Raw genomic sequence first — 57,671 nt, 5'->3', positions numbered from 1 at the left:
CGCGAAAACCCGGCAAGCCGCAGCCATCCGCAATACGGCCTCTCCTCTCTCCTCAAGCGCCTGAAGCTCACGCGCAGCGACGTCGTGGCGATTGACGAGGCGTCGGCGGATCTCAGACGCCGCGCAGAAATTCTATCCCATGCCCTTGCGCCGGCGGAAGCCACAAGCAGCTGGGGCGACTGGACGAAGGATCTGCCGGATGATGCATTGGAGGCAGCCTTCTCCGATGTCGCGCTGATCGAAGCCGCAAATGAGCGCGAGGAGGCAACGGCGATCGCCATTGCCCTGCGCCTGGCGCTCGAGCAACCGGGGCGAAACGGTGAAAGCCAGGCAGCGCTTATCACGGCCGACCGCAATCTCGCCCGGCGGGTGATGTCGGAGCTCTCACGCTTCGGCATTCTGGCTGACGACTCAGCCGGCACGCCACTTTCTGCCATGCAGCAGGGCACGCTTCTGCAGCTTCTTCTCGAGGCAACGCTCCGCCCCGGCGATCCGGTTACTATTGTTGCATTGCTCAAGCACCCCCTCGCTCGCTTTGGCCTTGAGCGGAGCGCGCTCGTCCAAGCCGTTGAGGCGCTGGAACTGCTGGCTTTGCGCGGTGGCGTTGCCGAGGTCGATGTCAGCGCTCTGGAGCCCCTGCTCGAACACCAGCTTTCAGAGCAGGCCCGAGACAGGCATGCACCAAATTGGCGGAAATCGCTTCCGCCGGAGGCGGCCGAGCAAGCGCGCGATCTTGCCCGGCGCGTGGCGACGGCCACCGAACCCTTGGCATCGGCGCTTGTCCGGCATGGGCCGGGTGGCCGTGGATTGACCGCCAGCTTCACACTTTCAGACTGGGCTGAGCGAACCGGACGTGCGCTTGAAGCTGTGGCGGTCGATCAGCGTGGCAATCTCGCCAGTCTCTGGAGTGGCGAAGCGGGTGCTTCGCTCGCAAGCCTGCTTGGCGAAGTGATCGAGACGGATGGCCAGATCGAAGCAGATGGGCCACAATGGATCGATATCGTCGCGGCGCTTTCGGCCGGGCAGGCAGTCAAGCCACGCGCCCTCAGTCATCCGCGCGTCTTCATCTTCGGCACACTCGAAGCGCGCCTGCAAAGCGTCGATACGCTGATCCTGGGCGGCCTTAATGAAGGCTGTTGGCCGGGTCAGACCGCCAACAATCCTTTCGTCTCGCGGACGATGAAGATGGAAATCGGCCTTGAGCCGCCGGAGCGGCGCATCGGCCAGCTCGCGCACGACTTCGAGATGGCGAACGGCACGCGGCACCTGATCTATTCGCGTGCATTGCGGCAGGGTTCGACGCCCACCGTCGCGTCGCGCTGGCTGCAGCGGCTGCTGGCGCTTGGCGGCGAGGCTTTCGAGCGGGAATTGAAGGCGCGTGGCGACCGTTTCGTCCATTGGGTGAACCTGCTCGACGAAAGCAGGAGCCAGGCACCGGCGCAACGGCCCTCGCCCACCCCGCCTCTGGAATTGCAGCCGAAATCCTACTCCTTCAGCGAAGTCGGCCGCCTGCGGCGCGATCCCTATGCCATTTATGCCCGGCGTATCCTGCGGCTCGACCCTGTCGACGCCTTCAATCGCGATCCGGGTGCTGCCGAACGCGGAACGCTCTATCACACGATCATCGACCGCTTTGTGCGCGAGGGCCATATCGCCGGTACGCCGGAAGCCGCAGACGCGATGGAGAGGATTCTGACGGAGCTCTTCGACATGGAGCATCTGCCACCGCACATCGATGCGGTGTGGCGTCCGCGCTTCCGCGAGGTCGCCCGAGCGTTTCTCGAATGGGAAGCCGAACGCAGGCCGGCAATCCGCAAGACCTATACGGAGGTCCGCGGCGGCGTGGAGCTCGAGCGCATCAATATCCGGCTGACTGGCGTTGCCGATCGCATCGATGTTACCGGGCCTAACGCTGCCGACATCATCGACTACAAGACCGGCTCCAATCCATCACCCACCCAGGCGCGCGCGCTTCTTGATCCGCAGCTGGCGCTGGAAGCCGCTGCTCTCAGTGCAGGCGCCTTCCGGGATGCTGGAAGCCTCGTGCCGCAGGATCTCATCTATGTACGCCTTCGGCCCGGCAGCCGCTTCCGTGCCGATGTGGTTAACAACGAGACCTCGGCGCGTAGCGACAAGGCAAAGTCGGCCCTCGATCTCGCGAATGAATCGATCGATCAGCTCGTCAAATTCGTATCACTGCTGCAATCGGGCGAGCGCGGCTTCACGTCGCGGCTGATCCCGGCGCAGCAGTTCGATTTCGGCGGCGATTACGATCATCTGGCGCGCGTCTCCGAATGGTCGACAGCCGAGAGTGACGAAGGAGGCGGCGATGAGTGATCAAACCGCACTTCCAGAAGGCGACGATCCGGGCGTCTGGATCAGTTGGACGACAATCCAGCAGTCGATTGCTTCCGATCCATTGCGGTCTGCCTGGGTTTCGGCCAATGCCGGTTCGGGCAAGACGCATGTGCTGACGCAGCGCGTTATCCGGCTGCTGCTTTCCGGCGCGCGCCCCTCTGCCATCCTCTGCCTGACCTATACGAAGGCAGCGGCGTCCGAAATGTCGAACCGCGTCTTCCAGCGCCTTGCCGAATGGGCGGTGCTGCCGGACGAGGAACTGAGAAGCCGGATAGCACAGATCGAAGGCGCAACGCCGGGCGAGCTCAAGCTTGCCGAGGCGCGACGACTTTTCGCCAAGGCGCTGGAGACGCCAGGCGGGCTGAAGATCCAGACGATCCACGCCTTCTGCGAAGCCTTGCTGCACCAGTTTCCGCTGGAGGCAAATGTCGCCGGACATTTTTCGGTTCTCGACGATCGCGCCGCAGCGACATTGCTTGCCGATGCCCGGCGCTCGCTGCTGACCGCCACCACGCCGGAGCACGATCCCAATCTGGCCGACGCCTTTTCCTATGTGCTCAATCTCGGGGATGAGACCGGACTGGAGACGCTGCTCGGCGAGATCGTCGCGAACCGCAACGCAATCCGCCGGTTCATGGCGGCCGCTGAACAACAGGGGGGTGTCGCGGCCGCCTTGCGCAGAGCGCTCGGGCTGTCCGCTGGTGACACCGAAGCCGGGATTGCATCGCAGTACTGGCCCCTGCCCGGCCTGTTCGGTCTGACGCTTGATCTCTACATCACGTTGGCCGCCCAGAAAGGCGGTTCGAAAGCTCAGGAAGTCGCCTATGGCCTGCGCCAGGCCTCCAATGAGCGGAACCACGCAAAGCGCGCCGAGCTGCTTGAGAAGATATTCCTGACGGCAAAAGGCGAACCCAAGTCGGATTCGCAATTCACCGTTAAGGCCATGCTGTCGGATGCACCTGAGCTGGCGGATGCCATTGCGGCGGCGCGGGCGCACGTCGTTGCCTGCCGCGACCGCGTCAAAATCATGCGCATGTTCGATGCGACGCACGCAGCGCTTATCCTCGCCGACCGGCTGAACCGGGACTACGAGGATCTGAAGAAACAGCGCAGCCAACTGGACTTCGAAGATCTCATCACTCGGACCGCGGATCTGCTGACGAAAAGCGGTGTGGGGCCTTGGATCCACTATAAGCTTGATCAGGGCATCGACCATATTCTGGTGGACGAGGCCCAGGATACGAGCCCCATCCAGTGGAGCGTGATCCAGTCGCTGGCGGAAGATTTCTTTTCCGGCGAAAGCGCGCGGCCGGTGGTGCGCACGCTCTTTGCCGTCGGTGACGAGAAGCAGTCGATCTACTCCTTCCAGGGCGCCCGCCCGGAGCGGTTCTCCGAAGAGAGCGACCGTACACGCAAACGCGTTTCGGCCAGCGGGCAGGTGTTTTCCTCCGTGCGCCTGCCCCTTTCGTTCCGCTCCACGTCCGATGTTCTCGCCGCCGTCGACCATGTCTTTACGCCGCCGGAAAACGCCCGCGGCCTCAGTGCCGTTGACGAGCCGGTCGTCCACCGCTCCAGCCGGATCGGTCATCCGGGTGCGGTCGATCTCTGGGAGATGATCGCGCCTGAAGTTGCCGTAAAGGACGAGGACTGGACGGCGCCGTTCGATGCGACGCCTGAAAGCGCTCCGGCCGCGATCCTTGCCAGGCGTATGGCCTTTACCATCGAGCGGCTTGTCGGCCGCGAGACGATCGTCGAGAAGGGCAAGGAGCGCCGGATCGAAGCCGGCGACATCCTCGTTCTCGTTCGAAAGCGCGATAGCTTCGTCAATGCGCTCACCCGGGCCCTGAAACGGCGCAACAACATTCCAGTCGCCGGCGCCGACCGCCTGAGGCTCACCAGCCATATCGCCGTTCAGGACCTGCTGGCTCTCGGTCGTTTCCTGCTCCTGCCGCAGGACGATCTTTCGCTGGCAGCCGTGCTCAAAAGCCCGCTCTTCGACCTGTCCGAGGATGATGTCTTTACGCTCGCGGGGTTGCGAAACGACGATGAAAGCGTCTGGGCTCACCTCCAGAAGTTTGCGGCAGACGGTAACGAACGGTACGCGGCGGCGACAGACAAACTCAAGCTGTTCATCGGCCAGTCGCGAGATCTGTCCGTTCATGACTTTTACTCGCGCGTTCTTGGCGTTCACGGCGGACGGCGGCAGTTCCTGGCGCGGCTCGGCACCGAGGTCAGCGATATTCTGGACGAGTTCCTGACGTTCACGCTCGATCACGAAAGCTCCGGTCTGCCCGGCCTGCAATCCTTCATCTCGACGCTGGAGCTCGAAGCACCTGAAGTGAAGCGCGAACAGGACAAGGGCCGCAACGAAGTCCGGATCATGACCGTGCACGCCTCCAAGGGCCTGGAAGCGCCGATCGTCTTCCTTGTCGACGGCGGCTCGAAAGCTTTCACGCATACACATATGCCGAAGGTGCGCCTGATCGAGAGAGGCTCGGAAGCTCCTCCGATGCCGGTCTGGGTTCCGGTCGGTGATCTTGCCAATTCGATGACGCAGGCCGATGCGGCGCGACTTCAAAAGCTGGCGGAAGAGGAATACCGGCGGCTGCTCTATGTCGCGATGACGCGCGCCGCCGACCGGCTGATCGTCTGCGGTTATCGTGGTGTCAGGCCGAACAACGACACCTGGCACATGATGATTTCATCGGCGATGGCAGACAGCCATCCGCATGTCACGCCGGCGACATTCGACGGTCCCGATGGCGAATGGACGGGCGTCAAATGGCGCGTGCCGCAGGTGAGCCGAAGCTTCGAGCAGTCAGTAAAGCAGGAGGATAAGAACCGGCAGGAGCATTTACCCGCCGGCATTCTCAAGCCGCTCCCGCCGCAAAGGCAACTGCCGCGACCGCTCAGCCCATCCGGTGCCGGAACGATCATCGATGAGGAGGCGGATGATCTGCTGGTCACCTCGCCGCTTTTTTCGGAAAAAGCCCGCTCTGACCGGTCACTGGAAAAGGGGCGCCTGGTCCATCGGATGCTGCAGACGCTGCCGGACCTTGCGCCACCCGAGCGGGCGGCGGCGGCAGAGCGCTACGCGAACCGCGCCGCGCGTTTCTGGCCGCAAGCCGAGCGGCAGCAGTTGGTCGATTCGGTTCTGAGGCTATTGGCGGATGATAGTCTTCAGCCCGTCCTTTCAACGCACGCCCAGCCGGAAGTCTCGATCATGGGCACGCTAACCCTGGAAGGACGGCACTATGCCGTATCGGGCCGTATCGACCGGCTGGCGGTGTTCGGCGATCGTGTCGTTATCCTCGACTACAAGACCAATCGCGTGCCGCCCGCGACCGCCAAGGATATTCCCTTCGCGCATCAGGCGCAGCTTGCGATCTACCGCGAAATCCTGGCGCCGCTTTATCCCGGCAAGCGTATCGACTGCATGCTGGTCTATACGGAGAACGCTACCGTCCATACTTTGACCGAGCGCGCGCTCGCATTGGCGCTTGCAGGACTCAAAACAAAGTGAAATACCGGACATTGAAAGTTCGGCACCGCACCATCACATGTGGTTCAACAGCAATTCCGCTAAAGGAGCAGCCTATGGCTACCGTGAAAGTCGATATCAACAACTTCCAGTCGGAAGTCCTGGAATCCGCAGAACCCGTCGTCGTGGATTTCTGGGCTGAGTGGTGCGGCCCGTGCAAAATGATCGCTCCGAGCCTCGAGGAAATCGCCACCGAACTCGCCGGCAAGGTGAAGGTCGCCAAGCTCAACATCGACGAAAATCCGGAACTGGCAGCTCAGTTCGGCGTTCGCTCGATCCCGACGCTTGCCATCTTCAAGGGTGGTGAAGTTGCCGATATCAAGGTTGGCGCTGCCCCGAAGACCGCTCTTTCGAGCTGGATTTCGAACGCCGCCTAATTGGATTTGCGCATTGAAGGAAAAAGCCCGGTTTCGACCGGGCTTTTTTCATTTCGGTGGTGTTCCATTGTCGGCAAGGACATCGCCGACAAGATAAAGGGAGCCGCCAATCAGGATTCTCGGCGGTGCAGCCTGCGGATCAACGATCGCCTTGATCGCGTCCAAAGCTTCGCCGACCGTCGATACCGGCTCGGCCACCAATCCCGCATCATAGGCAGCGTTCGACAGGATCACCGGGTCGATCATCGCGTCACTTCCGCGGATCGGCACGCAGAACACCTTCTCGGCCAGTCCTGCGAAGGCCTTGAAATAGCCGATCGGATCCTTGGTATTGATCATACCGGTAATGAGATAGAGCGGCCGCGGCCGCTTCTCCTCGAAATTCGCCATCGCCTCGGCGATCACTTCGCCGGCACCGGGATTGTGCCCGCCGTCGACCCATATCTCGGCACCGGTCGGAGCATGAGCCATCAGACGGCCTTCCATCAGCCGCTGGAGCCGCCCGGGCCATTCGACGGAACTCATCGCCTTTTCCATCATCGCCTCGGTGACGACGAACCCGGCTGCCTTGACGGCGCGGATTGCGGCCGCGGCGTTGGCATATTGATGGCGACCGGGAAGGCGCGGCAACGGCAGGTCAGCGAGTCCGAACTCATCCTGATAAATGAGACGGCCATATTCCTCGTGCGCCATGTAATCCTGGCCGAAGACGGCCGTCGGGCATTGCAGCCTTTCTGCCGTCGACATCAGCACTTCGAGCGCCGCGTCGTAGGGCTGCTGGCCGATCACGACCGGACGGCCGCGTTTCATGATGCCGGCCTTTTCGGCTGCGATCAGTTCGACCCGGTCGCCAAGATAGGGCTGATGGTCGAGCGAGATTGGCATGATGACGGACACGGCCGGATCGGAAATCACATTCGTCGCGTCGAAGCGGCCGCCGAGACCGACTTCGACGACTGCCGCATCGGCCGGGTGCTCGGAAAAAAGCAGAAAAGTCACCGCTGTCAGGATTTCGAAGACGGTAATCTTCTGCCCTGCATTGGCCTCTGCAACGCGACGCAGCGCGTCTGCGAAAATGGCATCATCAACGAGCTGACCGGAGCCGCCCTCGACACCCATCCGATAGCGCTCGTGCCAATTGACCAGGTGCGGCGAGGTATGAACGTGAACACTGTAACCGCCCGCTTCGAGCAGCGCCCGGCAAAAGGCGGTAACCGAGCCCTTACCATTCGTTCCGGCGACATGGATAATTGGCGGCATCTTGCTTTGGGGATTACCCAAAACTTCGAGAAGGCGCGTGATGCGCTCAAGCGAAAGGTCGAAGCCCTTGGGATGCAATCCCATGAGCTTGTCGATCTCCTGTGCCGCTTCACTCACTGCAGTCTGGCCTCTGGGTATCATTCAGCACCCCGTCCAAGCCGGTTATTCGCTCAGGCGCTCGCCGCCAAAGCGATCGCGCCACCGTTCACCGCAACCGACGCGGCCGGCTTCTTTGTCAGGATACTCAGCACGCGCGCGAGCGTCTCGGGAATATCATGGCGCTTGACGACCATATCGACCATGCCATGCTCGAGCAGGTATTCGGACGTCTGAAAGCCTTCCGGCAGCTTCTCGCGGATCGTCTGCTCGATGACCCGCTTGCCGGCGAAGCAGATTTCAGCACCCGGTTCCGCCAGATGCAGATCGCCCAGCATAGCATAGGACGCCGTGACGCCGCCCGTGGTCGGATTGGTCAGCACGACGATATAGGGCTGGCCTGCTTCCTTCAGCATATCGACGGCAACGGTCGTGCGCGGCAACTGCATCAGCGACAGGATGCCTTCCTGCATGCGCGCGCCACCCGATGCCGGGAACATCACCAGCGGGCACTTCTCGGAAATTGCGCGCTCGAAGGCTCGCACGATCGCTTCGCCGGCCGCGATGCCGAGCGAGCCGCCCATGAAGTTGAACTCATGCACGACGGCAACAAGCTTCAAGCCACGAACCTTGCCGACGCCGGCGACGATCGTATCTTCCTGCTCAGTCTTGATGCGGCTGTCTTTCAGACGATCCGTATATTTCTTGGAATCGCGGAATTTCAACGGGTCCTGCGGAACCTTTGGCTGCGGCAGCGACTCGTATTCGCCATTGTCGAACAGGTCGGCAAGACGCGCCTTCGCCGGCATCTTCATGTGATAACCCGAGGCCGGAATGACCCACTTGTTCTCTTCCAGATCCTTGTGGAAGACCATCTCGCCCGTTTCCGGGCACTTGATCCATAGGTTCTCCGGCACTTCGCGACGGCCCAGCATGGAATTGATGCGTGGGCGAACGTAGTTGGTGATCCAGTTCAAGTCGAAAACTCCTGATTGACTGCAGCCAATGTGGGAAATCTATTCGGCAGCAACAAGGCGTGCCGAACGTGTCCCGGACGAGAGACCGCGAACGAGCGTGGCCACGGCCTGAACAGTATCAGCCGTCGCCTTTCCGTCCGCCGTCAGGCTCGTCGCCACCTGGTTGACGATTGCGGTACCGACGACAACGCCGTCGGCCGAGCTGCCGATGACCTTGGCATGGTCGGCCGTCTTCACGCCGAAACCGACGCACACGGGCAGATCGGTGTGCTGCTTGATGCGCTTCACTGCGCCGGAGACCAGCGATGGATCGGGCAGAGCCGAACCGGTAATGCCGGTCATCGAAACGTAATAGACGAAGCCCGACGTGTTCTTCAGCACGGTCGGCAGGCGCTTGTCGTCGGTGGTTGGCGTTGCCAGGCGGATGAAGTTGATGCCCTTCCGGATTGCCGGGATGCAGAGTTCATCGTCCATTTCCGGCGGCAGGTCGACAACGATCAGACCGTCGATGCCGGCGGCAAGCGCATCGTCCAGAAATCTTTCGACACCGTAGACATAGATCGGATTGTAGTAACCCATCATGACGATCGGCGTAGCATCATCCGTCTTGCGGAAATCGGCAGCAAGGCGCAGCGTCTTTGCGAGCGTCTGACCACCTTTCAGAGCGCGCTGGCCAGCCATCTGGATTGCCGGACCGTCAGCCATCGGATCGGAAAAGGGCATGCCGAGCTCGATGATGTCCGAGCCCGCTTCCGGCAGTGCCTTCATGATCCCGAGCGAGGTCTCATAGTCGGGGTCGCCGCCCATGAAATAGGTGACCAGCGCCGGGCGGCCCTCGGCCTTCAGATCGGCAAAGCGTTTATCCATACGTGCGGTCATGACTTATGCACCCATTCCCAGAATCTTGCCGACGGTGAAGATGTCCTTGTCGCCGCGGCCCGAGAGGTTCATCAGGATGATCTCGTCCTTGCCCATCTTCGGCGCGCGCTTGATCACTTCGGCAAGCGCATGCGACGGCTCCAGCGCAGGAATGATGCCCTCAAGACGCGTCAGCGTCTGGAAGGCTTCGAGCGCCTCATGGTCCATGATCGGCACATAGTCGACGCGGCCGATATCGTTCAGATAGGAATGCTCGGGGCCGATACCGGGATAATCGAGACCAGCGGAGATCGAGTGACCTTCCTTGATCTGGCCGTCACCATCCTGCAGCAGGTAAGTCCGGTTGCCATGGAGAACGCCCGGCGAGCCGGCGGTGATCGACGCACAGTGCTCGTCGCCCTGCAAACCCTTGCCGCCCGCTTCGACGCCGACCATCTTCACGCTCTCGTCATCCAGGAAAGGATGGAAGATGCCGATGGCATTCGAGCCGCCGCCCACGGCAGCAATGACGAGATCCGGCAGACGGCCCTCGGCCTCCAGCATCTGCTGCTTGGCCTCAGTGCCGATCACGGCCTGGAAATCACGGACCATCTCCGGATAGGGATGCGGACCGGCAGCCGTGCCGATCAGGTAATAGGTGTTGTCGACGTTGGTGACCCAGTCACGCAACGCCTCGTTCATGGCGTCCTTCAGCGTCCCGTGACCTGCCGTTACCGGCTTGACCTCGGCGCCAAGCAGCTTCATGCGGAAGACGTTGGGCGCCTGGCGCTCGACGTCGGTCGCGCCCATGTAGACGACGCAGGGAAGCCCGAAGCGGGCGGCAACGGTCGCAGACGCGACGCCGTGCTGACCGGCACCGGTTTCGGCGATGATGCGCGTCTTGCCCATCCGCTTGGCAAGCAGGATCTGGCCGATGCAGTTGTTGATCTTGTGCGAACCCGTGTGGTTCAGCTCCTCGCGCTTGAAATAGATCTTCGCGCCGCCAAGTTCGGCCGTGAGGCGCTCGGCGAAATAAAGCGGACTCGGCCGGCCGATATAATGAGCGCCGAGATGTTTCAGTTCGGCCTGGAATTCCGGATCATCCTTGGCCTTCTTCCATTCCTCCTGCAGATCAAGGATCAGCGGCATCAGCGTTTCCGCAACGAAACGTCCACCGTAGATGCCGAAACGGCCGTCTTCATCGGGGCCGGAACGGAAGGAATTTGGTTTTGGCGTCTGGTTCACACTCAACTCCCTGAGGCGGCTTGGGGCTCGCAGGCCGTTTCAACCGCATCGAAAAACTCATCGATCATGGCAACGCTCTTCACGCCTGGCGCACTTTCCACACCAGACGACACGTCGATGCCGGGCGCCTTGGTAATTGCCAAGGCTTCTGCAATGTTGTCCTTGTTCAATCCACCGGAAAGCATGTAATCCACGCTGTCGTCAAGCCAGCCAAGCAGGCTCCAGTCGAAGGAAACGCCATTGCCGCCGGGAAGTTCAGACCCTTTCGGCGGCTTGGCATCGAACAGAAACCGATCGGCGATGCCAATATAGGCCTCGACCCGCTTCAGGTCGTCGGCGCTGCGCACGGAGAATGCCTTCATGACCGGCAGGCCGTAAACAGCCTTTATCGTCAACACACGTTCGGGGCTCTCGTCGCCATGAAGTTGGATCATGTCCGGCTTCAGAAGCTCGACGATCTCATCGAGCTCGTCGCTTGTCGGATTGACCGCGACGGCCACTATCTTCGCCTTGCCGCGTATGGGTTCGGCAAGCTTTCCGGCAACGTCCGGCTCGATATAGCGAGGGCTTTTCTCGAAGAAGATAAAACCGATATGGCTTGCGCCGCGCTTCAACGCACAGTCGATCGCTTCAGCGCTCTTCAGGCCGCAGATTTTGATATCGGGTTTCATGGCAGCGGAGTGACACGAAAAGGCAAGAGAGTCGAGCCAATTTGCGACTGGCGCTTAATTTAGAACGGCCCGCACTCAATCGAAATCGATTGCATGAAGCTGGCTGCCGTGGCGTTTCAGCCAGGATTTCGCCTCTTCCATATGCGGGCAGAGCTTCCCGCAGAGCGCCCAGAAACGCGGGCCGTGATTCATCTCCTTGAGATGCGCCACCTCATGCGCGGCCAGATAGTCGATCACCGAGCCAGGCGCCATGACGATACGCCAGGAAAAACTCAGATTTCCCTCCGACGAACATGAACCCCAGCGGCTGCGCGTATCCTTCATGGAAATCGACTTGATCGGTGCCTTTATCGAACGCGCGTGGACGTTAGCGAGCCGCTCGAGGTCGGCGCGCGCTTCCTTCTTCAGAAACGTCGCAATTCGGCGGCCGAGATGTTCCGGCAGGCCGCTGACCTTGAGCACATGCCGGCCATCGATCACGATCGCTTCGGTTAGACCGCGCAGACTGCCGGTGTGCTCGATCCGGTGCTTGATGCCGCGGAAGAGGATCTGGCCGCCATCGTGTAACGCGCTGTCGACTGAAAATTTTGCGAGCTTCGTCAGCAGCCATCCCTGATGACGATCGAGGAACGCATTGACCTCACGTGACGCAAGCCCTTTCGGAACTGTCATTTTCAGCGCCCTGCCGCCGGGCTCGATCCGCAACGTGATCCGCGTTGCGCGATCATGCTGCTTGATCGTCAGCGGCATCAGCCGCCCCGCCACATCAAGCGTCCGCGTTTCAGGCGGCGCAGGCTTTCTGGCGGCAGACCGCCGCAGCTTTGAAAGAAGCGGAAACATAGGGCTTTTCTATACGATTCGCGGGAAATTCAGGCAAAGAAAAACCGGCATCGCCGGGATGCCGGTTAGGTGAGGTCCATTAAGTCCGTCAAGGTGTCTGGAACTCGGCGGCCGGGCCGCTGTCATCGCGCTTTGCATTCTTGCGGTCGCGCATGAAACGGTCGAATTCTTCCTGGTCCTTGGCGCGGCGAAGCTCGCGCATGTAGGTATCGAATTCTTCACGCATTTCGTCGAGCTTCCGGCGCTCTTCTTCGAGGCGGTCGAGTTCAGCCTTCCGCCAGTCGTCAAAGGCGACGTTGCCGGTCGAAAAATGCGGGCGGTAGCGGCCGTGCGAACGGCGGCAGCCTGCAAAGAAGCTGTCAGTCGCGTTATTCGTATCGCGCTTGAAGCCACGAAGGCGTTCGCCGAAGATGATATAGGCAAGCATGGCCAGGCCCAGAGGCCAAAAGACCACGAAGCCGAGCACCATCAACGCAATGGTAGCCGGAGTCCAATCCGGGCGGAGCAATGCTGACTGGTTCATCGTGCGGTATCCTCCCTTTCGGCGTCCGGCAGAATACCGAACGCTGAAAATCGATGTGGTTACCGCTACGCAACCCTTCAAGACGATCGATTATGAAATCGGACAAGCCCTTGAACGGTCAAGCTTAAATCAGCAGACGCTAACTCAGGCGGATCTTCCGCCTTTGATGACGCGCTTCACGGCCGGTTTCGCTGCCCGAGCGTGGTCGCGGACAAAGTTGACGATGCGAGGCGCGATCTCGCGTCGGAAGCGTGATCCGTTGAAGACGCCATAGTGCCCGACATCCGGCTGTAGGTAGTGCATCCGCATATCCTCGGGGATATTGGTGCAGATCGTCTGGGCTGCCTGTGTCTGGCCGACACCGGAGATATCGTCGTTCTCGCCCTCGACGGTCAGAAGCGCCACATTGCGGATTGCGGCCGGATCGACGCGCTTGCCGCGATGAATCAATTCGCCCTTGGGCAGGGAATGCTCCTTGAAAACCTGATCGACGGTCTGCAGGTAAAATTCCGCAGTGAGGTCCATGACGGCCAGGTATTCGTCGTAGAAATCGCGGTGCTTCTCAGGCTCACCATCATTCTTCACGAGATGCATGAAGAACTCCTTGTGGGCGATCACGTGGCGGTCGAGATTCATCGACATGAAACCCGATAGCTGGAGGAAGCCCGGATAGACCGGGCGCATGAAGCCCGGCTGCGGCCACGGCACATTCATCACGACGTTTTCCGCAAACCACTCGAGCGGCCTGTCTTCCGCGAGCTTGTTGACGGCTGTCGGATTGATCCGGGTGTCGATCGGTCCGCCCATCAGCGTCATGGACGACGGCGACAACGGATCATTGGCCTCTTCCATGACAGCGGCAGCCGCCAAAGCCGGGACCGAGGGCTGGCATACGGCGACCACGTGCGTATCGGGACCGAGGAAATGCAGCATCTCGATGACGTAATCGATATAGTCGTTGAGATCGAAAGTGCCTTCCGTCATCGGCACCATGCGGGCATCGACCCAGTCGGTGATGTAGATATCGGCGCTTGGGAGCAACGCCTCGACCGTACCGCGAAGCAGCGTGGCATAGTGGCCGGACATGGGTGCAACGATCAGTATTCGCGGATCGTTGTGACCGGAGGGCGTGTCGCGTTCGAAATGGAGAAGGTTGCAGAAGGCTCGAGACCAGACGATCTTTTCACGAACTGCGACCTTGCTGTCGCCGATCACCGTTTCCTTCAGCCCGAACTCCGGCTTGCCGTAGCGGCGCGTCGTGCGCTCGAACATTTCGAAACTGGCAGCAAATGTGCGGCCGAGAGGCGTCTGCGAAAACGGATTGAGCGGGTTGGTATAGGCGAGCCGCATTACATCGGCGGCAGCGCGGAACGGCGCTACCATGGCATGATTCAATTCATAGAGCTGATAAAACATAGGATGCGCCACCTTTCTTTATCGGAAAAGACGGCGCCTTTGGGGGCAGGCACACACTTCTTTCCATCATCTCTGCTGGCACTTCAACGCAGATTAACAGGCTTTTGTTGCATAGCAACATAGGGGTCCGCACCGCAAAAAGAAATGCCGGGGCTATCAAATCCCCGGCATCATGATGCGCTTCAATCGTTAAGAGATCGGCGAAGTCAGCGGTCTGCGACGAAAGTCTGCTTCTGGGTACCGAGACCTTCGATCCCAAGCTCGACGACATCGCCGGCTTTGAGAAACCGTGGCGGCTTCATGCCCATGCCAACGCCCGGAGGTGTGCCGGTGGAGATCACATCACCCGGATGCAGCGACATGAACTGGCTGAGATAGGAGACCAGGTAGGCAACGCCGTAAACCATCGTCTTCGAAGAACCGTTCTGCATCGTCTGGCCGTTGACCTTCAACCACATGCCAAGGTTCTGCGGATCGACGATCTCATCCTTTGTGACGAGCCACGGACCGACCGGGCCGAAGGTGTCGCAGGACTTGCCCTTCGTCCACTGTCCGGACCGCTCCGTCTGGAAGGCACGTTCCGAAACGTCATTGGAGACGCAATAGCCGGCGACGTAGTCCAGCGCTTCAGCTTCGGCGACGTATTTTGCCGTCTTGCCGATGACGACACCGAGTTCGACTTCCCAATCGGTCTTTTCCGAACCGCGCGGGATGATGACATTGTCGTTTGGTCCGACGATCGCGGAGGTCGCTTTCATGAAAATGATCGGCTCCGGCGGAACGGTCGCGCCGGTTTCGGCGGCATGATCCGAGAAGTTGAGGCCGATGCAGATGAACTTCCCCGTGCCTGCTACGCAGGCGCCGATGCGGCTCGGCGCCAATTCCGGGAGGCTCTGCGGGTCGAGCGCTGCGATCCGCGCAAGACCGGCCGGCGAAATCGCTTCGCCACCAATGTCGGCCACATGCGCCGAAAGATCGCGGATCTTGCCTGTGGAATCGAGCAGAGCCGGCTTTTCCCGGCCAGATTCGCCAACACGCATCAGCTTCATGAGATATCCTCCTTACCGAAAATAGACGTGCCACCTATGGACCAGTTAGCCGTACTTGTCAGTACAGCTTTTCGCCTGAGCGGTACGCACTCTCGAAAATTTTCCCTGCACAAAGCCAGGCATCGATGGCGAGCCGTGAGCATAACCCGTTCCTGGCGCCCGTTCACGGAACGCCCCCTTTGGAATGGGTTGGCTTGCAAAGTTCCTTCGGCGGGCAATATGATCCGGCACATCCCGCCCCCAACACCCGGAAACAAGATGACTGAAGCCAATAGCCGCAAATCCGAATATCCGATTGACGCCATGTTTCTCAATCGTTGGTCGCCGCGCGCCTTTACCGGCGAAATCATAAGCGAAGAGCAATTGCTGACGATCCTGGATGCCGCGCATTGGGCGCCGTCCGCCAGCAATCTGCAGCCCTGGCGCTTCATATACGCGCTCAAAGGTACCGAACACTTCGAAAGGCATCTCGGTTTGCTCGTCGAATCAAATCAGGAGTGGGCAAAGCATGCGTCCGCGCTGATCTTCGTCGTCTCGCGCGGCTTTCGCGGCGATTTTTCGGAAAACAAGCGGAGTTACACGCATTCGTTCGATGCCGGTGCTGCTTGGGGGCATCTTGCCTTGCAGGCACGTTTCTCAGGCTTCTATGCTCACGGCATGGCCGGAATCAAACTCGATGAGATCAAAGAGGCCTTTGCGATCCCGGAGGGTTATCGCGTCGAGGCGGGCATTGCCCTCGGTCGTCTCGCCGACAAAAGCGTTCTCTCGGAGCAAAATCAGGAACGCGAAGTACCGAGCCACCGAAAGCCGCTCTCGGACGTCGCCTTCAACGGCAAATTCATCGCGAATTGAGACCACAAAACAAAAGGCGCGCCCGTAGAGCGCGCCTTTTGGTGAAAGCACTTCCATTAAATATCGAGGTTCGCCACGCTCAGCGCATTGTCCTGGATGAATTCGCGCCGAGGCTCGACTTCGTCGCCCATCAGGCGGGCGAAAAGACCATCGGCATCCGTCGCATCGTTGACTTTCACCTGCAATAGCGAACGAACGTTCGGATCGAGCGTCGTCTCCCAGAGCTGCTCAGCGTTCATCTCACCAAGGCCCTTGTAGCGCTGCATCGTCAGTCCCTTGCGTCCGCTGGCGAAGATGGCGTCAAGCAAAGCACGCGCGCCGGAGATCTCAGCATCGCCGTCGCGGCGGGAAAGCGCTGGCGATATGTGATAGATTTCCTTCAGGCGCGACGACAACTGATCAATTTGGCGGGCGTCTTGCGAACCGATCAGAGCCATGTCGAGCGTCACGACTTCCTTGACACCGCGCACCATGCGCTCGAACCGCAATCCGCCTTCGCTGGTGAGGGCGCCTTCCCAGCCGCGCTCGGTTTCCTCGGCGATCATGTCGAGACGTTTGGCGACTTCGCCGGCAAGCTGTTCGGCCCGAGCGCGATCGCTCACCGCCTCGGCGTTCAAAGCCCCGGCGATTGCCGCCTGCTCAACGACAGCGCGGTTGTAGCGCGAGTGCAAGTTGTCGAGCAACGCACGCAAGCGCAACGCATCGACAATGACTTCCCGGAGGTCCTGCCCCGCACGGACCTCGCCGCTTCCCAGCTTCAGCGCCGCATCCTCTAGCCCCTGGCTAATCAGATAGTCTTCCAGCGCTTTTTCGTCCTTCACATATTGAACGGACTTTCCGCGCGAGACCTTATAAAGCGGAGGCTGGGCGATATAGAGATGGCCGCGCTCGATCAGTTCCGGCATCTGGCGGAAGAAGAAGGTCAACAGCAGAGTGCGGATGTGGGCGCCGTCGACGTCGGCATCCGTCATGATGATGATCTTGTGATAACGAAGCTTTTCAGCGTTGAATTCGTCCTTGCCGATGCCTGTGCCGAGCGCGGTGATCAGCGTGCCGATTTCCTGGCTCGAAAGCATCTTGTCGAAGCGGGCGCGCTCGACGTTCAGGATCTTGCCTCGAAGCGGCAGGATCGCCTGGTTTTCTCGCGACCGGCCTTGCTTGGCCGAACCGCCTGCAGAGTCGCCCTCGACCAGGAAGACTTCTGATTTGGCCGGGTCACGTTCCGAGCAATCGGCAAGCTTGCCGGGCAAGGAGGCAATATCGAGGGCGCCCTTGCGGCGCGTGAGTTCGCGCGCCTTGCGGGCAGCTTCGCGAGCCGCAGCGGCTTCGACAACCTTGCCGACAAGCACTTTCGCCTCCGTCGGGTGCTCTTCGAACCACGTGCTGAGCGCCTCGTTGACGAGGCTTTCGACAACCGGCCGAACTTCAGAGGAAACGAGCTTGTCCTTGGTCTGCGAAGAAAACTTCGGATCAGGCACTTTGACGGACAGCACCGCCGTCAGGCCTTCGCGGCAGTCTTCGCCCTGCAGCGTGACTTTCTCTTTCTTGGTGATGCCGGAGCTGTCGGCATAGGACACGACCTGGCGCGTCAGCGCGGCGCGGAAGCCTGCCATATGCGTTCCGCCGTCGCGCTGCGGAATGTTGTTGGTGAAACAGAGCACGTTTTCGTGGTAGCTGTCGTTCCACCACATGGCCACTTCGACGGTGATGCCATCCTTTTCACCGCGGATTGCAACGGGCTTGTCGACCAGCGGCTTTTTGGCGCGATCGAGATAGGCAACGAAGGCCTCCAAGCCGCCGTCATAGCGCATCTCTTCCTGCTTGATATCCGAATGGCGCTTGTCGGTGAGCAGAATGCGGACACCGGAATTCAGGAAGGCAAGCTCGCGCAGACGGTGCTCCAGCGTAGCGTAGTCGAAGTCCGTCATCGTGAATGTTTCGGTGCTCGGCATGAAGCTGACTTCCGTGCCGGTCTCGTTGCCAGCGTCCCCCGTCACCTTCAGCGGCGCGTCGGCCACGCCATGCGTGAAGCTCATCTCATGAATCTTGCCCTGGCGACGGATTTTCAGCTTCAGCCAGACGGAAAGCGCATTGACAACGGAAACGCCGACACCGTGCAAACCGCCGGAAACCTTGTAGGAATTCTGGTCGAACTTACCGCCGGCATGGAGCTGCGTCATGATGACTTCGGCTGCAGACACGCCTTCGCCGCTATGGATATCCGTCGGAATGCCGCGGCCGTTGTCGGTCACCGTGACGGACCCATCGGGATTGAGCGCGACAGTGACAATATCGGCATGGCCTGCGAGCGCCTCGTCGATCGCATTGTCGACCACCTCGTAGACCATGTGATGCAGACCGGAACCGTCGTCAGTGTCGCCGATATACATGCCCGGACGCTTGCGCACGGCATCGAGTCCCTTCAGGACCTTGATGGAGTCTGCGCCATATTCGGTGTTAACGCCGTTTTCCGTCGCGGATATGTCAGTCATACTGTCTTTGAATTTCCCTGTTGTCGAAGCCTCGATGAGCCTTGCGAATCACCGGCTTTTTCCATTCCAGAATATAGGGTTATTGCGCCCTATTCCCAATGGCGGAGGCCGAGAATCCGCCATAAAGCAGGGGATTATGACGCTTTTCCGTCAAGTCTTCCGAGATTCTCGAGCGTGGCTGCAAGCGCAGCCAAATCCGCACTGTCAAGGCTGCGGATCCTGCCCGCCAGACGGTTGGCAAAAGCCGTGTATTCCGGGGGCAAACCCGAGGTATCGATGACGACGCGGGGGTCGGACGAGCGGGCGAGCAGAAACAGTTCTTCGGCTTCGTCCCAGATAATGTTGAAATAGCCTGCAATCCGCTGGAGAAGATCGAACGTCGGAATGCCGCGCCTTCCGTGTTCCAGCGCCGAGAGATAGGCAGGCGAGACGTTCAGGGCCGCCGCCATCTCCTTCTGCGACACGCCTTTGCGGATGCGCAACCTTCTGACAGCTTCGCCGAAAGGCGTCATGACTTGTCCCCTTGGCGCCGGGAAAGCCGGATATAGAGCGCGCCTTCGCCGCCGTGGTGCTGCGCCGCCGATTCGTAAGATGATATCAGATAGCGAAATTCGGGTTTGGAGAACCAAAGCGGCACCGCGCGTTTCAACGCACCTTCGCTTCCGATCGAGCTGCCCTTGCCGGTTATCACGAGCACGTGCCGCATCCCGCGCCCATGTGCCCGCAGGAGGAAATCGAGAAGAATGACATGAGCTTCGCTTTGTACGAGGCCATGGAGATCGATGCGCGCCTCGAGTGCCAGCCTGCCTTTTGCGATCTTGCGTTTGACGGGCCGCTCCAGCGGTTGATGGAGGCCGGAGGGGCGTTTCTGGGTCGCAGTTGGCGCTGCGGCTTGCGTTGCCGCCTCGCTCAGTGATTTCCGCCCGGCATTCTCGATCTCGGCCTCCGCGTCCGCGAGAAAGGCGTCGAGTTCGTTCCGTTCCTCCTTCTTGCCGGCAAGCGGCCGCGTACTGCGTGCCACCTTGCCCCAGAGAATTCTCTCATCCGTGCTGAGCTTGCGGTCCCTGGCCATCAGCGGAACCTTGCGGCGGCTGCATCCGGAATCAGGATGAAGAAATCCGCATCGTTGCGCACCGTGCCCGCGAGCTCGCCCGCTTCGTCGCCGGAACCGGTAAAGATATCGCCGCGCGCCGGGCCGACGATGGCGGAGCCCGTGTCCAGGGCAAGCATCAGCCGTTGGAACGGCTTGCCCCGATCTAGATGCGTAAGGCTGTCCGAGCGGATGAAGAAGGGAAACCCGAAAGTATGGATCAGACGGTCGACAGCGAGCGACCGGCCGGCGAGCAGCGGCACTTTCGCAGCGGCGACCGGTCCCGCTTCGGGATCGGCGGCCGAAGCCTCGCGAAAGAAAATGTAGGATCGATTGTGCCAGAGAACGTCATCTGACCTTTCCGAATGCGTAGCCAACCAGGCGCGAATCGATTGCATGGAAATCTTCGCGCGGTCGATTTCGCCCTGATCGACCAGCAGCTTGCCGATGGCCGAGAAAGGATGTCCGGCCTTCGCCGCATAGGTAATTCGCCCGATCCGGCCATCCGGATAGCGCAGACGCGCGGAACCCTGCACGTGAATGAAGAAGACGTCGACCTTGGATTTTGCCCAGGCAATCTCGAGCCCTCGGCCATCAAGGAAGCCCTGGTCGATCGCCTGCCGGTCCGGATAGGCGCTGATCTTGCCGTCCTGCAGGCGGCCGAAGGCATAGGAAGGGTCTAGGCCCGGAGGGCGATTGCCATTGTCCAGATCGATCAGGTCATCGGGACGGCGATAAAAGGGGAAGCGGTAAGTAGCGTCGCGCGTGTCTGAGACGGCGATTTCGGGCTCGTAGAAAGCAGTCACGAATCCCGGCTTCCCATCGTCTCTTCTTATGAAGAACGGCTGACAGTTCTGCTCGAAAAAGGATCGCGCTGCAGCCGCAGTGGCGGGTTTGACCTCTCGTGCCTCTTCCAGGAGCGGCAAGAGATCGTCAGCACTCAGCCCGAGTGATCCGGTGCGGTATGGCTTCGTCCCGGTAATTTGTCGTCGGCAGCTTTCCATGACCTCAAAAAGGCTGGAAGGATCATCATCCTTCCAGCCTTTGAGTTCATCGAAGCTTGCATCATGCAGAACGAAGTCCGCTTTATCGTCACTCATGTTCCGATTCGGTTGCCACGAGTTTCCAATTGGGATCGCGCGAACGTGTGTCGCGGGCGAAGGTCCATATATCGTTGACTTCGGCTACGCTTTCGGCATCACCCTCTACCAGTTTGCCGGCCTTGTCGTAGGTCGCGGAGATCAGCTGGCTGGCGATGCGCAGCGTAATCTGTGCTTCGCTACCCTTGACCTCGGCATGCGTGATATCCGCCTTGTCGATGCCAACGAAGGTGGATTTCACCGTCTCGCCCTTGCCTTCCCGATCCGCAATCGCCGCGTCGAAGCCATCGTAAACTTCGCGTGAGAGAAGGTTTTTCAATGTCTTCCGGTCACCATCCGCATAGGCCATGACAATCATTTCGTAGGCCATTTTCGCGCCGTTCAGGAATTCCTTGGGCGTAAAGGATGGATCGGCCTTGTTGAGTTGGCGCAGCGCTTCATTGACCGCAGTGCCGGCAGGGGCGACGGCATCGATTTCTGCGAAGCGGTCTTCATCTTCCGCAGGGGTATCGCGGCGCGGAAGCGTCACGACCTTGCCGGCGTCAGAAGGTTCCGAGCCGACCGAATCCCGCGGCGTAAAAAGATCACGCGGCGGCTTCTCGTTTCCCGTGCGGCGCCCGAGCACGCTGCGCAGCTGAAAAAATATCAGCACCGCCGCTACAAGGAAAAACAAAGTGATGAAGTCGTTTGAACTCATTTCGTACCGCAGCCGCCGTTAACATCTCTGATATCTACTCCCATATAGTCCGCATATACAGATGATTCAAATAGCTATGGCAATCTAGCGATCGAGATAGAGAGCCGGGCGGAGAGACGATGCGACTTTCGATGCTTCCAGGTTTCGTCCTGCTGCTGCCGCTGGCGGAAATAGCAGGCTTTCTCATAGTCGGGCACGCCATCGGCGTGCTGCCGACCCTTGGTCTTGTTGTTTTGAGTTTCGTGGTCGGGATGGCATTGCTACGACGCCACGGCATCGGCATCCTTCAGCGTCTATCCGCGCAAGGCCGGAATGGTGTCATACCGGGACGCGAGCTCCTGCGGCCGGCCATGTTCGTGATCGCCTCGCTGCTCCTCATCATCCCCGGATTTATCTCGGATATCATCGCCATTCTGATGTTTATACCGGCCGTTCGCGATCTTGCCTGGAACTATATCTGCAAGCGCTTCGTTACCGTGAGAACGACGGAAGGCTTTACAGCCTCGCAATCCTCCGGCTTCGGCAGCCGATCCACACCGACCTCAAAGGTTGTTGATCTCGATCAAGACGATTTTCGCCGTGAGCCGAACGGCAAATCGCCCTGGTCCGGCAAGCGGCTCGGAGAGTAGGACCGGCCTCGGTTTCCCAGGGTTGTAAGCCTTTTCTCGAAATGTTAGATGGCGGCACCATCCAATGCGCTCGAGGAAAATCCAATGGCTGATGAAAACAACGGCAACGGCAGCAACACAGCAAGCCCCAGCCTGACAATCCTGGCTCAGTACACGAAGGATCTTTCCTTCGAAAATCCGGGCGCGCCACGCTCTCTTCAGGCGCGCGACAAGGCGCCGGCGATCAATATCAGCGTCAACGTCAACGCCAATCCGCTTTCGGATACCGATTTCGACGTGGTGCTCTCGCTCAACGCCGAGGCCAAGGAAGGCGACAAGACAGTCTTCCACGCTGAGCTCGTTTACGGCGGCGTGTTCCGCGTCGCTGGCTTCCCGCAGGAACACATGCTGCCGGTACTTTTCATCGAATGCCCGCGCATGCTCTTCCCGTTCGCCCGCCAGATCATCGCCGAAGTCACGCGCAATGGCGGCTTCCCGCCGCTGATGATCGATCCGATCGATTTCGCCCAGATGTTTGCCCAGCGCGTCGCCGAGGAGCAGGCGCGCGCAAAGGTTCAAACCAACTGATTCGATCCGCACGGATTTCGAGTCATATATGCCCGGGTGAGAGCCCGGGCATTGCTAATTTTGGATGTCGTATTTGGCCCAGATGCCTTTTCCACCGAGCGTGGCAATCAGCGCGTCATGAGCCTGGGCTTCGGCCTCACTGAGGCGCGGTGCGAGCGGCCGCGGCCGTTCCAAAACGATATCAACCGCTTCGTCCAGAACAAGCGCCGCGTTACCTGCCGCGTTTATCGTCGCAACACTCAAACCGAGTGCGGTCTGACGGCCACCAATCATCTCGATGTAAACCTCGGCAAGCAGTTCCGAGTCGAGGAGCGCGCCGTGTTTTGTACGGTGCGAATTGTCTATGCCATAGCGCCGGCAGAGCGCGTCGAGCGAGTTCGGACCCATGGGGTGCTTGCGCCGGGCAAGCGAAAGTGTATCAACCACCTTCTCCGGCAGGATTGGCGGCAGGCCGAGCCGAGCGAATTCGGCATTGACGAAGCCCATGTCGAAGGTGGCATTGTGGGCAATCCAGCGTGCTTCGCCGAAAAAATCGATGATCTCGTCGACGACGTCCGCGAAGGGCTTCTTATCCTTCAGAAACTCGTCGGTTATGCCGTGAACGGCCAGGGCGTCGGGGTGGACTTTCTGATCGCCTGGACTGACGTAGATATGAATGGTTCGGCCGGTAGGGAAATGATTAAGCAGCTCGATGCCGCCAATTTCGATGATCCGGTCCATGCGTGGGTCGAGGCCGGTGGTCTCGGTATCGAATATGATTTCACGCATTCCGGAATTCTCCCTTCGCGATCCGCGCTTTCAGATCGGCGATGATTTCATTCACTCTTCTCCGCGTCGTTTCGATAGGGTGACTGGTATCGATCACGTAATCGGCGCGTGCCCGCTTTTCGGCGTCCGGCGTCTGCCGCGAGAGAATCATATTGAATTTTTCCTCAGTCATGTTCGGACGCGCAAGCACCCGATCGCGCTGAATCTGTGGATCACAGCTAACAACGACGATTATATCGACCCGATCCTCTGCACCGGTTTCGAAAAGTAACGGAATGTCGAGCAGGACCATTTCCGAACCTCGTGCCCGCTCGCGCGCCACGAATTCGGCTTCGCGCTGGCGCACAAGCGGGTGGACGATCCTTTCGAGAGCCTCGAAGCCATCCGGCCTTTGCGAAAGCTGACGGCCAAGTTCCTGCCGGTCCACTGCGCCGTCCTTGACCGTCCCTGGAAATTCAGCCTCGACCAGGGGCGCAGCCGCTCCAGCATACAAGTCATGCACCACGGCATCGGAATCATTGACGGGGATGCCGCTGCCGGCAAAGAGTTTTGCCGAGGTGGATTTTCCCATCCCGATGGAACCCGTGAGACCGATCCGGATCATCAATGCTTTTCCATATCCGCGATGATGAGCTTGCGAAGATCGTCATCGACAACCGGCCGTTTGCCGAACCACTTTTCGAATCCAGGTACCGCCTGATGGAGCAACATGCCAAGGCCATCGACGATCCTGAATCCCTGTTCCTCCGCTTGCTTCAGCAGCGGCGTCTTGAGCGGGACATAGACGATATCGGTCACGACGGCCTCGGCCGTAAGAGGCGAAAAATCGATCGCTGGTGCTTCCGAACCGTCCATGCCGAGTGATGTCGTATTAACGAAAAGACCAGCACCTTTCATGACTTCGGCGAGAGCGCCCATCGGATGGGCATGAACCTTCTCGCCGAAGCGATCGGCAAGTTCCTGTGCACGTGCAATGGTTCGGTTGACCACATGGATCTCCCGAAAGCCGCGATCACGCAGCGCCTGAATAACCGCCCGGCTTGCCCCGCCCGCCCCGAGGATTACCGCGGCATCGTGGCTATCCCAGCCAGGGCACCGCGCGTCGAGGTTCGCGGTGAAGCCGTGCCCATCAGTGTTGGTGGAATGGACTTTCCCCTCCTGCAGCCACAGTGTGTTTGAGGCACCGAGTTCCTGGGAGAGTTCGTCTGGGCGGTCTGCGAGTTCGTAGGCCATCTCCTTGTGCGGGATCGTGACGTTCCCGCCGGCAAAGCCAGAGCTTCGATCTTTGAGGGAAGCGATGAATGTTTCGAAATCGGCTGGCGCAACCTCGTGGGCGCAATAACTGCCCGGCAGCGCAAGTGTTTTCAGCCAGTATCCGTGGATCAACGGCGAACGAGAATGCTTCACCGGAAAGCCGGTCACAAACGCGTTCGGGCCGAATGTTTCACGTGAATCATCCATCAAGCGCACCCAATTCCCTCAATTTCCCAAGCAGCGGCAACATCGGCAGCCCAAGAATGGTAAAGTAATCCCCATCGATTTTGTCGAAGAGTTGAATCCCCTCGCCTTCGAGCTGATAGGCCCCCACGCTGCCAAGCGCCCTTTCGCCAACACGGGCTAGGTGGCGCGAGATGAAATCGGCCGATAGGGCCCGCATGGTCAGCGACGCGTGCGACACATGCTGCCACAGCAGGTCGCCATCTCGCATGATTGCAATCGCACTGTTCAGCCGATGGGTTTGTCCGGAGAGCAGCATTAGGTGATTTGTCGCATCAGCTATGTCGCGCGGCTTATGAAACACCTGCTCGCCAAGCGACATCGTCTGGTCAGATCCGATGACGAGGGCACCCGGAAACCGGGCGCTGACTTCCTCCGCTTTGGCCCTCGCAAGCACCAACGCGACTGTGTCGGGCGATGCGCCATTTTTCTCAAGCGGGGCTTCGATCGCACGCTCGTCTATCTTCGCCGCATGCGCTTCAAATTCCAGACCCGCGTTCGTGAGCAGCATCCTCCGAAAAGGGCTGGACGAGGCAAGGATCAGCTTCGATGTCGTAGGCGCGCGATTCATGCTATCAGCGCTTAGCGCAGCTTTGGCCGTAGAGCAACGATCGCAGCCGCCGTCTCTTCGATCGAGCGGCGTGTGACGTCGATCAGCGGCCAATTGTGTCGCGCACAGAGAGAGCGGGCATATTTGAGCTCCTCGGAGATCGCAGCCCGATCCGTATATAGCCCGCGGTCAAAGCCGGGCGCCGAGCCGAGCACGCGATTCTCGCGGACCTGGGAGATCCGGTCTGTTGTTGCAATGAGGCAGACGATCACTGGCCTGGTCGCAGTCAGAAGCGCGTCCGGCAGCGGCACCCCTAGGACGATCGGCATGTTCGCCGTTTTGATACCGCGATTGGCGAGGTAAATGCTCGTCGGTGTCTTGGACGTGCGGCTGATGCCGACGATCACGACGTCGGCCTCGTTATAATCTTCAGCCATCTGCCCGTCATCATGATCCATGGTGAAGTTCAAGGCTTCGATGCGCGCGAAATACCCCGCATTCATCACGTGTTGCGCACCGACCCGGCGCCGCAACGGCGCGCCGAGATAAAGCTGAAAGGCCGCCATGACGGGCTCGAGCACATTCACCGAAGCGACTCCCATCTCCGCACATCTCTCGTCAATCAGCGTCGCGAGTTCCCGGTCGACGACCGTGTAGAGAACGATGCCGGGCTCACTGTCGATCGCGTCGAGGACCGCAAGGAGCTGCTTGCGGTTCCGGACCAGGGGATAAACATGCTCAACCGCCTGGGCCGACTTGAATTGGGCGGAAGCAGCGCGGCCGGCGGAAATCAGAGTCTCACCGGTCGAGTCAGAAATCAGATGCAGATGGAAGAAGTTCGTCCGGTTCTCCACGCTATTTTCCGCTGGCTGTTGAAAAGACTGGATGGCGAAGACCTAAGGGCGGCGCGGGCTGTCGGGCAAGGGAAAACATGCCCGTTTATCCACATTTCGGTTTTGCGGGACGGCGAACGCCGCGACCTGTGGACTTTGTAGACGGCTTCAGACAGCCACACAGCAATGCACAGGATATCCACAGAAGGCAACACGCCGGGCTGAGACACAAGCTGCTGGAATCATTTTCGGATTCGATCTCGTCCCGACAATGCAGATTATGCGAGGGGATCTTTGCACGTTATCTGCGGCGCCTGCGACCGAAGGTGTCACCGGTGGATAGATTTTAATCCTTGATAGAAACCGACTCTAAGAAATAGAAACCTTTTAAAATATCTTTGGATTTTTATAGGGAAGAAGCGCTTGAGCGAAACGCGCCGGAAAATCATGAGAGTTCTCGACGGTGAAACTCTCTCCCCTCCTCCGATCTGGCTTATGAGGCAAGCAGGCCGTTATCTGCCCGAGTACAAGGAAACGCGTGCCAAGGCCGGAAGTTTCCTGGAGCTTTGCTATTCCCCGGATCATGCAGTCGAGGTGACGCTTCAACCCATCCGTCGCTACAACTTCGACGCAGCGATCCTGTTCTCTGACATTCTCGTCATTCCCGATGCGATGAGACGCAATGTGCGTTTTACCGAAGGTCACGGTCCGGAGATGGATCCGATCGACGAGGCTGGAATCCTTCGGTTGGATGGCATGGGCGTTGTCGACTACCTGGAGCCCGTATTCGAGACTGTGCGGCGTCTGCGCGCGGAACTGCCGGAGGAAACCACCCTTCTCGGCTTCTGCGGGGCGCCATGGACGGTCGCGACTTATATGATCGCCGGTCACGGCACACCCGATCAGGCGCCGGCCAGGCTTTTCGCCTATAAGCACCCGAAAGCCTTTGAGCGGCTGTTGATGCTGCTTGCAGACGTTTCGGCCGACTATCTCGTGAGGCAGATCGATGCCGGCGCCGATGCCGTGCAGATTTTCGATTCCTGGGCGGGTGTGCTTGGAGAGAAGGAGTTCGAGGCCTTTGCTGTTAGGCCGGTGGCCCGAATGATTTCCTCCGTCAAGGCACGGCGGCCTCAGGCGCGGATCATCGCGTTCGCCAAAGGCGCGGGGTATCTTCTGAAGACCTATCGGCAAAAGACAGGCGCCGACGCGATCGGCCTCGATTGGTCGGTGCCGCTCGGATTTGCCGCCGAGCTTCAGAAGGAAGGTCCGGTTCAAGGAAATCTTGACCCGATGCGCCTCGTTGCCGGCGGGAAGGCACTTGAAGAGGGCATCGACGACATTCTGGCGCATCTTGGGAGTGGTCCGCTGATCTTCAACCTGGGGCATGGAATCACGCCGCAAGCCGATCCGGAAAACGTCCACTTGCTCGTTGAACGCGTGCGCCGGAGCGGGAACTGAGCGATGGAAAAACAGACGGATCACGCTTCAGGCAGTTATGCCAGGCGGCGCGCGCATTTCGCCCTCGTCGTCTTCGCGCTGCTTTCCGTAGGGTTGTTCGTATGGAACCCGGAAAACCTCTACCTTTGGATCAAGGCGCTTCACATCATTGCGGTGATCTCGTGGATGGCGGGCCTGTTCTATATGCCGCGGCTCTTCATCTACCATACCGATGCTGAGCCCGGCTCTGTGCAGTCGGAGACGTTCAAGGTCATGGAACAGCGCCTGCTGAAGATCATCATGAACCCGGCAATGATGCTGACCTGGATCTTCGGTCTCTATCTCGCCTGGTCTGTCTACGGCTTCCAGGGCGGCTGGCTGCACGCCAAGATCGCCTTGGTTGTGCTTTTGACAGCGGTTCACATCTTCTTCAGCCGTGCTGTGGATGCATTCGCAAGAGATGAAAACCGGCGTTCAGCCCGTTATTGGCGGTTCATGAACGAGGCACCGACGGTGCTGATGATCCTGATCGTCATCCTCGTGGTCGTTAAACCTTTCTGAAGAGAGTGCCACCTCAGGTTAAATTTGCTTCATTTTAAGCAGCCCCCTTGCGGCGCGCCATCTTAGTCGCTATTTTCCGCGCATCTCATCTTCGTGGCATGTGTTCTGAGTTCAGTCGTCTGCGAGCCCTTTCGCAACATTGAAACGACCTGACATAGCCTTCCCCCTTCGAAATACAGAGCAGTGGTCACTTCATGGCTGAAATGAAGCTTCAGGAACTTAAGAGTAAATCCCCGACCGATCTCCTGGCGTTCGCCGAATCGCTCGAGGTTGAAAATGCAAGCACAATGCGCAAACAGGAATTGATGTTTGCAATCCTGAAGGTTCTGGCGAGCCAGGATATTGAGATCATCGGCGAAGGCGTCGTGGAGGTCCTGCAGGACGGTTTCGGCTTCCTGCGCTCCGCAAATGCCAATTATCTCCCAGGTCCGGACGACATCTATATCTCCCCTTCGCAGATCCGCCGCTTCTCGTTGAAGACGGGCGACACCGTCGAGGGACCGATCCGGGGGCCGAAGGAAGGCGAGCGCTATTTCGCACTTCTGAAGGTTAACACGATCAATTTTGACGACCCGGAGAAGATCCGCCATAAGGTTCACTTCGATAACTTGACGCCGCTTTACCCGAATGAGCGCTTCAAGATGGAACTTGATGTTCCGACGTCGAAGGATCTGTCTCCGCGCGTGATCGATCTCGTCGCCCCGCTCGGCAAAGGTCAGCGCGGACTCATCGTCGCCCCGCCGCGAACGGGTAAAACGGTTCTCCTGCAGAACATCGCGCATTCGATTACCGCCAATCACCCGGAATGCTATCTCATCGTTCTGCTGATTGACGAACGTCCGGAAGAAGTGACGGACATGCAGCGCTCGGTGCGCGGAGAAGTTATCTCCTCGACGTTTGACGAGCCGGCCGTTCGTCACGTGCAGGTTGCCGAAATGGTGATCGAGAAGGCAAAGCGGCTCGTTGAGCACGGCCGCGACGTCGTCATCCTGCTCGATTCCATCACGCGCCTCGGTCGCGCCTACAACACCGTGGTTCCTTCTTCTGGTAAGGTCCTGACCGGTGGTGTGGACGCAAACGCGCTCCAGCGGCCGAAGCGCTTCTTCGGTGCTGCCCGAAACATCGAGGAAGGCGGCTCGCTAACGATTATCGCGACTGCGCTCATTGACACTGGCAGCCGCATGGATGAAGTGATCTTCGAAGAATTCAAGGGTACCGGCAACTCGGAAATCGTTCTTGACCGCAAGGTAGCGGACAAGCGTATCTTCCCGGCAATGGATATCCTGAAGTCCGGTACGCGCAAGGAAGACCTCCTCGTTCCGCGTCAGGACCTGCAGAAAATCTTTGTGCTCCGGCGCATTCTCGCTCCGATGGGAACCACGGATGCGATCGAGTTCCTTATCGACAAGCTGAAGCAGACGAAGAATAACCCGGACTTCTTCGAGTCGATGAATACATAGTAATTAGCCGGATTCCCGCTCAGAGAGCCGGTCACTAGTGGCCGGCTTTCGCTTTTCAGGGGATGGCTTTCTGTCGAGTAGCAAGGATGTCGAGCGAAACCATTTATGCGCTATCAAGTGGAGCGGTGCCCTCCGGTGTCGCGGTCGTGCGACTCAGCGGACCTCGGACACGTGATGCCCTGCGAATGCTTGCCGGCGAGCTGCCCGCGCCGCGCCGCGCGTCCCTGCGGACGATTCGGTCGCGAAACGGATCTGTTCTCGACAGCGGGTTGGTGCTCTTCTTCCCTTCCCCCAGCTCTTTTACCGGCGAAGATTGCGCGGAGCTTCAGGTTCACGGCAGTCGCGCCGTCGTCAACGCGCTGTTCGACGAACTGGCGGCGATGCAGGATGTGCGCATGGCGACCGAGGGTGAATTCTCGCGACGCGCGTTTGAGAACGGTAAACTTGATCTGGTGGAGATCGAAGGCCTTGCGGATCTCATCGCCGCCGAGACGGAGATGCAGAGACGCCTGGCGGTGGAGCACGGCTCCGGCACGTTATCAAAACTATACGATTCGTGGGCGGAACGATTAACGAGAGCCCGGGCTCTCATTGAAGCGGAGCTCGATTTTGCCGACGAGGACGATGTCCCGGGCTCCGTGTCGGAGATGGTTTGGGACGACGTTGCAGGGCTGCGCACGGAGATCGAGAGCCATCTCAGCCACGCTCAGGCCGGCGAGATCATTCGTGACGGTTATAAGGTTGTTATTGCCGGGGCACCAAACGCTGGTAAATCGACCCTCATGAACGCGCTCGCCCAGCGTGAGATTGCCATCGTGACCGACATCGCCGGAACCACGCGCGACGTTCTGCACGTCGATCTCGACATCAATGGCTTTCTTGTCAGGCTCTATGACACCGCTGGCCTGAGAGACACAGAAGAGGTGGTTGAGCGGGAAGGTATTCGGCGGGCGGAAAAGATCATTTCTGAAGCAGACCTTGTACTCTATCTCGAAGACATGACTGACGGTCTTCAAGGACCGCTCCCGGCTGCAAAGGCCGAGGTCTTGCGAGTGGGTACGAAGGCCGATATATCGGCAGACGGAAATGCCACCTCTTACGAGCTGGTGATATCGGCGATCGCGGATGCGGGGCTTTTGGCGTTGCGCACAGCCATTGCGGAACGCCTGGAGCGACAGACAAGCGGTTACAGTCTGGCGATCCCCAGCCGCAGGCGGCAGAGGGATTCGCTGTCGGACTGCTTGAAGGCAATCGATGAAGCCCTGGCGAACACCTCCGCAGGGCTCGATATCCGAGCCGAGAGTCTTCGGGTGGCAGGTAACGCGCTGGGCAGGATCACCGGGCGCGTCGATGTCGAGAACCTCCTCGATGTGATTTTCTCAGAATTTTGCATCGGCAAATGATTCACGTGAAACACCGCAGGCGCGGGAGAGACCGGAAATGAGTGCGAACCAATACGATGTTGTCGTGATCGGAGGCGGGCATGCAGGTTGCGAGGCTGCCAGCGCTTCCGCGCGTCTCGGTGCCCGCACCGCGCTTGTAACGCATCGCCGCGACACAATTGGCGTAATGTCCTGCAATCCTGCAATCGGCGGCCTTGGCAAGGGGCATCTGGTGCGGGAGGTGGATGCGATGGATGGCCTCATGGGGCGCATCGCTGATGCCGCTGGTATTCAGTTCCGCATGCTCAATCGCAAAAAAGGCCCCGCTGTCCGCGGCCCACGTACCCAGGCGGACCGCAAACTCTATCGTGCAGCGATGCAGGCCGCAATTGAAGCCATCGATAATCTTGATGTTATCGAAGGCGATGCGTTCGATCTCGAGGTTTCGGATGGACTCGTGACCGGTGTCATTATGAAAGATAGCCGGCTTATTAAATGCGGCGCGGTCGTGTTGACAACGGGGACTTTCCTGCGCGGTCTCATCCACATCGGTGACAAGAAGATACCTGCCGGCCGCGTCGGTGAGGATCCGTCGCTCGGCTTATCTGGCACATTGCTGCGGCTCCGTCTTCAACTCGGGCGGCTCAAGACCGGTACCCCTGCCCGTCTTGATGGCAGAACGATTGATTGGGCGTCCGTCGGACGCCAGGGAGCCGATGAGGAGATTTCACCGTTTTCATTCATGACGGACGAGATCCGGAACCCGCAGGTCGAATGCGGCGTGACGCGCACAACCGCGGCAACGCATAAGCTCATTCAGGACAATCTTCATCGCTCAGCTATGTATTCCGGGCAAATTGAAGGTGTGGGGCCACGCTATTGCCCCTCGATCGAAGACAAGATCGTCAAGTTTGGCGAGCGCGACGGTCACCAGATATTCTTGGAGCCGGAGGGCCTGGACGACGACACCGTCTATCCCAATGGCATTTCGACTTCACTGCCTGCAGAGGTGCAAGAGGCCTTTATTCAGACCATCCCGGGGTTGGAGGCTGTTTCTATTCTCCAGCCCGGTTACGCAATCGAGTACGATCATGTCGATCCTCGGGAACTGACCCCGGCCCTGGAAGTGAAGCGGATGCCGGGCTTATACCTGGCTGGTCAGATTAACGGCACCACGGGATATGAGGAAGCAGCCGCGCAAGGTCTCGTCGCAGGTCTCAACGCCGCTCGCCGCGCCGGTGATCAGCGACCAATCTATCTAAGCCGTACCAACTCCTACATTGGGGTGATGATCGATGACTTGACCTCTCGGGGGGTCTCCGAGCCCTACCGGATGTTTACGTCTCGCGCGGAATATCGGCTTTCGCTGCGCGCGGACAATGCGGATCTGCGCCTTACTCCGATTGCAGAAGATATTGGCTGCGTGAGCCACGAGAGGCGCATGAAGTTTTCGGCGTATAAATCCGCGATCGATCATGCGCGCGGCCTCTTGCAATCGTTGAATATTACTCCGAGCGAAGCGCGGCGCCATGGGCTTCAACTTAACCAGGATGGTCAGCGCCGCTCCGCTTACGAGCTACTGTCCTATCCCGATTTGAATATCGCGCTGTTGTCGGACGTATGGTCTGAGATCAAAGGTTTGAGCAAGCCGGTTGCAGAGGCGATCGAGATCGAAGCATCCTATGCCGTCTATATGCGGCGGCAGGCGGCCGATATCGTCGACATTCAGCGCGACGAGGATCGGATCATCCCGAAGGATTTCGACTATTCCGTCCTGTCCGGGCTTTCCAACGAGCTGAAGCACAAGCTGGGGAGGCAACAGCCGTTTAACGTTGCGCAGGCCGCAACGATTGACGGGATGACTCCCGCAGCGATTTCGCTGTTGCTCGTGCATCTGCGGAAAACAGATACTGCCGAACGGTCGGTTGCCTAATACACGTTTTGAGAGTCCTTCATGAACTTGAACGGTCAAAGTGTTTCACGTGAAACACAAGAGCGGCTGGAGCATTTTCTCGCTCTTTTCAGCAATTGGGCAAAATCGATCAATCTGGTCGCGCCCTCGACACTTGAAGACGCCTGGCGAAGGCATGTGGGCGACAGCGCACAGATCTACCAACTATATCCCGGCCCCAAGAGATGGATCGACATGGGGAGCGGTGGTGGATTCCCTGGCGCGATCACCGCGATCTTTCTTGCTGAGCTTGGTGACGGATGGGTTGATCTCATCGAGAGCAACAAAAAGAAGGCATCATTTCTGCGCCTCGCGCTGCGTGAAACTGGTGCGCGAGGCTCCGTTCATCCGATCCGACTTGAGGCTGGGCCGGGCGAAATCGCCGGTTGCGATGCCATATCAGCGCGTGCACTCGCGGAACTCGATAAACTTTGCGAGTTTTCCGAGGCCTGGATGCTCAGAAACGAAAATACCAGTGCATATTTCCACAAAGGCCGGGATTATGCCGCCGAAATTGCCAAGGCACGTGTTCGGTGGCGTTTTGATCTGATAGAACACCGAAGCGTTGTGGAAAAAGATTCGGTGATCCTCGAGATATCTAATCTCCGGCGCTTGGTTTAACAATTCGGATGGTACGGAATGGCCATTAAACGGAACCGAATTATCACGATAGCAAATCAAAAGGGTGGTGTCGGGAAAACGACAACCGCGATCAATCTGGCAACCGCCTTGGCCGCAATCGGCGAACGGGTGCTGATTATCGACCTGGATCCGCAGGGAAATGCCAGTACGGGGCTCGGGATTGATCGAAAGGACCGGAAGCTTTCCTCTTACGATCTGTTGATTGGGGAAGCTGGCGTTGCCGATACGGCCTTGCCTACAGCCGTGCCAAATCTCTTCATCGTCCCGTCCACTATGGACCTGCTCGGCGTCGAGATGGAGATTGCACAGCAGAGCGACCGGGTGTTTAAGCTGCGAAAGGCGCTTTCGACGCCGGAAGCCATTGAATTTACTTATATTCTTCTTGACTGCCCGCCATCGTTCAATCTCTTGACGATGAATGCCATGGCTGCGGCACATTCCGTTCTGGTCCCGTTACAGTGCGAGTTCTTCGCCCTAGAGGGACTGAGCCAACTGCTGGAAACTGTCGATCAGGTGCGCCGGACCGTGAATCCGCATTTGGATATCCAGGGCATCGTGTTGACGATGTTCGATGCCCGAAACAACCTCGCGCAGCAGGTCGTGCATGACGTTCGCACGCATCTCGGTGAAAAAGTCTATCACACGCTTATTCCGCGAAATGTCCGCGTCTCGGAGGCGCCGTCCTACGGCAAGCCTGCCATCCTCTATGACCTGAAATGCGCCGGCAGTCAGGCCTATTTGCAATTGGCTTCCGAGGTCATTCAGCGTGAGCGCCAGCGCCTCGCAGCTTAACGTAAGTGAGTATTGCAATGAATGATGATGCATCAAAAAGACGTCTGGGCCGTGGTCTCGCTGCGCTGATCGGCGAGATGGATCAGTCGCTTCCGGTCGATGGTGAGAAACCGAGCGTCAGCGCTGACCGCCTGATACCGATCGAATTTGTGAGCCGCAATCCGCGCAATCCGCGCCGCTTTTTTGATGATAGCGAATTACACGATCTTGCGAGCTCGATCCGTCAGCACGGCATTGTCCAGCCGATTGTTGTTCGTACGCTCGCAGCCAACCACTACGAAATCATCGCTGGCGAAAGACGGTGGCGCGCCGCGCAGCTGGCCGGTCTTATCGAAATCCCGGTGATCATCCGCGATGTGGATGACAAGACTGCGCTTGAGATTGCGATCGTCGAGAATGTTCAGCGGTCTGACCTAAATGCCCTTGAAGAGGCGCTGGGATACGAGCAGCTGATTGCAGAATATGGCTATACTCAAAATGATCTTGGTGAAATCATCGGCAAGAGCCGGAGCCACGTTGCCAATTCTCTGCGCCTCCTGAAGCTTCCAGAGCCAGTGCGCGAGTTTCTCGCAGCCGGCAGTCTCTCGGCGGGGCATGCGCGCGCTCTCGTTTCGACATCCGACCCAACGGCCCTTGCCCGAACCATCGTGGTAAAGGGAATGTCGGTCCGTGACGCAGAAAGGCTCGCGCAGCACAACATCAAGGCGCAGTCCGAGCCGCAACGCGCTCCCAGCACGCGTAATCAGAAGGATTCTGATACGCTGGCCCTCGAGCGCACGCTTTCCGACGCTCTCGGTCTGGATGTCACGATCAATCACAAGGCCAATGGCGGGCAAATCCGCATTGCCTATAAGTCATTGGAACAATTGGAGGAAATCTGCCGCCTCCTGGAGCGGCGTTAGCTCGAGGCCTTCCGGCCGCTTTGGATCGTTGTCGCCAGGAGCGTTTGCAGCGCGATACTGTCCTCGATGCTCTGCCGCCTGCGTGTTTGCAGGATCGCAGATTGCAGCCTGTTCGTTTCCCGGCTGATCGCCTCCGCGCTCCAGGCGCGGAGCGCTTGCGCCACGATGGGCTTGCGCCGGAAATGCAAATGGCGCCCATGCGTCTGCATGATTTGCGCGGGCTGAGCGCGCTTTTCGTCCATTTCCGCGCGCATTGTATCCAGAAGTTGGAACTGCTTCAGGCAAGCCTGGAGGACCAGGAACACGGCGGTTTTGGACGCCGCTATTTTCTGCATCGAATGCAATAAATTGCCGACATTTCCGCTCAATACGGCATCGACAGCATCATCGACCGAGATCGCGCTGGCATCGCCGATAATCTCTGTCACATGATGCTCTTCAATCATCTCCAAGCCACGGCAATAGAGGGCGAGCTTTTTGATTTCGTTGCGCGATGCGATGCGGTCGCCGCCGATGAGTGCGGTTAGGGCCTGGCGTGCGGCGGGCGTTATGCGAAGACCTTCTGACGCTAGCTCGCTGTCGATCAAACCATTCAACGCGCGAGCATCGTCCGAATAGCAGGGAATTGCCACGATGCTGCGTGTGCTTTCGGCAAGCTTACGAAGAAGTGAGCCCTTTTTCAGATCTCCGCCTTCGACAATGATGAAGGCGCCGTCTAGCGGCGTCTTCGAAAGCTGATCCAAAGCTTCTACCAGATACTTTTCATTCGCCGCCCCTCGTACCCAGAGGAGCTTTTCGCCGCCGAACAGTCCTATGGCGCCTGCTTCGTCCTGTAGCCGTCCGGGATTCTTCTGAAGGTCGGCGATGTCGAGCTTGACCAAGGAAAACGGATCGTCGAGCGCAACGCCGGTCTTTGCGGCTATATGCCCTGCCCGCTCGGAAACCAGACCGCGATCTGGACCATAGATGATGAAAATGCGGTAGGCGGAAACCGAACGTTGAAGAAAACCTTCGAACTCATGCGACTTTATTTCCGCCACGCCTGCACCTTAACGGCCGAGCGCGCCGGCGATGTCCAAGCCGACGAATTCAGCAGCTTGACGCGCCGCGCGATCTTCGCCGTCACGAATCGCCCGTTGCTTGGCAAATTCCTGTTTCGGGAAATCGACCAACGCGGTGGCGAAACGGTTGCCTGACTTGATCACCCTGCCGTCGGCGGTAGCGGTCAGCGTGTAATCGACGCTGACCGTCACGCGGCCCGCACGCGACGTGTCGGAGGATTCGACAAGAAGGGCATCGATAACATCCGAGCGTACCTGCAGTTCGGCTTCGTAGGCCGGTTTGACGGCCTCGCCAGCGCCGTGGGTGGCCAAGAATATCAGATGGTTGCGAACCTCCTGTCCAACGCGGCTCGTCGCGTCCGAGAAGCCGACGGAGGCGAGCTTGCCAGCCACTGGCGACGTTTCCGAGTAAAGCGGCTGGATCTGGCAGGCCGAAAGCAAGCCTGCAAACGCAAGGACGAGCGTGATCGCGGCGCCGCGTGCGTGCTTGGAAGCGATATCAAACGACAATGTTCACAATCCTTTGCGGAACCACAATAATTTTCTTCGGCGTCTGACCGTTCATCGCGCTGACAACTGCGTCGAGCTCCAAGACTGCCTGCGTAACGGCATTCTGATCTGCATCACGAGAAATTGTCAATTCAGCACGCTTCTTGCCGTTGATCTGAACCGGCAGCACGACCTCATTATCCTTGACCAGAGCGTCGTCATAAACCGGCCAGGCAGCGTGGGCGAGCATCTGACTATTGCCGAGTGCGGCCCAGCATTCTTCGGCCAGGTGCGGCGTCATCGGTGCAACGAGCTGAACCAAAATCTCCGCCGCGTTGCGAACCGCCGAGCGATAGGCGGCGTCGCCCTCGCCGGCCGCCACCTTGGTCAGCGGGCCTGCCAAGGCATTCACCAGCTCGTAAATCCGCGCGACGGCCTTGTTGAACCAAAGCTTGTCGTAATCGTTCTGCACAGCATTCAAGGTCTTGTGGGCTGCCTGAGAAATCGAAAACGCCTCGCCGTCCTTTGCCGGCTGCGGTGAGACACCGGCCAAAGCGCCCGATGCTTCGGAAATCAGGCGCCACAGGCGCTGTGTGAAGCGGTGCGCACCTTCCACCCCTGCTTCCGACCAAATGACGTCGCGTTCCGGCGGGGAGTCTGAGAGAACGAAGAAGCGCGCCGTATCAGCGCCGTAGGAGGCAATGATATCGTCGGGATCGACGACGTTCTTCTTGGACTTGGACATTTTCTCGATCGAGCCGATCGAGACCTCCTCACCGCTTTCCAGCAGGAAAGCGGTCCGTTTACCATCGGCTTCTTCAATGCGGATATCGGCCGGTGCTACCCATTCGCGCCCCAATCCAGAGTTGCGGCTGTAGGTCTCATGCACCACCATGCCCTGAGTAAACAGTCCCTTGAACGGCTCCTTCACATCCACATGCCCGGTTTCGCGCATCGCTCGCGTAAAGAAACGCGAGTAGAGCAGATGCAGGATCGCGTGCTCGATGCCGCCGATATACTGGTCGACAGGGAGCCAGCGGTTAGCTGCGGCCACATTGGTAGGCGTCCCTTCCCAAGGGGCGGTAAAGCGGGTGAAGTACCAGCTTGAATCGACGAAAGTGTCCATCGTATCCGTTTCGCGCCGGGCATCCTTGCCACAGCTCGGGCAGGCGACGTGCCGCCAGGTCGGATGGCGGTCGAGCGGGTTACCCGGCTGATCGAACGTAACGTCCGCCGGCAGCTTTACAGGCAGGTCCTTTTTCGGCACCGGCACGACGCCACAGTCGTCGCAATGGATGACCGGAATCGGGCAGCCCCAATAGCGCTGCCGCGAAATACCCCAGTCGCGCAGCCGGAAATTAACCTTGCGCTCGCCCTGAAGTGCGTTCCCGAGCAGCGTGCTCGACAGACGATCGGCGACGATATCGAAGGCCTCATCCGTGGTTTTGCCGTCAAGGAAACGCGAGTTGATCATGACGCCGTCGCCGTCGTAGGCCGTATCGCCGATGGTGAAACTCGCAGCATCGCCATCCTTCGGCATCACAACCGGAACAACGGGCAGGCCATACTTACGAGCGAAATCGAGGTCGCGCTGGTCGCCGGAAGGGCATCCGAAAATAGCGCCCGTGCCGTAGTCCATCAGCACGAAGTTGGCGACATAGACCGGAAGCTCCCAGGAGGGATCGAGCGGGTGCCGGACGCGGATACCGGTATCCATGCCCTTCTTCTCTGCCGTCTCGAGTGCTGCCAGCGATGTGCCGACCCGACGGCATTCCTCGCAAAAGGCTTCGATTGCCGGATCCCGTCCGGCAGCTTCCTTTGCAAGCGGATGGTCGGCGGCAATCGCAAGGAACGACGCGCCGAACAGCGTGTCCGGACGCGTCGTGTAAACCGTCACTTCGGTTTCGCCAGCCGGCGCCGTCTGCGGTACGATTTCCCAGCGGATCATCATTCCTTCGGAACGACCGATCCAGTTCTTCTGCATCAGGCGAACCTTCTCCGGCCACTGGTCGAGTGTGTCCAGAGCGTCAAGCAGCTCCTCGCTGAAATCGGTGATCTTGAAGAACCACTGCGTCAGTTCACGCTGTTCGACGAGGGCGCCGGAGCGCCAGCCGCGGCCGTCGATCACCTGTTCATTGGCGAGAACGGTATTGTCGACCGGGTCCCAATTCACCTTCGACTGCTTGCGGTAGACCAGACCTTTTTCCAGAAAATCCAGGAAAAGGTGTTGCTGATGCTGGTAATACTCGACGTCGCAAGTGGCGAATTCGCGGCTCCAATCGAGTGACAGGCCCATGGCCTTCAGCTGCGATCTCATCGACGCGATGTTCTGGTATGTCCAGGCGCCCGGATGGACGCCGCGCTCCATTGCTGCGTTTTCAGCCGGCATTCCGAAAGCATCCCAGCCCATGGGATGCAGAACATTGAAGCCCCGGGCTCGCTTGTATCGGGCAACAACATCGCCCATCGCGTAGTTGCGAACATGGCCCATGTGAATACGGCCCGACGGATAGGGGAACATCTCGAGCACGTAATATTTTTCGCGCGGATCGGCATTGTCGGTCTCAAAGACCTTCGCCTCGTTCCATTTTTGCTGCCAGCGGGGCTCGGCGTCGCGCGGATTATAACGTTCGGTGGCCATGGTATTCTAATTTCCGGAAATCAGGGGAGGTTGGTGGTGACCTTCACCATGAAACCGCCGTACCGTCAAGTTTTCCGGGCGTCTAAACCTCGGATCCGCGGCATCAAAAGCGCTTTTTACAGAGACAGGTCTTGGCAAGAACACCATGCGTGGTTAGTGCATGCCATTCTCCTTGCGCGGACATGTCGGGTTAACACGATGGAACTTCAAGAGCGGTTGAACGAGGTGCGCTCTCGCATTGCGGCAGCAGAGCATCAATCCGGGCGCCCGGCTGGGTCGGTTCAGCTCGTTGCCGTGTCAAAGACCTTCGATGCAGAGGCTATTCGCCCAGCAATCGCAGCCGGTCAGCGCATCTTCGGCGAGAACCGCGTCCAGGAGAGCCAGGGCAAATGGCCCGAACTCAAGACCGAGACATCCGGCATTGAGCTACACCTCATCGGCCCCCTGCAATCAAACAAGGCAGACGACGCCGTTGCACTTTTTGATGTCATCGAAACTGTCGATCGCGAGAAGATCGCCCGTGCGCTCGCTAGCGAAATGAAGCGGCAGGCGAAGACCCCCCGCCTCTATGTTCAGGTGAATACGGGGCTTGAGCCGCAAAAGGCCGGCATCGCTCCGAACGATATGCCGGCGTTTGTCGATTTCTGCCGAAGCGAGCTCGGTCTTTCGATTGAGGGACTGATGTGCATTCCGCCAGCCGAGGAAAACCCTGGGCCGCATTTTGCCCTGCTGGCCAAGCTTGCCGCGAGATCTGGCGTGGAGAAACTCTCCATGGGCATGTCCGGTGACTACGAAACAGCGGTCGCCTTCGGCGCCACGAGCGTCCGCGTGGGCTCCGCCATCTTCGGCGCCCGCTGATACGCGCCTTTCGTCGGGCTTTCTCTCCGGCCCTGCCTCCCCTAGATTGATAGGATAACTTGCATGTCCTGGGGAGGAGCAGATGCAGGGAGGCTATCGGCAGACTTATGCCAGGTGGAAGGACGATCCGGAGGCCTTTTGGCGTGAGGCGGCGGCGGAAATAAGCTGGTTCAAACAGCCAGAGCAGACCTTTTCGCGAGCGGGCAGTCCATATGGCCGCTGGTTCGTCGGGGGCGAAACCAATACCTGCTACAATTGCCTCGACCGCCATGTTCGGGCTGGCCGCGGTGGCGATATCGCATTCATCTACGATAGCCCGATTAGCGGTACGAAGACTGCATATACCTATGACGAAGTCCTTGTCGAAGTGGCCGCCATTGCAGCGACGCTGCGGCAACGAGGGATCGCGAAAGGCGACCGCGTCATCATCTACATGCCGATGGTGCCGCAAGCGGTCTTTTCCATGCTTGCCTGCGCGCGCATCGGCGCGGTCCATTCCGTCGTGTTCGGCGGCTTTGCCGCAAATGAGCTTGCGGCGCGCATCGACGATTCGGAAGCGAAACTAATCATTACGGCAAGTTGCGGGCTCGAACCGGGGCGGGTGGTTCCCTACAAGCCCTTAGTCGATCAGGCGATTGCGATCGCGAAATTGAAGCCGGCCCATTGTCTCGTCTTGCAGAGGCCGCAGCTTGTGGCCGAACTGATCGATGGTCGCGACGAGGATTTCGAAGCTGCCGTCGCGGGAAATCGCGGAGTGAATGTTGAGTGCGTCCCCGTCAGTGCAACGGACGAGCTCTACATCCTCTACACATCCGGGACGACGGGCCAGCCGAAGGGCGTTGTGCGCGACAATGGCGGCCACATGGTTGCCCTCCACTGGTCGATGGCGAACATCTTCGGCATTAAGCAGGGCGACGTGTTCTGGGCCGCTTCCGATATCGGTTGGGTCGTCGGTCATTCCTACATCGTCTATGCACCGCTCCTGGTGGGCGCCACCAGTGTGATATTCGAAGGAAAGCCGGTTGGCACGCCGGATGCCGGCGTCTTCTGGCGCATCGCTTCAGAGCATGATGTCCGGGTTCTTTTCACTGCACCCACCGCCTTCCGTGCCATTCGCCGCGAAGATAGCGAGGGCGTTCACATCAAGACGTATTCCATGCCGAATTTCCGTGCCTTGTTCCTGGCGGGGGAGCGGGCGGATCCGGAGACACTGAAGTGGGCCGAGCGTATGCTCGGTGTTCCCGTGATCGATCATTGGTGGCAGACGGAAACTGGATGGCCGATGGTGGCGAACCCGTTGGGCGTTGAGGTCCTGCCGGTGAAGCATGGTTCCCCATCGGTGCCCATGCCCGGCTTCGGCATCCACGTTCTCGATGATGCCGGCCATGCGGTTACGCCGGGGACACTCGGAAACATCGTTGTAAAGCTTCCTCTGCCCCCAGGTTGCCTACCCACGTTATGGAAAGCCGACGAGCGCTTCCATTCAGCTTACCTCGCTGAGTTTCCCGGTTACTATAAAACAGCGGATGCCGGCTATATCGATGAAGATGGCTATCTCTTCATCATGGCGCGCACCGATGACATCATCAACTGCGCCGGCCACCGGCTGTCGACCGGAGCAATGGAGGAGGTTTGCGCCAGACATCCAGATGTCGCCGAATGCGCGGTGGTCGGCATCGCCGACCAGCTGAAGGGCCAGGTACCCTGCGGTTTCCTGGTCCTCAAGAAGAATGTTTCACGGGAAACATCGGCCATCGAATCAGAGGTCGTGGAGCTGATCCGCGATGTGATCGGCCCAGTGGCCGCGTTCAAGACCGCAATAACCGTCGACCGCCTTCCCAAGACCCGCTCCGGCAAGATTCTTCGCGGCACAATCCAGAAAATCGCCGACGGCGTTCCATGGAAAATGCCAGCGACGATCGATGATCCAGCTATTCTCGAAGAAATCGCGGAAGCCCTGCGCAAGCGCGGGTTCGGTTCGCTGCCGATGTAGAGCGCAGAAATAGAAAGGCCCCGCTTACGCAGGGCCTAATGTGTTGATCGTCAAAGACAATCAATACTGATCGTCCTCGTCCTCGTCCTTCGGAGCGGACTTCAGCGACTTGAGCTTGGCAAAGACGGCATCGGCGTCGATCTCCCGCTCTTCCTCGCGCTCGAAGCTCGGAGTAAGGCGCTCGGTTTCCTGCGCAGACTGCAATGTTGCGCCGAGTTCCGCAGCGGTCGGCAGTGGCCGACCCTTGGATGCTTTTTCCACTTCCATATCGAGATCGATCTGGCTGCAGAGGCCGAGCGTGACCGGATCCATCGGCGTCAGGTTTGCCGAGTTCCAGTGTGTCCGCTCGCGGATCTGCTCGATCGTCGACTTGGTGGTGCCGACGAGGCGTGAAATCTGCGCATCCTTCAGTTCCGGATGGTTGCGGACAAGCCAGAGAATGGCATTCGGGCGGTCCTGACGCTTGGAGACCGGCGTGTAACGCGGGCCGCGGCGCTTGGATTCCGGGACGCGAACCTTTGGCTCGGAAAGCTTCAGCTTGTGGTTCGGATTGGCTTCAGCACGGGCGATTTCGTCGCGGGAAAGCTGCCCGGTCGCGATCGGGTCGAGGCCCTTGATGCCCTGCGCGGCTTCGCCGTCGGCAATGGCCTTGACTTCGAGAGGGTGCAACTTGCAAAACTGCGCGATCTGATCGAAAGACAGGGCGGTATTGTCGACAAGCCAGATAGCGGTCGCCTTCGGCATGAGCAGCTGTTGAGCCATGGATATAGTCCTTCTGTCGTCCGCGCCGGTGCCGCGGTCCGTGGATATCAACCACAATGTCCGGAAAATATGGCGCTATATAACCGCAGTGATGCGGAATTGCAATTGATGCGTAACGAAATGACCTTTGTCTAATTGCCGGGCGATTTTGACCTGCTATGAATGCCAATGACAGGTACCGCGCTGCCGTGTCTTTGTAAGGAGGAGTTCCATGTCGGAAAAGACCTATCCGGTTTCGAAGCCGGTGAAGAGCCATGCCTTGGTCGATAAGGACAAGTACGAGAAGTGGTATAAGGAAAGTATCGAGAACCCGGATAAATTCTGGGGCAAGCACGGCAAGCGCATCGACTGGTTCAAGCCTTATACAAAGGTTAAAAACACCTCCTTCACTGGCAAGGTCTCGATCAAGTGGTTCGAAGACGGCCAGACCAACGTCTCCTACAATTGCATCGATCGCCATCTGAAGACGCACGGCAATCAGGTCGCGATCATCTTCGAAGGCGACAATCCGTATATCGATAAGAAGATCACCTATAACGAGCTCTACGAGCATGTCTGCCGCATGGCGAATGTGCTGAAGAAGCACGGCGTCAAGAAGGGCGATCGCGTCACCATCTACATGCCGATGATCCCGGAAGCGGCCTACGCCATGCTCGCCTGTTCGCGCATCGGCGCCGTTCATTCCGTCGTCTTCGGCGGCTTTTCGCCGGAAGCGCTCGCCGGCCGCATTGTCGACTGCGAATCGACCTTTGTTATCACCTGCGATGAAGGTCTACGCGGTGGCAAGCCGATCCCCCTCAAGGAGAACACGGACACCGCCATCGATATCGCCGCGCGCCACCATGTAAAGGTCAGCAAAGTGCTTGTCGTGCGCCGCACCGGCGGCAAGACGGGCTGGGCGCCCGGCCGTGACCTCTGGTATCACCAGGAAGCGGCAACGGTGAAGGCAGAATGCCCGCCAGTGAAAATGAAAGCGGAAGATCCGCTCTTCATCCTCTACACGTCAGGTTCCACGGGCAAGCCGAAGGGAGTGCTTCATACCACCGGAGGCTATCTCGTCTATGCGTCGATGACGCATGAATACGTCTTCGATTATCATCCCGGCGACATCTACTGGTGCACGGCCGATGTCGGCTGGGTCACCGGCCATTCCTACATCGTCTACGGCCCGCTTTCGAATTGCGCGACGACGCTGATGTTCGAAGGCGTGCCGACCTTTCCGGACCAGGGCCGCTTCTGGGAAGTGATCGACAAGCACAAGGTCAACATCTTCTACACGGCGCCGACGGCAATCCGCGCGCTGATGGGGGCGGGCGATGATTTCGTGACGCGCTCGTCGCGTTCGTCGCTCAGGCTGCTCGGCACGGTCGGTGAGCCGATCAATCCGGAAGCCTGGGAGTGGTACTACAATGTCGTCGGCGACCAACGCTGCCCAATCGTGGACACGTGGTGGCAGACGGAAACCGGTGGCATTCTCATCACGCCGCTGCCCGGTGCAACCGACCTGAAGCCCGGCTCGGCGACCAGGCCCTTCTTCGGCGTCAAGCCGGAGCTCGTCGACAATGAAGGCAATCTGCTGGAAGGCCCCGCCGACGGCAATCTCTGCATTGCTGACAGCTGGCCGGGCCAGATGCGGACGGTCTATGGCGACCACAAGCGCTTCGTCCAGACGTATTTTGCCACATACAAGGGCAAATATTTCACCGGCGATGGCTGCCGCCGCGACGAGGACGGTTATTACTGGATTACCGGACGTGTCGATGACGTGCTGAACGTCTCCGGCCACCGTCTCGGCACGGCCGAAGTTGAATCAGCACTGGTGTCGCATAATCTGGTTTCGGAGGCTGCCGTCGTCGGCTACCCCCATCCCATCAAGGGACAGGGCATCTACTGCTACGTGACGCTGATGGCCGGCAGCGAAGGCTCCGACGACCTGCGTCAGCAGCTTGTGAAGCACGTCCGCGCGGAAATCGGCGCAATCGCGGCTCCGGACAAAATCCAGTTCGCCCCCGGCCTGCCGAAAACTCGCTCCGGCAAGATCATGCGCCGCATCCTGCGTAAAATCGCGGAGGATGATTTCGGCTCGCTCGGCGACACGTCGACGCTCGCCGATCCTGCTGTCGTCGACGATCTGATCACCAATCGCCAGAATAACCAGAAAAAGACGGGCTAAATTTTTAGGCGCTCCCGCCGCCATGTGGCGGCAGGAGCATCCGATGACAAGGAAACGGCAGAAGACCAGAGGCAAGCTAACCTGTCGTGCAAACCTGCTGTGGCTTGCGCCCGCCGTCATAGGTCCGCGCAAGGCCGGCGAGGAGCAGATCATCGGCGACGCTCCGGCCGTCGGAGAGCGTCACGTCGGCCACGATGCGGCCGAAATACTTGTCCCCCGAAATGCGCGTGAGCTGAATTCTGGGTGATGTGGCAGCGAGCTCTTCCAGCGCGTGCTGCGCTTCGAGGCCCGCCTGGCGAACGCTTTCGCATTTCGAGCGCAGCTCCGGTGTATCGATGCCGCGGATACGCATATAGACTTCCATCTTCTGCTGCGGCCAAGGCTGCGCCTCGACAAGCAGCGTATCGCCATCGATGACGCGCAGGATCTCCGCAGCGACCGGCCCCGAAATCTCATCGCGCGCTTGTCCTTCGGCGACGAACGCCGCAGTAAAACTAGCGAGAATCAAGAGCATCTTGGGCATAGAAAGGAGTAAATTCCGATCCAATGTCAAAGTCAATAGGAATATTTACTTAGAAGTCGATGGCGCGGCCGTTGATTTCATAATCCCCGAACCGGGCCGGCTCTGCGCCGCCTCGCCCGCCAATCTCGGGCGGAAGGTCGAGAGGCTTGGCGTTGCGTCGCCGTTCTTCCGCTTCCGCGAGCGCGCGCTTTGCAGCAGGCGACAGGGCTTTGTTTGGCGCAGCGCCTTCTGTAACCGGGCTTTCGGTGTTGTCGTTGTCCGCTGGCTGCATTTGCCTCTCTCGTCGGAATGTTGAAAATGGCTGACGAATAACCAAATCATAATGCGCCGGTGCCGCGATTTAAACCCTTTCGCCGCAGATGGGAGATGGAGACCTCGATGAACCTCGTTCGTACTGCCATGTTGCTTGCCTTCATGACGGCTCTGTTCATGTTCGTCGGCTTTCTGATCGGCGGCCGCGGCGGCATGATGATCGCCTTGTTGATAGCTGCGGGGATGAATTTCTTTGCCTACTGGAATTCGGACCGGATGGTGCTCTCGGCCTACCGGGCCCAGGAGGTCGACGAGCGCAACGCGCCGGAATTCTTCGGTATCGTTCGGGATCTCGCGCGCAATGCCGGCCTGCCGATGCCCAAGGTCTATCTGTACGACAATCCGCAGCCGAACGCCTTTGCGACGGGCCGCAATCCGCAAAATGCCGCCGTCGCTGCCTCGACCGGACTCCTCAGCATGCTTTCGCCGGAAGAAGTTGCAGGCGTGATGGCGCACGAGCTGGCGCATATCCAGTATCGCGATACGCTGACGATGACGATTACGGCGACGCTTGCCGGTGCGATCTCCATGCTCGGCAACTTCGCGTTCTTCTTTGGCGGCAATCGAGACAACAACAACTCCGTCGGCTTTATCGGTGCGCTCGTGGCGATGATCGTCGCGCCGCTTGCCGCCATGCTCGTGCAGATGGCGATCAGCCGGACGCGCGAATATTCCGCCGACCGGCGCGGCGCTGAAATCAGCGGCATTCCGCTCTGGCTTGCTTCTGCCCTGGCTAAAATTGCCGGAGGCGCGGCGCATATCCCGAACTACGATGCCGAGCGCAATCCTGCGACCGCGCATATGTTCATCATCAATCCGCTTTCCGGGGAACGGATGGACAATCTGTTTTCGACGCATCCGAATACGGAAAACCGCATTGCCGCGCTTCAGGAAATGGCGGCGAGCGGCATGAATGGCTCGACGGCCGCGGTTCGCGCTGCTAATCCGTCGCGCAAATCGCGCTCGGTTCCGAATACGGGTATTGGCCGCGATGGTTCCCAACCGCCTAAAGGTCCGTGGTCTTGAAATCAGCCAGCAGAGACAAGCCATCCAGCAAGAAGAAACCGCCTGCAGACCGTCCGCCCGCAAAACCGGGTCTGCAGGCGCGTGCGGCTGCGGCCAAGATTCTGTCCGCGGTTGTCGATCGCAAGCTGCCGCTGGATGGCGCGCTGGATCACGAACACGGAAATCCGGCCTACAAGGCGCTTGGCGAAGGCGATCGGGCGCTGGTTCGGGCCATCCTGAATACTACGCTTAGGCACCTGCCCCGCATCGATGCTGCGATTGCCTTGCTGCTCGATTCGCCGCTGCCGGAAGGAGCGCGCGCTCTTCACCATGTGCTTGCCGTCGGCGCTGCACAGATCCTTTACCTCGATGTTCCTGATCATTCGGCCGTCGATCTTGCCGTCGAGCAGGCGAACCAGGATCCCCGCAACCGCCGCTTTGCAAAGCTGGTGAATGCGATCCTTCGTCGCCTCGGCCGTGAGAAGGAAAAGATCCTTGAAGAGATCGCCAAGATTCCGCCAATGCCGGTCTGGTTCCTCGAGCGTCTCGAAAGGGCTTATGGGAAGGAAGCGGCCGCGGCTATATCCGAATCACAGCTTGAGCCTGCCGCAATCGATCTCACCGTGAAGTCCGACGCCGCAGGCTGGGCAAGGAAGCTGAATGGCGAAGTCCTGCCGACCGGCGGCGTGCGGCTTGCAGCCTTCGAGGGCTCTATTCCCTCCCTCGAAGGCTTCGACCAGGGAGAATGGTGGGTGCAGGACGCTGCGGCGAGCATTCCTGCGAAGCTCTTCGGCGATCTCTCCGGCAAGCGCGTCGCCGATCTTTGTGCCGCACCGGGCGGCAAGACCGCGCAGCTCATTGTCGCCGGCGGCAGCGTGACGGCGATCGATCAATCCGAAAGCCGTTTGAAGCGGCTGCGATCGAATCTCGATCGACTGGGCCTCAAGGCGGAAACGCTTGTAACCGATCTTACGAAATTTGACCCTGCAGAGCTTTTCGACGCCGTTCTGCTCGACGCGCCCTGCTCTTCGACGGGCACGACGCGCCGCCATCCGGATGTTCTCTGGACGAAAGGCCCCGAGGACATCGCCAAGCTTGCCGGCGTCCAGGAACGGCTGCTTCGCCATGCGCTGACGCTCGTGAAGCCCGGCGGCGCGGTCGTCTTTTCAAACTGCTCGCTGGATCCCGCTGAGGGTGAGGATGTCATCAGCCGGATTTTGCAGGACACGCCGAATATTGAGCGGGTCAGAATCGATGCGGCCGGATGGCCCGGTCTTGAAAGCGCGATCACTCCGCTCGGCGAATTCCGCACGATCCCTGCCATGTTGCGCATGCCCGCGACGGTCGCCTCGGGCCTCGACGGCTTTTATGCCGCCATATTGCGACGTGTTGCCTGATTTCTACGCGCGCCGCTTATATTTCGTTTTTGTCACAAATTAATGCAAACTTACCGCTGAAACCGGCCTTCCTTCACCTATTCTTAATCATGAGGGTCAATAGAAAATAAAGTATGCAGTCTGGCCGGCGGTTTTCGACTTTGTATGTTCGGGAGGCCTGGCGTCGCTTTTCGCGGCGCAGGGTGCTTCTGAGGCTGCGTTTTTTCCGCCGGACGATCAAGGTGCCCGAGCGCCTCATCGTCGCCCCGACCGATCTTCGCGCTATCGATTCGCACATCGCCGACGAGATCATGAATGGCCGCTTTCCTCTGGCGGGGCGACTGCTGGAGACGAATGGCAAATCGCCCTTCGGCTTTACGCTTCCGTCACGCGCCTTTGCGAGCCGCCTGCATGGCTTTGGCTGGCTCCGCCACATGCGCGCCTACAAGAATGACCGAGCTTCGGCCGTTGCCCGGGCGATTGTCGATGGCTGGCTCTCGCTGCATGCGGGCCGCATGGAAGGCATTGCCTGGGAAATCGATGTTACTTCGCAGCGCGTAATTGCCTGGCTGTCGCATTCGCCGGTGGTCCTGCAGAATGCCGACCGTGGCTTTTATCGGCGTTTTACGAAATCCTTGGCCTTTCAAGTTCGCTACCTTCAGCGCATGGCTCCCTTTGCGCCTGCTGGAGAAGGTCTCTTCCGTCTTCGCATCGCACTCGCCATGGCTTCGATCGCAATGCCCGCGCGGCAATCCGTGATGCGCAAGGCGGCTCTGGCGCTGGACAACGAATTCGATAGTCAGATTCTTCCCGACGGCGGGCATATCTCACGCAATCCGCGTGTGGGGCTCGAATTGCTTCTCGATCTCCTGCCGCTTCGGCAGACCTATGTGAATCTCGGCCACGATCTGCCGCAGAAGCTGATTGCCGGCATCGACCGCATGTATCCGGCGCTTCGGTTCTTCCGCCACCAGAATGGCGATCTTGCGCTCTTCAATGGGGCAACAGCAACCCTCGCCAATGAGCTCATGTCGGTCCTGCGCTACGACGAAACGGCGGGCCAGCCTTTCAAGGCGATGCCGCATTCCCGTTATCAGCGCCTGGCGGCGGGAAATACAGTGTTGATTGCCGATACCGGTCCACCGGCTGCCGGCACCCTGTCTCGTACGGCGCACGCGGGCTGCCTTTCTTTCGAAATGTCGTCGGGCCGCCACCGCTTTATCGTCAATTCCGGCTCGCCGAAATTTGCCGGCCGCCGCTATGTGCAGATGGCGCGCACGACCGCGGCGCATTCGACCGTGACGCTGAACGACACTTCGTCGAGCCGTTTCTCGCCGTCTGAATATCTCGGCCATATCATCATTGACGCGGTGAAGACCGTCAGCGTCGAGCGTGCCGAAACCGAAGACGGACGCGACGTTATCAAGGTCAGTCACGACGGCTATCTCAAAAATTTCGGCGTGCTTCACGAGCGGGAATTGACGCTGAATGCTGCGGGCTCAATTGTCACCGGTCGCGATCGGCTGGTGCGGCAGGGCGAGCGCTTGAGCAACGCGCCGCTTCGTGCTGCCGCACGCTTCCATGTCCATCCGGCCATCAATGTGAGGCAGAGCGACCGCGAGTCCGCATTGCTGACGGCGCCAGACGGCGAAAGCTGGCTCTTCTCCTCGCCGGGGAACGAAGTCTTGATCTCCGAGGACGTCTTCTTCGCCGACGCCTCCGGCATCTGTGGTTCGGACCAGATCGAGATTGACTTCGTCTTCGCCGAAAAGCCGGAAATTCGCTGGTTTTTGTCCCGCAAGAGCTAGTGACTGTTTGCGCGGCGGCAAAGCTGTGCTAACGCGGCGCCATCGCCCTAGCGTCCCTCGCCGGATGTCTCCCGAAGCCCGAACGGAGAAGGTTCATGGCCGTCATTTCCAAAAAGATCCCCGCCCCCGACAAGGTCAAAATCACGACCGCGTTGCTTTCCGTTTCCGACAAGAGGGGCGTCGTCGAGCTCGCCCGCGCGCTTTCCGAAAAGGGAATCCGCCTGCTTTCGACCGGCGGAACGCATAAGGCGATTGCGGCTGCCGGTCTCGCCGTCACCGATGTTTCGGAGGTCACAGGTTTTCCGGAAATCATGGACGGGCGCGTGAAGACGCTGCATCCCAAGGTTCACGGCGGTCTCCTGGCGATCCGCGATGATGCCGAGCATCAGCTAGCCATGAAGCTGCATGGTATCGAGAGCATCGATCTCGCCGTTATCAATCTTTACCCCTTCGAGGATCTTCGCGCTGCCGGCGGCGACTATCCAACGACGGTCGAGAATATTGATATCGGCGGCCCGGCAATGATCCGCGCTTCGGCCAAGAATCACGCTTATGTGACGATCGTGACCGATCCGTCAGATTATGCCGAACTGCTCGAGCAGCTCGCGGCCGATGTCGGCCAGACCAGCTATGCCTTCCGCCAGCGCATGGCCGCCAAGGCCTATGCTCGCACGGCCGCCTACGACGCCATGATCTCGAACTGGTTCGCCGAGGCGCTCGCCATCGATACGCCGCGCCACCGGGTGATCGGCGGCGTCTTGAAGGAAGAGATGCGCTACGGCGAAAATCCGCATCAGAAGGCCGCCTTCTACGTCACCGGCGAAAAGCGCCCCGGCGTCTCGACGGCGACATTGCTCCAGGGCAAGCAGCTTTCCTACAACAACATCAACGACACCGATGCGGCCTATGAGCTGGTCTCCGAATTCCTGCCGGAGAAGTCGCCCGCCTGCGCCATCATCAAGCATGCCAATCCCTGTGGCGTCGCAACCGGTCCGAGCCTCGTCGAGGCTTACAAGCGGGCGCTTGCCTGCGATTCCGTTTCTGCTTTCGGCGGTATCATCGCATTGAACAACACGCTCGATGCGGAGACGGCGGAAGAAATCATCAAGCTGTTCACCGAAGTCATCATCGCTCCGGATGTAACCGACGAGGCCAAGGCGATCGTTGCGAGGAAGCCCAACCTGCGCCTGCTTTCTGCCGGCGGGCTGCCTGATCCGCGCGCCGCGGGTTTGACGGCGAAGACGGTTTCCGGCGGTCTGCTCGTCCAGAGCCGTGACAATGGCATGGTCGAAGATATCGACCTTAAGGTTGTCACCAAGCGTGCGCCGGCGGCGCAAGAGCTGGAAGACATGAAGTTTGCGTTCAAGGTCGGCAAGCATGTGAAATCGAATGCGGTCGTTTACGCCAAGGACGGCCAGACGGCCGGTATAGGCGCCGGCCAGATGAGCCGCGTCGATTCCGCCCGCATCGCTGCGCTGAAAGCCGAGGAAGCCGCCAAGGCGCTTGGCCTGCCCGCTCCGATGACGCGTGGCTCGGCGGTCGCCTCCGAGGCTTTCCTGCCATTCGCTGATGGCCTTCTGTCGATGATTGCTGCCGGTGCCACGGCGGTCATCCAGCCGGGCGGTTCCATGCGCGATCAGGAGGTGATCGATGCCGCCAACGAGCACAATGTTGCGATGGTATTCACCGGCATGCGCCACTTCCGGCACTGAGCGTGAAGGCCCCGTCACCCGACGGGGCGTCGCTTCACTTTTGGTCCCTATCCGCCGGATAAGGTGTCGCGATCAGCAGGATCAAACCGCCGACGAGGAAAAGAAGCAGCGTCGCCATGCCGAGGCGCGCTGACCCGCTGGCATAGGTCATCAGCGAAAAGAAGAGCGTTGCCATGAAGCTCGTGGCGCGGCCTGAAAGCGCATAGATCCCGAAATAGCGCCCTGCCTCCTCCAGGCTGACGCTGCGCGCCAGATAGGAACGCGAGGAGGCCTGTACGGGGCCGAAGGCGAGGCCGATCAGCAGTCCGTAGAGGATATAGGCCTTCTCCGCCGCCGTGCCGAAAAGCCCTCCGGCGTCTGCCGTGGACAACGGCACGAGGCCGAAAAGCGTGTAGCCCGGCCCTGTCGAAATAATGCCGGTCGTGGCGAGCAGCAGCATGGTCAGGCTGATCAGGATCGTCGCCTTTGAGCCGATCCGGTGGTCCACCTTCCCGGCGATGACGCAGCCGAAAATCGCGACAACATTGAGGATGATCCCGTAAAGCCCGATTTCGATCGTTGCCCAGCCGAACATGCCGGCGGCAAAGGCGCCGCCAAGGATCAGCAATCCGTTGACGCCGTCCTGATAGATCATTCGGGCAATCAGGAATTTCAGAATGCCCCTTCGGTGCTTCAGCTCGCCGATCGTGTCCCGGACCTGCTTCAGGCCGGAACGGACCGCGGTCGTGAACGGCAACCCCTTCGGCGCATCAGGCGTGAAGAGAAACATCGGGATGATGAAGATCAGATACCATACCGCGGAGATTGGCCCGGTAATGCGTGCGTCCTCGCCGGTATGCGGGTCAAGGCCAAACAAGGGAGCAAATCCCAGCAGCGTTTTTCCGGTTTCCAGACTTCCCGCGAGCAGCGCCACGACGGCGATGAGCACGATCATTCCACCGAGGTAGCCAAGGCCCCAGGCGGTGTTGGAGAGCTTGCCCACCTCATCCTTCCCCACGAGGCGCGGCATCATCGAATCGTTGAAGACGATGGAAAATTCGGCCGCGGTCGAAGCGAGAATCATAAAGATCACCGGGTAGATGACCGGCGATCCCGGGGCCGCAAACCAAAGGCAGAAGAGACTTGCGATCTTGATCAGCGCGAAGAAGGCGATCCAGGGTTTGCGGGCGCCGGACTGATCGGCGATGGAGCCGAGGATCGGAGAGAGCACGGCGATGATCACCGAGGAGATCGTCGCCATATTGCTCCACATCGCCTGTGCGGAGACGGGATCGGCAGTCAGTCTCGAGACGAAATAGGGGCCGAAGATGAACGTGGTTACGACGGTAAAGAACGGCTGGGCCGCCCAGTCGAAAAGCATCCAGCCCCAGATGCCTTTCTCCGGCGCCTTTTGCGGCGCGGGCGTCCCCGTTCCGGTCCAGTCTATCCTGCTCACGCATCCACTCCCGCTTCGCAGCGGACTGTGTCACCTCGCCCGGTCGCGCGCAAGGTCGGTCAACAGACCTGCAGCGACTGTAATGCGCGCAAGGCTCGGGTCGCCGCTGTCGCTAAGGTTCGAAAGCTCCTCGGCAATGCGGTTGATCCTGATGCGGTCGACCGCATGCCAAGCCTGAACCGGCAGCTTCTCCTTGCCGTGCTCGGCGAGCGCCGAAATCACGATATCGCGGCGCGCGCTGGCGATCTGGTCGATGCTGCGGGCCAGCGCCAAGCTCTCATAGTGATCGGAGGTAACGATGCGGGCACCGGCGGCGAGCAACCTCCCCACCCGGAAGGTTTGGGATACGGCAAAATAACTATCCGCGGCGCGTGCCAGCGGTTCGCCCGTCCGTTCGGCGACCTGCATGATCTCCGGCACCAGAGCAAAGCCCGGCAGCCCGGCAATGGCAGCCGCCAATTTTTCTGGTATTCCGGCCTCGCGGTACTCGTTGGCGCGGGCTTCAAACTCCGCAGGAACCTGTGCTGCGAAGACTGGCGCTAGCTTCTTCAACGCGTCGCGTAGTCGGCTAATTGTCTCCGCCATATCGGCTTTCGCCATACCGGTCTTCAGGAGCAGACGGGTCAAGACCGTAAAGATATGGCCGATTTCCTCATAGACACGGTTCTGCATCTGGCCGGAGATCCTGCCGTCCAGCGCATCCGTTTCCGCCCAGAGCCGGGTCAGATCAAAACCATCGCGGGCGATGATGGCTGCGCGGACGACTTCCGGCGCCGAAGCGGCTGTCGCATCCATCATGCTGACTGCAAAGCCCGGACCGCCGCGATTGATTGCCTCATTGGCAAGGATGGTCGCGATGATTTCGCGCTTCAATCGGTGGCCCGCGATATCGGAGGCATAGGGTTTCTGCATCTTGGCCGGGAAGTAGTTCGAAAGCGTCGAAGCGAAATAGGGCTCGTCCGGCAGATCACTTGCGGCAAGGGCGTCGAAAAGCACAATCTTTGCATAGGAGAGCAGCACGCCGATTTCAGGCCGCGTCAGCGGCTTGCCTGCGGCATAGCGTTCGGCAAGCGTCGAGTCGTCGGGAAGCGTTTCAACTTTCCGGTTCAGCTGCTTGGCGCTTTCCAGCACGCTCATGAAGCGCGCGAGTTCAAGCCCGTTACCGGTGCCTTTGCGCTCCGTGAGCGAAATCGCCAGCGATTGCAGATAGTTGTTACGCAGGACCAGTGCCGCGACCTCGTCCGTCATCGAGGACAGCAACTGATCGCGTTTTGCCCGCGTCAGCCGTCCATCATGCATGGCACTGGCAAGCGCGATCTTGATATTGACCTCGACGTCCGAGGTGTTGACGCCGGCCGAATTGTCGATCGCGTCGGAATTGCTCCGCCCGCCCTTCAGGCCATAGGCGATGCGGCCCTTTTGCGTGACGCCCAGATTGGCGCCCTCGCCGATCACCTTGGCGCGCAGCTCTTCGGCCGTGATGCGGATCGGGTCGTTGGAGCGATCGCCGACTTCCGCATCGGTTTCCGATTGCGCCTTCACATAAGTGCCGATGCCGCCGAACCAGAGAAGGTCGACCGGGCTTTTCAGGATCGCGGTCATAATTTCGAAAGGCGTTGCCACGGCCTTGTCGATCCCTATTGCGGCAATCGCCTCGGGCGTCAGCGTCACGGACTTCGCCGAGCGCGAAATGATCATCGCACCTTTGGAAAGAACCGACTTGTCGAAATCCTGCCAGCTGGAGCGCGGCAGGTTGAAAAGCCGCTGCCGCTCCGCAAGCGTCTTTTCCATGTCCGGATCGGGATCGATGAAGATATCGCGGTGGTCGAAGGCCGAGAGCAGCAGGATCTTCGGGGAGAGCAGCATGCCGTTGCCGAAGACGTCGCCGGACATGTCACCGACGCCGGCCACCGTAAACGGCGTGGTTTGAATGTCGATATCCATTTCCCGGAAATGGCGCTTCACAGCCTCCCAAGCGCCTCTGGCGGTGATGCCCATCTTCTTGTGGTCGTAGCCCGCCGATCCACCCGATGCGAAGGCGTCATCGAGCCAGAAGCCCGCTTCCTGCGCCAGCGCATTGGCGGTGTCGGAGAAGGTGGCTGTTCCTTTGTCGGCGGCGACGACGAAATAGGGATCGTCGCCGTCGAGCCGCACCGTATCGGCAGGCGGCACGACATCGGTGCCGGAAATGTTGTCGGTGATCGAAAGCAGCGTACGGATATAGGTCTTGTAGGCTTCCCGACCCGCATTGAAGATTTCGTCGCGGCTGCCCCCGGTGGGCAGATTCTTCGGATAGAAACCGCCCTTGGCGCCCACAGGGACGATGACGGCGTTCTTGACCTGCTGCGCCTTCACGAGCCCCAGCACTTCCGTGCGATAGTCCTCTGCACGATCCGACCAGCGCAAACCGCCGCGAGCCACCTTGCCGAAACGCAGGTGCACGCCCTCGACCTCGACGCCATAGACGAAGATTTCCCGGAATGGCTTGGGATCGGGCAGGCCATCGATGAGTTTCGGATCGAGTTTGAAGGCAAGCATCGCCTTCGGCGAGCCGTCGGCATTGCGCTGGAAGTAATTGGTCCGCAGCGTCGCATCGGCGACATTGATGCAGCGGCGCAGAATGCGATCATCGTCGAGGCTCGGCACGTCGGCGAGCGCTGCTTCGATCGACTGGTGCTGTTCGGCGAGTTTTTTCACACGCGCCTTCTCGCCCAACTTCGGATCGAGCGAGTCGTAGAAGAGCCTGAAGATCGACGCGGCGATCCGGGGATATTTGTCGAGGGTCGTTGCAATGTAGTCTTGCGAATAGGCAATTCCCGCCTGGCGGAGATAGCGGGCATAGGCCCGCAGGACGTTCGCCTCGCGCGCGGAAAGCCCCGCTGAAAGGATCAGCCGGTTGAAACTGTCATTGTCGATCGCGTCGCTGAAGGCAGAGACGAAGGCTTCTTCCAGCCGAGCGCCATAATGGCTGAGGTCGATCTCGGCGCCACTGCGGGGTTCTAGCTCCATATCGTGCAGCACAACGATGTTGACTGAACCGTCGGCCGCCGGAACCTCGATGTCGAATGTCCGCTCGCTAAGCACATTGAACCCAAGATTTTCAAGCAGCGGCACGCGGCGCGAGAGCGGAAGCTGCTCGACGGGATGGAAAATCTTGAGCGAGAAGATTCTGCCGCGCTCCGCGTCGTTGCGGTAGTAGAACTCAATGCGGATCGGCGCGCCGGAAGCGGAGGCCGTCATGTCCGGCAGATCGGCAACCGCTTCTTCCGGCGTGAAGGAATCCTGGAAAGCGTTGCTGACGCCGATTCTTGGCGCCTTCGGTCCGGCCAGCGCCTCAAAGCGATCGTCCCAGCGGGCGGTGATCGTGCGGATTGCTTCTTCGAGCCTTGCTTGCGGGACGCGCGGCGTTTTTCCGCCGGACCGGCCGATGATGAAGTGCACCCTGGCAACGCGGCCTTCCGGAAAGGCCGGATAGTAGGCAGAGACCCGACCGTCATATACCGTCTTCAGGTAGTTGCCGATCTTTTCCCGAACGATGGAATCGTATTCTTCGCGTGGCACATAGACGATGACTGAAACAAACCGGTCGAAATGGTCGATGCGCGGCAGAACGCGGACGCGCGGCCGGTCTGCAAGTTCGTTGATTTGCTCGGCGAATTTCGCAAGCAGTGTCGTATCGATCTGGAAAAGATCGTCACGTGGATAAGATTCCAACGTGTTGTCGAGCATCCGGCCGGAATGGCTCATCGGATCAAAGCCGAAATGATCTTTCACCTTGGCGATCTTGGATCGAATGAGCGGAATTTCCGATGCGAATGCGGTGTAGGCCGTGGAGGTGAATAGGCCGACGATGCGCAGTTCACCAGTGACGTTTCCGTCCTTGTCGAAGCGCTTGACGCCGACATAGTCCATATAAGCGCGGCGGTGGACGACGGATTTCACGTTCGCCTTTGTGACGATCAAAAAATCCGGGCCGTCGAGAAAGGCCAGGATCTCCGGTGTTGTCGTTACCGCGTCCTTGCCGGTACGCAGGACCAAAACGTCCGGATTGGAAAGGATTCCGAGCCCGGTGCCCTTGCCGCGCTCGACCTTCGCCTCGCTGCCCTTGCC

At 59.5% G+C, this 57,671-nt stretch carries 48 protein-coding genes (2 of these 48 running past the window's edge); 21 read left to right on the top strand and 27 right to left on the bottom strand.

Annotated elements, in window-relative coordinates; genetic code table 11:
- The 3 genes from addB to trxA all read left to right on the top strand — a co-directional run.
- A protein-coding gene (gene addB, locus HGP14_RS21355) for a double-strand break repair protein AddB (RefSeq protein WP_168831888.1) crosses the window boundary here: on the top strand, positions 1-2,337 show its 3' portion. 858 nt of this gene lie to the left of the window's left edge; 2,337 of the gene's 3,195 nt are visible here — the last part of the coding sequence; its start codon lies off the left edge, out of view; the stop codon is at positions 2,335-2,337.
- A complete protein-coding gene (gene addA / locus HGP14_RS21350) occupies positions 2,330-5,881 on the top strand; it encodes a double-strand break repair helicase AddA (RefSeq protein WP_168831887.1) in 3,552 nt (1,183 codons plus the stop codon). Before addB ends, addA begins: the two co-directional genes overlap by 8 nt.
- A gap of 74 nt (positions 5,882-5,955) precedes the next feature.
- Entirely contained in the window at positions 5,956-6,276 is a 321-nt protein-coding gene (gene trxA, locus HGP14_RS21345; protein WP_168831886.1) for a thioredoxin, read from the top strand.
- A 48-nt stretch (positions 6,277-6,324) separates the two neighbouring features.
- Here the strand turns inward: trxA and HGP14_RS21340 are convergent, their stop codons facing one another.
- The 9 genes from HGP14_RS21340 to HGP14_RS21300 all read right to left on the bottom strand — a co-directional run bounded on the left by HGP14_RS21340 (position 6,325) and on the right by HGP14_RS21300 (position 15,211).
- The gene (locus HGP14_RS21340; protein ID WP_168831885.1) at positions 6,325-7,677 is read right to left on the bottom strand and encodes a bifunctional folylpolyglutamate synthase/dihydrofolate synthase; all 1,353 of its coding nucleotides are present in this window, start codon (positions 7,675-7,677) and stop codon (positions 6,325-6,327) included.
- A 29-nt stretch (positions 7,678-7,706) separates the two neighbouring features.
- Positions 7,707-8,609 carry an acetyl-CoA carboxylase, carboxyltransferase subunit beta gene (accD, locus tag HGP14_RS21335; protein WP_168831884.1) on the bottom strand — a complete coding sequence of 301 codons (903 nt, stop codon included), beginning with the start codon at positions 8,607-8,609 and terminating at the stop codon, positions 7,707-7,709.
- Between the two features lie 39 nt (positions 8,610-8,648).
- Positions 8,649-9,488 (bottom strand): tryptophan synthase subunit alpha, encoded by an 840-nt coding sequence (gene trpA / locus HGP14_RS21330; protein ID WP_168831883.1) that lies wholly within the window; start codon positions 9,486-9,488, stop codon positions 8,649-8,651.
- Positions 9,489-9,491: 3 nt separating this feature from the next.
- Positions 9,492-10,712, bottom strand: coding sequence for a tryptophan synthase subunit beta (trpB, locus tag HGP14_RS21325; protein ID WP_168831882.1), 1,221 nt, complete (start codon positions 10,710-10,712; stop codon positions 9,492-9,494).
- A gap of 2 nt (positions 10,713-10,714) precedes the next feature.
- A complete protein-coding gene (locus HGP14_RS21320; RefSeq protein WP_168831881.1) occupies positions 10,715-11,383 on the bottom strand; it encodes a phosphoribosylanthranilate isomerase in 669 nt (222 codons plus the stop codon).
- A 75-nt stretch (positions 11,384-11,458) separates the two neighbouring features.
- Positions 11,459-12,223, bottom strand: a complete 765-nt coding sequence (locus HGP14_RS21315) for a M48 family metallopeptidase (protein WP_168831880.1) — start codon at positions 12,221-12,223, stop codon at positions 11,459-11,461.
- Positions 12,224-12,311: 88 nt separating this feature from the next.
- Positions 12,312-12,746, bottom strand: coding sequence for a DUF2852 domain-containing protein (locus tag HGP14_RS21310; RefSeq protein ID WP_168831879.1), 435 nt, complete (start codon positions 12,744-12,746; stop codon positions 12,312-12,314).
- 144 nt (positions 12,747-12,890) lie between these two features.
- A complete protein-coding gene (locus tag HGP14_RS21305; RefSeq protein ID WP_168831878.1) occupies positions 12,891-14,162 on the bottom strand; it encodes a polyhydroxyalkanoate depolymerase in 1,272 nt (423 codons plus the stop codon).
- A 206-nt stretch (positions 14,163-14,368) separates the two neighbouring features.
- Positions 14,369-15,211 carry a fumarylacetoacetate hydrolase family protein gene (locus HGP14_RS21300; protein ID WP_168831877.1) on the bottom strand — a complete coding sequence of 281 codons (843 nt, stop codon included), beginning with the start codon at positions 15,209-15,211 and terminating at the stop codon, positions 14,369-14,371.
- Positions 15,212-15,469: 258 nt separating this feature from the next.
- On the opposite strand from HGP14_RS21300, the gene HGP14_RS21295 reads away from it, so the two are divergent.
- Positions 15,470-16,063: a nitroreductase family protein gene (locus HGP14_RS21295; protein ID WP_168831876.1), complete on the top strand. Its 594-nt coding sequence runs from the start codon at positions 15,470-15,472 to the stop codon at positions 16,061-16,063.
- Positions 16,064-16,119: 56 nt separating this feature from the next.
- Here the strand turns inward: HGP14_RS21295 and gyrB are convergent, their stop codons facing one another.
- The 5 genes from gyrB to HGP14_RS21270 form a co-directional block, all read right to left on the bottom strand.
- Positions 16,120-18,555 (bottom strand): DNA topoisomerase (ATP-hydrolyzing) subunit B, encoded by a 2,436-nt coding sequence (gene gyrB / locus HGP14_RS21290; protein ID WP_168831875.1) that lies wholly within the window; start codon positions 18,553-18,555, stop codon positions 16,120-16,122.
- Positions 18,556-18,689: 134 nt separating this feature from the next.
- Positions 18,690-19,067 (bottom strand): helix-turn-helix domain-containing protein, encoded by a 378-nt coding sequence (locus tag HGP14_RS21285; protein ID WP_168831874.1) that lies wholly within the window; start codon positions 19,065-19,067, stop codon positions 18,690-18,692.
- Positions 19,064-19,627 (bottom strand): Smr/MutS family protein, encoded by a 564-nt coding sequence (locus HGP14_RS21280; protein WP_168831873.1) that lies wholly within the window; start codon positions 19,625-19,627, stop codon positions 19,064-19,066. The genes HGP14_RS21285 and HGP14_RS21280 overlap by 4 nt, the downstream gene beginning before the upstream one ends.
- Positions 19,627-20,745: a murein transglycosylase A gene (locus tag HGP14_RS21275; RefSeq protein WP_168831872.1), complete on the bottom strand. Its 1,119-nt coding sequence runs from the start codon at positions 20,743-20,745 to the stop codon at positions 19,627-19,629. Before HGP14_RS21275 ends, HGP14_RS21280 begins: the two co-directional genes overlap by 1 nt.
- The gene (locus HGP14_RS21270) at positions 20,738-21,442 is read right to left on the bottom strand and encodes a Tim44/TimA family putative adaptor protein (protein WP_168831871.1); all 705 of its coding nucleotides are present in this window, start codon (positions 21,440-21,442) and stop codon (positions 20,738-20,740) included. The genes HGP14_RS21275 and HGP14_RS21270 overlap by 8 nt, the downstream gene beginning before the upstream one ends.
- 119 nt (positions 21,443-21,561) lie before the next feature.
- Here HGP14_RS21270 and HGP14_RS21265 point away from each other — a divergent pair, with 119 nt between their 5' ends.
- Positions 21,562-22,071 (top strand): FxsA family protein, encoded by a 510-nt coding sequence (locus HGP14_RS21265; RefSeq protein WP_168831870.1) that lies wholly within the window; start codon positions 21,562-21,564, stop codon positions 22,069-22,071.
- 84 nt (positions 22,072-22,155) lie between these two features.
- Entirely contained in the window at positions 22,156-22,638 is a 483-nt protein-coding gene (secB, locus tag HGP14_RS21260) for a protein-export chaperone SecB (RefSeq protein WP_168831869.1), read from the top strand.
- Between the two features lie 54 nt (positions 22,639-22,692).
- Here secB and dnaQ read toward each other — a convergent pair whose 3' ends face one another.
- Genes dnaQ through HGP14_RS21235 form a run of 5 tightly spaced genes read right to left on the bottom strand, consistent with a single transcriptional unit; the run spans position 22,693 to position 26,307 of the window.
- The gene (dnaQ, locus tag HGP14_RS21255) at positions 22,693-23,406 is read right to left on the bottom strand and encodes a DNA polymerase III subunit epsilon (protein WP_168831868.1); all 714 of its coding nucleotides are present in this window, start codon (positions 23,404-23,406) and stop codon (positions 22,693-22,695) included.
- Positions 23,399-24,010 (bottom strand): dephospho-CoA kinase, encoded by a 612-nt coding sequence (gene coaE / locus HGP14_RS21250; protein ID WP_168831867.1) that lies wholly within the window; start codon positions 24,008-24,010, stop codon positions 23,399-23,401. Before coaE ends, dnaQ begins: the two co-directional genes overlap by 8 nt.
- The gene (locus tag HGP14_RS21245) at positions 24,010-24,867 is read right to left on the bottom strand and encodes a shikimate dehydrogenase (RefSeq protein WP_168831866.1); all 858 of its coding nucleotides are present in this window, start codon (positions 24,865-24,867) and stop codon (positions 24,010-24,012) included. Before HGP14_RS21245 ends, coaE begins: the two co-directional genes overlap by 1 nt.
- On the bottom strand, positions 24,860-25,474 hold the full coding sequence (locus HGP14_RS21240; protein WP_168831865.1) for a Maf-like protein: 615 nt from the start codon (positions 25,472-25,474) through the stop codon (positions 24,860-24,862). Before HGP14_RS21240 ends, HGP14_RS21245 begins: the two co-directional genes overlap by 8 nt.
- A gap of 11 nt (positions 25,475-25,485) precedes the next feature.
- Positions 25,486-26,307, bottom strand: a complete 822-nt coding sequence (locus tag HGP14_RS21235; protein ID WP_168831864.1) for a pyruvate, water dikinase regulatory protein — start codon at positions 26,305-26,307, stop codon at positions 25,486-25,488.
- Between the two features lie 402 nt (positions 26,308-26,709).
- On the opposite strand from HGP14_RS21235, the gene hemE reads away from it, so the two are divergent.
- The 8 genes from hemE (at position 26,710) to HGP14_RS21195 (ending at position 35,413) form a co-directional block, all read left to right on the top strand.
- On the top strand, positions 26,710-27,744 hold the full coding sequence (gene hemE / locus HGP14_RS21230) for a uroporphyrinogen decarboxylase (protein ID WP_168831863.1): 1,035 nt from the start codon (positions 26,710-26,712) through the stop codon (positions 27,742-27,744).
- A gap of 3 nt (positions 27,745-27,747) precedes the next feature.
- Positions 27,748-28,284, top strand: coding sequence for a protoporphyrinogen oxidase HemJ (hemJ, locus tag HGP14_RS21225; RefSeq protein ID WP_168831862.1), 537 nt, complete (start codon positions 27,748-27,750; stop codon positions 28,282-28,284).
- A 194-nt stretch (positions 28,285-28,478) separates the two neighbouring features.
- Positions 28,479-29,744 carry a transcription termination factor Rho gene (gene rho / locus HGP14_RS21220; protein ID WP_205927259.1) on the top strand — a complete coding sequence of 422 codons (1,266 nt, stop codon included), beginning with the start codon at positions 28,479-28,481 and terminating at the stop codon, positions 29,742-29,744.
- An 86-nt stretch (positions 29,745-29,830) separates the two neighbouring features.
- Positions 29,831-31,147 carry a tRNA uridine-5-carboxymethylaminomethyl(34) synthesis GTPase MnmE gene (gene mnmE / locus HGP14_RS21215; protein ID WP_168831861.1) on the top strand — a complete coding sequence of 439 codons (1,317 nt, stop codon included), beginning with the start codon at positions 29,831-29,833 and terminating at the stop codon, positions 31,145-31,147.
- Between the two features lie 37 nt (positions 31,148-31,184).
- Positions 31,185-33,059: a tRNA uridine-5-carboxymethylaminomethyl(34) synthesis enzyme MnmG gene (gene mnmG / locus HGP14_RS21210; protein ID WP_168831860.1), complete on the top strand. Its 1,875-nt coding sequence runs from the start codon at positions 31,185-31,187 to the stop codon at positions 33,057-33,059.
- Between the two features lie 21 nt (positions 33,060-33,080).
- Positions 33,081-33,698 carry a 16S rRNA (guanine(527)-N(7))-methyltransferase RsmG gene (gene rsmG / locus HGP14_RS21205; protein WP_168831859.1) on the top strand — a complete coding sequence of 206 codons (618 nt, stop codon included), beginning with the start codon at positions 33,081-33,083 and terminating at the stop codon, positions 33,696-33,698.
- A gap of 18 nt (positions 33,699-33,716) precedes the next feature.
- Positions 33,717-34,511, top strand: coding sequence for a ParA family protein (locus HGP14_RS21200; protein ID WP_168831858.1), 795 nt, complete (start codon positions 33,717-33,719; stop codon positions 34,509-34,511).
- Positions 34,512-34,528: 17 nt separating this feature from the next.
- Positions 34,529-35,413 carry a ParB/RepB/Spo0J family partition protein gene (locus HGP14_RS21195; protein WP_168831857.1) on the top strand — a complete coding sequence of 295 codons (885 nt, stop codon included), beginning with the start codon at positions 34,529-34,531 and terminating at the stop codon, positions 35,411-35,413.
- Here the strand turns inward: HGP14_RS21195 and holA are convergent.
- Genes holA through leuS form a run of 3 tightly spaced genes read right to left on the bottom strand, consistent with a single transcriptional unit; the run spans position 35,410 to position 39,604 of the window.
- Positions 35,410-36,453: a DNA polymerase III subunit delta gene (gene holA, locus HGP14_RS21190; RefSeq protein WP_168831856.1), complete on the bottom strand. Its 1,044-nt coding sequence runs from the start codon at positions 36,451-36,453 to the stop codon at positions 35,410-35,412. The two genes, HGP14_RS21195 and holA, sit on opposite strands and share 4 nt — an antisense overlap.
- Positions 36,454-36,462: 9 nt before the next feature.
- A complete protein-coding gene (lptE, locus tag HGP14_RS21185) occupies positions 36,463-36,984 on the bottom strand; it encodes an LPS assembly lipoprotein LptE (RefSeq protein ID WP_168831855.1) in 522 nt (173 codons plus the stop codon).
- A complete protein-coding gene (leuS, locus tag HGP14_RS21180) occupies positions 36,974-39,604 on the bottom strand; it encodes a leucine--tRNA ligase (protein ID WP_168831854.1) in 2,631 nt (876 codons plus the stop codon). The genes lptE and leuS overlap by 11 nt, the downstream gene beginning before the upstream one ends.
- 198 nt (positions 39,605-39,802) lie before the next feature.
- Between leuS and HGP14_RS21175 the strand changes: the two genes are divergently transcribed.
- Both HGP14_RS21175 and HGP14_RS21170 read left to right on the top strand, forming a co-directional pair.
- Positions 39,803-40,462, top strand: a complete 660-nt coding sequence (locus HGP14_RS21175) for a YggS family pyridoxal phosphate-dependent enzyme (protein ID WP_168831853.1) — start codon at positions 39,803-39,805, stop codon at positions 40,460-40,462.
- 82 nt (positions 40,463-40,544) lie between these two features.
- Entirely contained in the window at positions 40,545-42,455 is a 1,911-nt protein-coding gene (locus HGP14_RS21170; RefSeq protein ID WP_168831852.1) for a propionyl-CoA synthetase, read from the top strand.
- A gap of 60 nt (positions 42,456-42,515) precedes the next feature.
- Here the strand turns inward: HGP14_RS21170 and HGP14_RS21165 are convergent, their stop codons facing one another.
- On the bottom strand, positions 42,516-43,217 hold the full coding sequence (locus HGP14_RS21165; RefSeq protein WP_168831851.1) for a DUF1013 domain-containing protein: 702 nt from the start codon (positions 43,215-43,217) through the stop codon (positions 42,516-42,518).
- A 211-nt stretch (positions 43,218-43,428) separates the two neighbouring features.
- On the opposite strand from HGP14_RS21165, the gene acs reads away from it, so the two are divergent.
- Complete coding sequence (gene acs / locus HGP14_RS21160) at positions 43,429-45,390, top strand: acetate--CoA ligase (RefSeq protein WP_168831850.1); 1,962 nt, start codon at positions 43,429-43,431, stop codon at positions 45,388-45,390.
- Positions 45,391-45,466: 76 nt separating this feature from the next.
- Here acs and HGP14_RS21155 read toward each other — a convergent pair whose 3' ends face one another.
- Positions 45,467-45,913: a thermonuclease family protein gene (locus HGP14_RS21155; RefSeq protein ID WP_312862159.1), complete on the bottom strand. Its 447-nt coding sequence runs from the start codon at positions 45,911-45,913 to the stop codon at positions 45,467-45,469.
- A 49-nt stretch (positions 45,914-45,962) separates the two neighbouring features.
- Positions 45,963-46,184 carry a DUF1674 domain-containing protein gene (locus tag HGP14_RS21150; RefSeq protein ID WP_168831849.1) on the bottom strand — a complete coding sequence of 74 codons (222 nt, stop codon included), beginning with the start codon at positions 46,182-46,184 and terminating at the stop codon, positions 45,963-45,965.
- Between the two features lie 107 nt (positions 46,185-46,291).
- Between HGP14_RS21150 and htpX the strand changes: the two genes are divergently transcribed.
- The 4 genes from htpX to purH all read left to right on the top strand — a co-directional run bounded on the left by htpX (position 46,292) and on the right by purH (position 52,126).
- On the top strand, positions 46,292-47,251 hold the full coding sequence (gene htpX / locus HGP14_RS21145; RefSeq protein WP_168831848.1) for a zinc metalloprotease HtpX: 960 nt from the start codon (positions 46,292-46,294) through the stop codon (positions 47,249-47,251).
- Positions 47,248-48,627: an RsmB/NOP family class I SAM-dependent RNA methyltransferase gene (locus HGP14_RS21140; RefSeq protein WP_168831847.1), complete on the top strand. Its 1,380-nt coding sequence runs from the start codon at positions 47,248-47,250 to the stop codon at positions 48,625-48,627. The genes htpX and HGP14_RS21140 overlap by 4 nt, the downstream gene beginning before the upstream one ends.
- Positions 48,628-48,740: 113 nt before the next feature.
- A complete protein-coding gene (locus tag HGP14_RS21135) occupies positions 48,741-50,414 on the top strand; it encodes a heparinase II/III family protein (protein ID WP_168831846.1) in 1,674 nt (557 codons plus the stop codon).
- A gap of 95 nt (positions 50,415-50,509) precedes the next feature.
- Positions 50,510-52,126 carry a bifunctional phosphoribosylaminoimidazolecarboxamide formyltransferase/IMP cyclohydrolase gene (gene purH / locus HGP14_RS21130; protein WP_168831845.1) on the top strand — a complete coding sequence of 539 codons (1,617 nt, stop codon included), beginning with the start codon at positions 50,510-50,512 and terminating at the stop codon, positions 52,124-52,126.
- Positions 52,127-52,160: 34 nt separating this feature from the next.
- Here purH and HGP14_RS21125 read toward each other — a convergent pair whose 3' ends face one another.
- Together HGP14_RS21125 and HGP14_RS21120 are read right to left on the bottom strand one after the other, a co-directional pair.
- Positions 52,161-53,561, bottom strand: a complete 1,401-nt coding sequence (locus HGP14_RS21125) for an MFS transporter (protein WP_168831844.1) — start codon at positions 53,559-53,561, stop codon at positions 52,161-52,163.
- Between the two features lie 30 nt (positions 53,562-53,591).
- Positions 53,592-57,671 carry the 3' portion of an NAD-glutamate dehydrogenase gene (locus tag HGP14_RS21120; RefSeq protein WP_168831843.1) on the bottom strand. It continues 699 nt past the right edge of the window, so 4,080 of the gene's 4,779 nt are visible here — the last part of the coding sequence; its start codon lies off the right edge, out of view; the stop codon is at positions 53,592-53,594.

The organism is Rhizobium sp. P32RR-XVIII (genome assembly GCF_012641395.1).
Classification (GTDB): Bacteria; Pseudomonadota; Alphaproteobacteria; order Rhizobiales; family Rhizobiaceae; genus Rhizobium.
This window is presented reverse-complemented; position numbering and strand designations above follow the sequence as displayed.

Coding starts and splice junctions, on each gene's coding strand:
- addA (WP_168831887.1), top strand. CDS start 2,330: ATGAGTGATCAAACCGCACTTCCAGAAGGCGACGATCCGGGCGTCTGG.
- trxA (WP_168831886.1), top strand. CDS start 5,956: ATGGCTACCGTGAAAGTCGATATCAACAACTTCCAGTCGGAAGTCCTG.
- HGP14_RS21340 (WP_168831885.1), bottom strand. CDS start 7,677: ATGATACCCAGAGGCCAGACTGCAGTGAGTGAAGCGGCACAGGAGATC.
- trpA (WP_168831883.1), bottom strand. CDS start 9,488: ATGACCGCACGTATGGATAAACGCTTTGCCGATCTGAAGGCCGAGGGC.
- HGP14_RS21320 (WP_168831881.1), bottom strand. CDS start 11,383: ATGAAACCCGATATCAAAATCTGCGGCCTGAAGAGCGCTGAAGCGATC.
- HGP14_RS21315 (WP_168831880.1), bottom strand. CDS start 12,223: ATGTTTCCGCTTCTTTCAAAGCTGCGGCGGTCTGCCGCCAGAAAGCCT.
- HGP14_RS21310 (WP_168831879.1), bottom strand. CDS start 12,746: ATGAACCAGTCAGCATTGCTCCGCCCGGATTGGACTCCGGCTACCATT.
- HGP14_RS21305 (WP_168831878.1), bottom strand. CDS start 14,162: ATGTTTTATCAGCTCTATGAATTGAATCATGCCATGGTAGCGCCGTTC.
- HGP14_RS21300 (WP_168831877.1), bottom strand. CDS start 15,211: ATGAAGCTGATGCGTGTTGGCGAATCTGGCCGGGAAAAGCCGGCTCTG.
- HGP14_RS21295 (WP_168831876.1), top strand. CDS start 15,470: ATGACTGAAGCCAATAGCCGCAAATCCGAATATCCGATTGACGCCATG.
- gyrB (WP_168831875.1), bottom strand. CDS start 18,555: ATGACTGACATATCCGCGACGGAAAACGGCGTTAACACCGAATATGGC.
- HGP14_RS21285 (WP_168831874.1), bottom strand. CDS start 19,067: ATGACGCCTTTCGGCGAAGCTGTCAGAAGGTTGCGCATCCGCAAAGGC.
- HGP14_RS21280 (WP_168831873.1), bottom strand. CDS start 19,627: ATGGCCAGGGACCGCAAGCTCAGCACGGATGAGAGAATTCTCTGGGGC.
- HGP14_RS21275 (WP_168831872.1), bottom strand. CDS start 20,745: ATGAGTGACGATAAAGCGGACTTCGTTCTGCATGATGCAAGCTTCGAT.
- HGP14_RS21270 (WP_168831871.1), bottom strand. CDS start 21,442: ATGAGTTCAAACGACTTCATCACTTTGTTTTTCCTTGTAGCGGCGGTG.
- HGP14_RS21265 (WP_168831870.1), top strand. CDS start 21,562: ATGCGACTTTCGATGCTTCCAGGTTTCGTCCTGCTGCTGCCGCTGGCG.
- secB (WP_168831869.1), top strand. CDS start 22,156: ATGGCTGATGAAAACAACGGCAACGGCAGCAACACAGCAAGCCCCAGC.
- dnaQ (WP_168831868.1), bottom strand. CDS start 23,406: ATGCGTGAAATCATATTCGATACCGAGACCACCGGCCTCGACCCACGC.
- coaE (WP_168831867.1), bottom strand. CDS start 24,010: ATGATCCGGATCGGTCTCACGGGTTCCATCGGGATGGGAAAATCCACC.
- HGP14_RS21245 (WP_168831866.1), bottom strand. CDS start 24,867: ATGGATGATTCACGTGAAACATTCGGCCCGAACGCGTTTGTGACCGGC.
- HGP14_RS21240 (WP_168831865.1), bottom strand. CDS start 25,474: ATGAATCGCGCGCCTACGACATCGAAGCTGATCCTTGCCTCGTCCAGC.
- hemJ (WP_168831862.1), top strand. CDS start 27,748: ATGGAAAAACAGACGGATCACGCTTCAGGCAGTTATGCCAGGCGGCGC.
- rho (WP_205927259.1), top strand. CDS start 28,479: ATGGCTGAAATGAAGCTTCAGGAACTTAAGAGTAAATCCCCGACCGAT.
- mnmE (WP_168831861.1), top strand. CDS start 29,831: ATGTCGAGCGAAACCATTTATGCGCTATCAAGTGGAGCGGTGCCCTCC.
- mnmG (WP_168831860.1), top strand. CDS start 31,185: ATGAGTGCGAACCAATACGATGTTGTCGTGATCGGAGGCGGGCATGCA.
- rsmG (WP_168831859.1), top strand. CDS start 33,081: ATGAACTTGAACGGTCAAAGTGTTTCACGTGAAACACAAGAGCGGCTG.
- HGP14_RS21200 (WP_168831858.1), top strand. CDS start 33,717: ATGGCCATTAAACGGAACCGAATTATCACGATAGCAAATCAAAAGGGT.
- HGP14_RS21195 (WP_168831857.1), top strand. CDS start 34,529: ATGAATGATGATGCATCAAAAAGACGTCTGGGCCGTGGTCTCGCTGCG.
- leuS (WP_168831854.1), bottom strand. CDS start 39,604: ATGGCCACCGAACGTTATAATCCGCGCGACGCCGAGCCCCGCTGGCAG.
- HGP14_RS21175 (WP_168831853.1), top strand. CDS start 39,803: ATGGAACTTCAAGAGCGGTTGAACGAGGTGCGCTCTCGCATTGCGGCA.
- HGP14_RS21170 (WP_168831852.1), top strand. CDS start 40,545: ATGCAGGGAGGCTATCGGCAGACTTATGCCAGGTGGAAGGACGATCCG.
- HGP14_RS21165 (WP_168831851.1), bottom strand. CDS start 43,217: ATGGCTCAACAGCTGCTCATGCCGAAGGCGACCGCTATCTGGCTTGTC.
- acs (WP_168831850.1), top strand. CDS start 43,429: ATGTCGGAAAAGACCTATCCGGTTTCGAAGCCGGTGAAGAGCCATGCC.
- HGP14_RS21155 (WP_312862159.1), bottom strand. CDS start 45,913: ATGCCCAAGATGCTCTTGATTCTCGCTAGTTTTACTGCGGCGTTCGTC.
- HGP14_RS21150 (WP_168831849.1), bottom strand. CDS start 46,184: ATGCAGCCAGCGGACAACGACAACACCGAAAGCCCGGTTACAGAAGGC.
- htpX (WP_168831848.1), top strand. CDS start 46,292: ATGAACCTCGTTCGTACTGCCATGTTGCTTGCCTTCATGACGGCTCTG.
- HGP14_RS21135 (WP_168831846.1), top strand. CDS start 48,741: ATGCAGTCTGGCCGGCGGTTTTCGACTTTGTATGTTCGGGAGGCCTGG.
- purH (WP_168831845.1), top strand. CDS start 50,510: ATGGCCGTCATTTCCAAAAAGATCCCCGCCCCCGACAAGGTCAAAATC.